This window comes from Paraliobacillus zengyii (assembly GCF_003268595.1).
Taxonomy (GTDB): domain Bacteria; phylum Bacillota; class Bacilli; order Bacillales; family Amphibacillaceae; genus Paraliobacillus_A; species Paraliobacillus_A zengyii.
Window position 1 is genome coordinate 380515 of record NZ_CP029797.1, and the last position, 57352, is coordinate 437866.

Annotated in this window: 65 protein-coding genes and 2 riboswitches (2 of these 67 running past the window's edge); of the genes, 52 read left to right on the forward strand and 13 right to left on the reverse strand. The window is 35.3% G+C overall.

Features of this window, described 5'->3' with window-relative positions:
* The 3 genes in view from DM447_RS01980 to DM447_RS01990 are tightly spaced (at most 29 nt apart) and all read left to right on the forward strand, a layout consistent with a single transcriptional unit that may run on beyond the window.
* On the forward strand, positions 1 to 646 hold the 3' portion of the coding sequence (locus DM447_RS01980) for an ABC transporter ATP-binding protein (RefSeq protein ID WP_112179627.1). The gene continues 275 nt to the left of window position 1, outside the view; only the last 646 of its 921 coding nucleotides appear in the window; its start codon lies beyond the left edge, outside the window; its stop codon occupies positions 644 to 646.
* Positions 639 to 1580, forward strand: a complete 942-nt coding sequence (locus tag DM447_RS01985; protein WP_112179628.1) for an ABC transporter permease — start codon at positions 639 to 641, stop codon at positions 1578 to 1580. Before DM447_RS01980 ends, DM447_RS01985 begins: the two co-directional genes overlap by 8 nt.
* A 29-nt stretch (positions 1581 to 1609) precedes the next feature.
* Positions 1610 to 2032, forward strand: a complete 423-nt coding sequence (locus DM447_RS01990; RefSeq protein WP_112179630.1) for a DUF4064 domain-containing protein — start codon at positions 1610 to 1612, stop codon at positions 2030 to 2032.
* Between the two features lie 64 nt (positions 2033 to 2096).
* Here DM447_RS01990 and DM447_RS01995 read toward each other — a convergent pair whose 3' ends face one another.
* Positions 2097 to 2885, reverse strand: a complete 789-nt coding sequence (locus tag DM447_RS01995; RefSeq protein WP_112179632.1) for a carbon-nitrogen family hydrolase — start codon at positions 2883 to 2885, stop codon at positions 2097 to 2099.
* 167 nt (positions 2886 to 3052) lie between these two features.
* On the opposite strand from DM447_RS01995, the gene DM447_RS02000 reads away from it, so the two are divergent.
* From DM447_RS02000 to DM447_RS02050, 11 genes are all read left to right on the forward strand, one after another.
* On the forward strand, positions 3053 to 4240 hold the full coding sequence (locus DM447_RS02000; RefSeq protein WP_112179633.1) for a pyridoxal phosphate-dependent aminotransferase: 1188 nt from the start codon (positions 3053 to 3055) through the stop codon (positions 4238 to 4240).
* A 75-nt stretch (positions 4241 to 4315) separates the two neighbouring features.
* Positions 4316 to 4422, forward strand: a riboswitch (SAM riboswitch).
* A gap of 107 nt (positions 4423 to 4529) precedes the next feature.
* A complete protein-coding gene (locus DM447_RS02005; RefSeq protein WP_112179635.1) occupies positions 4530 to 5543 on the forward strand; it encodes a methionine ABC transporter ATP-binding protein in 1014 nt (337 codons plus the stop codon).
* Entirely contained in the window at positions 5533 to 6195 is a 663-nt protein-coding gene (locus tag DM447_RS02010) for a methionine ABC transporter permease (RefSeq protein WP_112179637.1), read from the forward strand. The genes DM447_RS02005 and DM447_RS02010 overlap by 11 nt, the downstream gene beginning before the upstream one ends.
* 37 nt (positions 6196 to 6232) lie before the next feature.
* The gene (locus tag DM447_RS02015; RefSeq protein ID WP_112179639.1) at positions 6233 to 7060 is read left to right on the forward strand and encodes a MetQ/NlpA family ABC transporter substrate-binding protein; all 828 of its coding nucleotides are present in this window, start codon (positions 6233 to 6235) and stop codon (positions 7058 to 7060) included.
* Between the two features lie 123 nt (positions 7061 to 7183).
* Positions 7184 to 7552 (forward strand): GntR family transcriptional regulator, encoded by a 369-nt coding sequence (locus DM447_RS02020; RefSeq protein WP_112179641.1) that lies wholly within the window; start codon positions 7184 to 7186, stop codon positions 7550 to 7552.
* A 27-nt stretch (positions 7553 to 7579) separates the two neighbouring features.
* Entirely contained in the window at positions 7580 to 8425 is an 846-nt protein-coding gene (locus DM447_RS02025; RefSeq protein WP_112179643.1) for an ABC transporter ATP-binding protein, read from the forward strand.
* Positions 8426 to 8445: 20 nt separating this feature from the next.
* The gene (locus tag DM447_RS02030) at positions 8446 to 9093 is read left to right on the forward strand and encodes an ABC-2 transporter permease (RefSeq protein ID WP_112179645.1); all 648 of its coding nucleotides are present in this window, start codon (positions 8446 to 8448) and stop codon (positions 9091 to 9093) included.
* A 1-nt stretch (position 9094) separates the two neighbouring features.
* A complete protein-coding gene (locus DM447_RS02035; protein ID WP_112179647.1) occupies positions 9095 to 9760 on the forward strand; it encodes an ABC-2 transporter permease in 666 nt (221 codons plus the stop codon).
* Positions 9761 to 9787: 27 nt separating this feature from the next.
* On the forward strand, positions 9788 to 10420 hold the full coding sequence (locus DM447_RS02040; protein ID WP_112179650.1) for an ABC-2 transporter permease: 633 nt from the start codon (positions 9788 to 9790) through the stop codon (positions 10418 to 10420).
* A gap of 92 nt (positions 10421 to 10512) precedes the next feature.
* Positions 10513 to 11613: a D-alanine--D-alanine ligase gene (gene ddlA / locus DM447_RS02045; RefSeq protein ID WP_112179652.1), complete on the forward strand. Its 1101-nt coding sequence runs from the start codon at positions 10513 to 10515 to the stop codon at positions 11611 to 11613.
* Between the two features lie 108 nt (positions 11614 to 11721).
* The gene (locus tag DM447_RS02050; protein WP_112179654.1) at positions 11722 to 12285 is read left to right on the forward strand and encodes a phosphoglycerate mutase family protein; all 564 of its coding nucleotides are present in this window, start codon (positions 11722 to 11724) and stop codon (positions 12283 to 12285) included.
* Between the two features lie 12 nt (positions 12286 to 12297).
* Here the strand turns inward: DM447_RS02050 and DM447_RS02055 are convergent, their stop codons facing one another.
* The 4 genes from DM447_RS02055 to DM447_RS02070 all read right to left on the reverse strand — a co-directional run bounded on the left by DM447_RS02055 (position 12298) and on the right by DM447_RS02070 (position 14591).
* Positions 12298 to 12567 (reverse strand): hypothetical protein, encoded by a 270-nt coding sequence (locus tag DM447_RS02055; protein ID WP_112179656.1) that lies wholly within the window; start codon positions 12565 to 12567, stop codon positions 12298 to 12300.
* Positions 12568 to 12659: 92 nt separating this feature from the next.
* On the reverse strand, positions 12660 to 12926 hold the full coding sequence (locus DM447_RS02060; RefSeq protein ID WP_112179657.1) for a hypothetical protein: 267 nt from the start codon (positions 12924 to 12926) through the stop codon (positions 12660 to 12662).
* Positions 12927 to 12928: 2 nt separating this feature from the next.
* Complete coding sequence (locus DM447_RS02065; protein ID WP_112179660.1) at positions 12929 to 13174, reverse strand: hypothetical protein; 246 nt, start codon at positions 13172 to 13174, stop codon at positions 12929 to 12931.
* Positions 13175 to 13667: 493 nt separating this feature from the next.
* Positions 13668 to 14591, reverse strand: coding sequence for a DUF4349 domain-containing protein (locus tag DM447_RS02070; RefSeq protein ID WP_232824231.1), 924 nt, complete (start codon positions 14589 to 14591; stop codon positions 13668 to 13670).
* Between the two features lie 290 nt (positions 14592 to 14881).
* Between DM447_RS02070 and DM447_RS02075 the strand changes: the two genes are divergently transcribed.
* From DM447_RS02075 to ribH, 15 genes are all read left to right on the forward strand, one after another.
* Positions 14882 to 16141 (forward strand): argininosuccinate synthase, encoded by a 1260-nt coding sequence (locus tag DM447_RS02075; protein ID WP_112179662.1) that lies wholly within the window; start codon positions 14882 to 14884, stop codon positions 16139 to 16141.
* Positions 16138 to 17568 carry an argininosuccinate lyase gene (gene argH / locus DM447_RS02080; protein ID WP_112179664.1) on the forward strand — a complete coding sequence of 477 codons (1431 nt, stop codon included), beginning with the start codon at positions 16138 to 16140 and terminating at the stop codon, positions 17566 to 17568. The genes DM447_RS02075 and argH overlap by 4 nt, the downstream gene beginning before the upstream one ends.
* Before the next feature lie 112 nt (positions 17569 to 17680).
* The gene (locus tag DM447_RS02085; protein WP_112179665.1) at positions 17681 to 18778 is read left to right on the forward strand and encodes a carbamoyl phosphate synthase small subunit; all 1098 of its coding nucleotides are present in this window, start codon (positions 17681 to 17683) and stop codon (positions 18776 to 18778) included.
* Positions 18771 to 21998, forward strand: a complete 3228-nt coding sequence (gene carB / locus DM447_RS02090; protein ID WP_112179667.1) for a carbamoyl-phosphate synthase (glutamine-hydrolyzing) large subunit — start codon at positions 18771 to 18773, stop codon at positions 21996 to 21998. The genes DM447_RS02085 and carB overlap by 8 nt, the downstream gene beginning before the upstream one ends.
* Positions 21995 to 22945 carry an ornithine carbamoyltransferase gene (argF, locus tag DM447_RS02095; protein ID WP_112179669.1) on the forward strand — a complete coding sequence of 317 codons (951 nt, stop codon included), beginning with the start codon at positions 21995 to 21997 and terminating at the stop codon, positions 22943 to 22945. The genes carB and argF overlap by 4 nt, the downstream gene beginning before the upstream one ends.
* 168 nt (positions 22946 to 23113) lie before the next feature.
* The gene (locus tag DM447_RS02100; RefSeq protein ID WP_112179671.1) at positions 23114 to 24541 is read left to right on the forward strand and encodes an aldehyde dehydrogenase family protein; all 1428 of its coding nucleotides are present in this window, start codon (positions 23114 to 23116) and stop codon (positions 24539 to 24541) included.
* A gap of 148 nt (positions 24542 to 24689) precedes the next feature.
* Positions 24690 to 25244, forward strand: a complete 555-nt coding sequence (locus tag DM447_RS02105; RefSeq protein WP_112182622.1) for a cysteine hydrolase family protein — start codon at positions 24690 to 24692, stop codon at positions 25242 to 25244.
* 99 nt (positions 25245 to 25343) lie between these two features.
* Positions 25344 to 26267, forward strand: coding sequence for a UDP-N-acetylmuramate dehydrogenase (gene murB / locus DM447_RS02110; protein ID WP_112182623.1), 924 nt, complete (start codon positions 25344 to 25346; stop codon positions 26265 to 26267).
* Positions 26268 to 26392: 125 nt separating this feature from the next.
* Entirely contained in the window at positions 26393 to 26896 is a 504-nt protein-coding gene (locus tag DM447_RS02115; RefSeq protein ID WP_112179673.1) for a GNAT family N-acetyltransferase, read from the forward strand.
* Between the two features lie 34 nt (positions 26897 to 26930).
* A complete protein-coding gene (locus DM447_RS02120; RefSeq protein ID WP_112179674.1) occupies positions 26931 to 27500 on the forward strand; it encodes a VanZ family protein in 570 nt (189 codons plus the stop codon).
* Positions 27501 to 27515: 15 nt separating this feature from the next.
* Positions 27516 to 28016 (forward strand): GNAT family N-acetyltransferase, encoded by a 501-nt coding sequence (locus DM447_RS02125; protein ID WP_112179676.1) that lies wholly within the window; start codon positions 27516 to 27518, stop codon positions 28014 to 28016.
* An 88-nt stretch (positions 28017 to 28104) separates the two neighbouring features.
* Positions 28105 to 28254: riboswitch (FMN riboswitch) on the forward strand.
* Positions 28255 to 28406: 152 nt separating this feature from the next.
* Positions 28407 to 29495, forward strand: a complete 1089-nt coding sequence (gene ribD, locus DM447_RS02130; protein ID WP_232824229.1) for a bifunctional diaminohydroxyphosphoribosylaminopyrimidine deaminase/5-amino-6-(5-phosphoribosylamino)uracil reductase RibD — start codon at positions 28407 to 28409, stop codon at positions 29493 to 29495.
* Positions 29496 to 30161: a riboflavin synthase gene (gene ribE, locus DM447_RS02135; RefSeq protein ID WP_112179678.1), complete on the forward strand. Its 666-nt coding sequence runs from the start codon at positions 29496 to 29498 to the stop codon at positions 30159 to 30161.
* 12 nt (positions 30162 to 30173) lie between these two features.
* Complete coding sequence (locus DM447_RS02140) at positions 30174 to 31367, forward strand: bifunctional 3,4-dihydroxy-2-butanone-4-phosphate synthase/GTP cyclohydrolase II (protein WP_112179680.1); 1194 nt, start codon at positions 30174 to 30176, stop codon at positions 31365 to 31367.
* Between the two features lie 12 nt (positions 31368 to 31379).
* Positions 31380 to 31847, forward strand: coding sequence for a 6,7-dimethyl-8-ribityllumazine synthase (gene ribH, locus DM447_RS02145; protein ID WP_112179681.1), 468 nt, complete (start codon positions 31380 to 31382; stop codon positions 31845 to 31847).
* 129 nt (positions 31848 to 31976) lie between these two features.
* On the opposite strand, the gene DM447_RS02150 is transcribed toward ribH, so the two are convergent.
* Both DM447_RS02150 and trhO read right to left on the reverse strand, forming a co-directional pair.
* A complete protein-coding gene (locus tag DM447_RS02150; protein ID WP_112179682.1) occupies positions 31977 to 32450 on the reverse strand; it encodes a glutathione peroxidase in 474 nt (157 codons plus the stop codon).
* A 179-nt stretch (positions 32451 to 32629) separates the two neighbouring features.
* The gene (gene trhO / locus DM447_RS02155) at positions 32630 to 33607 is read right to left on the reverse strand and encodes an oxygen-dependent tRNA uridine(34) hydroxylase TrhO (RefSeq protein WP_112179684.1); all 978 of its coding nucleotides are present in this window, start codon (positions 33605 to 33607) and stop codon (positions 32630 to 32632) included.
* Between the two features lie 301 nt (positions 33608 to 33908).
* Between trhO and DM447_RS02160 the strand changes: the two genes are divergently transcribed.
* Both DM447_RS02160 and DM447_RS02165 read left to right on the forward strand, forming a co-directional pair.
* A complete protein-coding gene (locus DM447_RS02160; RefSeq protein WP_112179686.1) occupies positions 33909 to 34106 on the forward strand; it encodes a cold shock domain-containing protein in 198 nt (65 codons plus the stop codon).
* An 83-nt stretch (positions 34107 to 34189) separates the two neighbouring features.
* Positions 34190 to 34489, forward strand: coding sequence for a hypothetical protein (locus DM447_RS02165; RefSeq protein WP_112179688.1), 300 nt, complete (start codon positions 34190 to 34192; stop codon positions 34487 to 34489).
* A 49-nt stretch (positions 34490 to 34538) separates the two neighbouring features.
* Here DM447_RS02165 and DM447_RS02170 read toward each other — a convergent pair whose 3' ends face one another.
* The gene (locus DM447_RS02170) at positions 34539 to 35399 is read right to left on the reverse strand and encodes an NAD(P)-dependent oxidoreductase (RefSeq protein ID WP_112179690.1); all 861 of its coding nucleotides are present in this window, start codon (positions 35397 to 35399) and stop codon (positions 34539 to 34541) included.
* 81 nt (positions 35400 to 35480) lie between these two features.
* Here DM447_RS02170 and DM447_RS02175 point away from each other — a divergent pair, with 81 nt between their 5' ends.
* The 3 genes from DM447_RS02175 to DM447_RS02185 all read left to right on the forward strand — a co-directional run bounded on the left by DM447_RS02175 (position 35481) and on the right by DM447_RS02185 (position 37038).
* On the forward strand, positions 35481 to 35927 hold the full coding sequence (locus DM447_RS02175) for a GNAT family N-acetyltransferase (RefSeq protein WP_112179692.1): 447 nt from the start codon (positions 35481 to 35483) through the stop codon (positions 35925 to 35927).
* 92 nt (positions 35928 to 36019) lie between these two features.
* The gene (locus DM447_RS02180; RefSeq protein WP_112179694.1) at positions 36020 to 36709 is read left to right on the forward strand and encodes a TraR/DksA C4-type zinc finger protein; all 690 of its coding nucleotides are present in this window, start codon (positions 36020 to 36022) and stop codon (positions 36707 to 36709) included.
* Positions 36710 to 36831: 122 nt separating this feature from the next.
* Positions 36832 to 37038 carry a zinc ribbon domain-containing protein gene (locus tag DM447_RS02185; protein ID WP_112179695.1) on the forward strand — a complete coding sequence of 69 codons (207 nt, stop codon included), beginning with the start codon at positions 36832 to 36834 and terminating at the stop codon, positions 37036 to 37038.
* A gap of 115 nt (positions 37039 to 37153) precedes the next feature.
* Here DM447_RS02185 and DM447_RS02190 read toward each other — a convergent pair whose 3' ends face one another.
* Positions 37154 to 38515, reverse strand: a complete 1362-nt coding sequence (locus tag DM447_RS02190) for a S1C family serine protease (RefSeq protein WP_241964546.1) — start codon at positions 38513 to 38515, stop codon at positions 37154 to 37156.
* Between the two features lie 174 nt (positions 38516 to 38689).
* On the opposite strand from DM447_RS02190, the gene DM447_RS02195 reads away from it, so the two are divergent.
* From DM447_RS02195 to DM447_RS02215, 5 genes are all read left to right on the forward strand, one after another.
* Positions 38690 to 39388 (forward strand): response regulator transcription factor, encoded by a 699-nt coding sequence (locus DM447_RS02195; RefSeq protein WP_112179697.1) that lies wholly within the window; start codon positions 38690 to 38692, stop codon positions 39386 to 39388.
* On the forward strand, positions 39385 to 40704 hold the full coding sequence (locus DM447_RS02200; RefSeq protein WP_112179699.1) for a sensor histidine kinase: 1320 nt from the start codon (positions 39385 to 39387) through the stop codon (positions 40702 to 40704). The genes DM447_RS02195 and DM447_RS02200 overlap by 4 nt, the downstream gene beginning before the upstream one ends.
* Before the next feature lie 86 nt (positions 40705 to 40790).
* The gene (typA, locus tag DM447_RS02205) at positions 40791 to 42617 is read left to right on the forward strand and encodes a translational GTPase TypA (protein WP_112179700.1); all 1827 of its coding nucleotides are present in this window, start codon (positions 40791 to 40793) and stop codon (positions 42615 to 42617) included.
* 117 nt (positions 42618 to 42734) lie between these two features.
* Positions 42735 to 43007 carry a YkvA family protein gene (locus DM447_RS02210; protein ID WP_112179702.1) on the forward strand — a complete coding sequence of 91 codons (273 nt, stop codon included), beginning with the start codon at positions 42735 to 42737 and terminating at the stop codon, positions 43005 to 43007.
* Between the two features lie 138 nt (positions 43008 to 43145).
* The gene (locus tag DM447_RS02215; RefSeq protein WP_112179704.1) at positions 43146 to 43961 is read left to right on the forward strand and encodes a ZIP family metal transporter; all 816 of its coding nucleotides are present in this window, start codon (positions 43146 to 43148) and stop codon (positions 43959 to 43961) included.
* 139 nt (positions 43962 to 44100) lie between these two features.
* On the opposite strand, the gene DM447_RS02220 is transcribed toward DM447_RS02215, so the two are convergent.
* The 3 genes from DM447_RS02220 to DM447_RS02230 form a co-directional block, all read right to left on the reverse strand.
* Positions 44101 to 44253, reverse strand: a complete 153-nt coding sequence (locus tag DM447_RS02220; protein ID WP_112179706.1) for a YfhE family protein — start codon at positions 44251 to 44253, stop codon at positions 44101 to 44103.
* A gap of 93 nt (positions 44254 to 44346) precedes the next feature.
* Entirely contained in the window at positions 44347 to 45126 is a 780-nt protein-coding gene (locus tag DM447_RS02225) for an enoyl-ACP reductase FabI (RefSeq protein WP_112179708.1), read from the reverse strand.
* A gap of 19 nt (positions 45127 to 45145) precedes the next feature.
* Positions 45146 to 45694 carry an HD domain-containing protein gene (locus DM447_RS02230; protein WP_112179709.1) on the reverse strand — a complete coding sequence of 183 codons (549 nt, stop codon included), beginning with the start codon at positions 45692 to 45694 and terminating at the stop codon, positions 45146 to 45148.
* Between the two features lie 162 nt (positions 45695 to 45856).
* Between DM447_RS02230 and DM447_RS02235 the strand changes: the two genes are divergently transcribed.
* The 12 genes from DM447_RS02235 (at position 45857) to cshA (ending at position 56165) form a co-directional block, all read left to right on the forward strand.
* Entirely contained in the window at positions 45857 to 47014 is a 1158-nt protein-coding gene (locus DM447_RS02235; protein ID WP_112182626.1) for a CapA family protein, read from the forward strand.
* Between the two features lie 120 nt (positions 47015 to 47134).
* Positions 47135 to 47959 (forward strand): DUF368 domain-containing protein, encoded by an 825-nt coding sequence (locus DM447_RS02240; protein WP_112179710.1) that lies wholly within the window; start codon positions 47135 to 47137, stop codon positions 47957 to 47959.
* Positions 47960 to 48019: 60 nt separating this feature from the next.
* Positions 48020 to 48340, forward strand: coding sequence for a thioredoxin family protein (locus tag DM447_RS02245; protein WP_112179711.1), 321 nt, complete (start codon positions 48020 to 48022; stop codon positions 48338 to 48340).
* 145 nt (positions 48341 to 48485) lie between these two features.
* Positions 48486 to 48983, forward strand: coding sequence for a GNAT family N-acetyltransferase (locus DM447_RS02250; RefSeq protein ID WP_112179712.1), 498 nt, complete (start codon positions 48486 to 48488; stop codon positions 48981 to 48983).
* Positions 48984 to 49037: 54 nt separating this feature from the next.
* A complete protein-coding gene (locus tag DM447_RS02255) occupies positions 49038 to 49727 on the forward strand; it encodes an ABC transporter ATP-binding protein (protein WP_112179713.1) in 690 nt (229 codons plus the stop codon).
* Entirely contained in the window at positions 49727 to 51160 is a 1434-nt protein-coding gene (locus DM447_RS02260; RefSeq protein ID WP_112179714.1) for a hypothetical protein, read from the forward strand. Before DM447_RS02255 ends, DM447_RS02260 begins: the two co-directional genes overlap by 1 nt.
* A gap of 45 nt (positions 51161 to 51205) precedes the next feature.
* On the forward strand, positions 51206 to 51670 hold the full coding sequence (locus DM447_RS02265) for a MarR family winged helix-turn-helix transcriptional regulator (RefSeq protein WP_112179715.1): 465 nt from the start codon (positions 51206 to 51208) through the stop codon (positions 51668 to 51670).
* 225 nt (positions 51671 to 51895) lie between these two features.
* The gene (locus DM447_RS02270) at positions 51896 to 52393 is read left to right on the forward strand and encodes a GNAT family N-acetyltransferase (RefSeq protein WP_112179716.1); all 498 of its coding nucleotides are present in this window, start codon (positions 51896 to 51898) and stop codon (positions 52391 to 52393) included.
* A gap of 202 nt (positions 52394 to 52595) precedes the next feature.
* Positions 52596 to 52838 carry a glutaredoxin domain-containing protein gene (locus tag DM447_RS02275; protein ID WP_112179717.1) on the forward strand — a complete coding sequence of 81 codons (243 nt, stop codon included), beginning with the start codon at positions 52596 to 52598 and terminating at the stop codon, positions 52836 to 52838.
* A gap of 66 nt (positions 52839 to 52904) precedes the next feature.
* The gene (locus tag DM447_RS02280; protein ID WP_157967362.1) at positions 52905 to 53294 is read left to right on the forward strand and encodes a YppG family protein; all 390 of its coding nucleotides are present in this window, start codon (positions 52905 to 52907) and stop codon (positions 53292 to 53294) included.
* Positions 53295 to 53396: 102 nt separating this feature from the next.
* The gene (locus tag DM447_RS02285) at positions 53397 to 54107 is read left to right on the forward strand and encodes an alpha/beta hydrolase (protein ID WP_112179719.1); all 711 of its coding nucleotides are present in this window, start codon (positions 53397 to 53399) and stop codon (positions 54105 to 54107) included.
* Between the two features lie 594 nt (positions 54108 to 54701).
* Positions 54702 to 56165 carry a degradosome RNA helicase CshA gene (cshA, locus tag DM447_RS02290; RefSeq protein WP_112179720.1) on the forward strand — a complete coding sequence of 488 codons (1464 nt, stop codon included), beginning with the start codon at positions 54702 to 54704 and terminating at the stop codon, positions 56163 to 56165.
* Positions 56166 to 56225: 60 nt separating this feature from the next.
* Here the strand turns inward: cshA and DM447_RS02295 are convergent, their stop codons facing one another.
* On the reverse strand, positions 56226 to 56993 hold the full coding sequence (locus tag DM447_RS02295; protein WP_112179721.1) for a rhomboid family intramembrane serine protease: 768 nt from the start codon (positions 56991 to 56993) through the stop codon (positions 56226 to 56228).
* Positions 56994 to 57128: 135 nt separating this feature from the next.
* Here DM447_RS02295 and acpS point away from each other — a divergent pair, with 135 nt between their 5' ends.
* Positions 57129 to 57352, forward strand: the 5' portion of a protein-coding gene (acpS, locus tag DM447_RS02300; RefSeq protein ID WP_112179722.1) for a holo-ACP synthase. The gene runs 145 nt beyond the window's last position; only the first 224 of its 369 coding nucleotides appear in the window; the start codon lies at positions 57129 to 57131; its stop codon lies off the right edge, out of view.

A 57352-nucleotide genomic window follows, 5' to 3' on the forward strand; every position in this document is an offset into this window, starting at 1 on the left:
TATGAGTGGATGGAAGAATCTAGTGCATTATGCACGAATGGTACCTGGTGTGACAGAAGATAGAATAATGGAAGTTATCCAACTTGTCGGTTTAGAACATGCAATTAAAGAGAAGGTTGGTCGCTATTCTCTAGGAATGCGACAACGCTTAGGAATTGCGCAAGCTCTATTGCATCGACCATCTATTTTAATATTAGATGAGCCAACTAACGGATTGGATCCGTCAGGTATTAAAGAAATTAGACATTATATTCGCAAATTAGCAGCCGAAGAAAACGTAGCTGTAATCGTGTCAAGCCACATGTTAGCTGAGATGGAAATGATGTGTGATCGGATTGGCATTATAAAAAATGGCGAGTTAATTGCAATAAATAACGTTAATGAAGAAGGTAATCATGAAGATGTTCAAGTAGTTCATATTGTGGCTGAACCTTTAATAGAAGCTAAAGAACTTATAGAACGTAGATTTGAAATAGAAGTGAATAGAGATAAGGAGACATTGATTTTATCTATTGATAGGAAATCTATACCTGATATTGTTAAAGAGTTAGCGACAGAAGGAATTAATATTTATTACGTTCAAGCGCATAAAACAAATCTAGAGGATAAATTTATGGCTTTGATAGGAGAGAATACAATTGGTTAATTTTATACAACTAATAAGAAATGAAAATATGAAACTATATGCAAAAAAGGCAACATGGATTATGATTGGTTTATTGGCTATCATTGTTTTGGCAGGAGGACTTCTTACCCGTTTCATGGATGATAATGTAACGAGAGAATATAGTGATGATTGGCGTGCGGAAATGCAAGAAGAAATTGCTACAACAGAGACTGAAGAGTATGCTGAATCAGCGGTCTACATAGATGTTGATAAAAATATGTATCATTTAGAGAATGATATTGCACCTGTTGAGTATAGTGCGATGCAATTTGTTTATGAAAACATTGAGTTATCGATGTTGCTTAGTTTGTTTACTATTATCGTTGCTGCAGGTATATTAGCAAATGAATTTCAATGGGGTACGATTAAGTTACTGTTAATAAGGCCTGTTACACGTTTGAAAATACTGGCTGCTAAATATGTTACTGTGTTATTCTATGCTTTAACACTACTTGTTTTTTTAGTTGTCTTTTCGTGGATAGTGGGCGCAATTTTGTTCGGTATGAATGGTGTTAATCCTTCAACGGTCGTTTATGAGTATGGTGGCTATAATGAAGTGAATTTAATGTCTGGAGTTGTGCAAGGTTTTGGTTATAAAATGGTTAATTTAGTAATGATGACGACATTTGCTCTCATGGTCTCAACAATCTTTCGCAATGCTAGTATGGCAATTGGATTTGCGATATTTCTAATGTTATCAGGTAATTTGATTGTTGCTTTTGCGTCGGACTATGGCTTTGCAAAATATATATTATTTGCAAATACAGACTTAAGTCAATATCGTGAGGGTGCTACTCAAATGCTAGAAGGAATGAGTCTATCATTTTCTATTACTATTTTATTAGTTTATTATGTTATTTTTTTAGTTGCATCTTGGTTTTCTTTTACAAAACGGGATGTTGCAGGGCATTAAAATAAAGAAAAAAGAGGGGAATGTTTTAGATGAAGCGTACAGCAGAAGTAGTAATAGGAATTATTGGAGCGTTAGCATATGGTTTTCTTGCTGTAATTGGTGGGATTATTGTTTGGTTACAAAGTAATGAGGATGTAGCAAGGGGATTTTACGACGATATGATGGCACAAAGTCCTGAATTAGAATTGCCTGATTATCAAGTCTTTCTTGATTCATTTGGTACAACGGGTATCATACTATTGATCGGTTCAATTCTAGCGATAGCAGTTGGTGTCGTTGCAATGGTTTTATTAAGAGGGAATAAAAAACCTAAAGTAGCTGGGATTATGTTTATTGTAACAGCAGTTCTTGTAGCGGTTATTTCGTTAGGTACAGGTGTTATTGCGGGAGCTTTCTATCTGATTGCAGGAATTATGTGTCTAGTTCGTAAACCAAAACAACTGATTGTCTAGTATAGTAATAAATGAGAGGGAAGAATGCAACTACATTCTTCCCTCTCATTTTTCTGTTATATAGTTATAATCGATACATATCTGGTCTGCGATCAGAAAAAACAGGAATCGTATCACGAACTTTATCTACATCTTTTAAATTAATTTCTCCATAATAGATACCTTCAACTTCTCCTGCGTCCATAATCATTTCTCCCCACGGTCCGATAATCATCGAATGCCCTCCGAATTGATTATTAGGATCTAAACCAACACGATTACAAGCTATTACAAAGCATTGATTTTCAATTGCGCGACTCATCAATAATGCCTTCCAGTGATCGATCCGTGCTAAAGGCCATTCTGCTACAACAAAAAGCATTTTAGCACCATTAAGCATATGTGTGCGAATCCATTCAGGGAAACGAATATCATAGCAAATAACGCCAGCACTTGATTCGTTCTCCAGCTCGAATGAACCGTTTGTTTTTCCTTCAATTAGATGCTTTTCTTCATTCATTAAACGAAAAAGGTGTGCCTTTTCATACTCCTTTAATAATTTACCATCTCTATTGATAATAAGCATATTGTTTGTCACGCCTTTGTCGGTCTGTTTTGCAACCGATCCTCCAACTATATTCACCTGGTATTTTTGAGCTAATTCAGATAAAAATGCGATCGACCCCTCTGCGTTAGGATCAGCAATTTCATCCAATCTTGTAAGATCGTAACCAGTGGTCCATAGTTCTGGAAGCACAATAACGTCAACTTTTTTTTCGTCTATTTCCTTGAAAAAGTTTCTAACATTTTTTTGATTTGCTTCTGGATCACCAAAAATTATATCTATTTGAAATAAAGCAATTGATAATGTCATTTGAATTATTCACTCCTAGTTATGAGTAGGGATTTTAACAGCTGTATTATCCCACCGAGCAATTATGCTGTCAATTCAATTATAAGTTAGTGCTTTACAAAAAGACAAATAATAGCTAAGATTAGAAATTAATATTTGATGGTTTAATTATGGGAGAGTGAATTTGTATGCAACACTTCGAACAATCGGAAACGCTGAAACGATTACCAAAACAATTTTTTGCAGGTTTAGTGCAAAAAGTGCAACATATGGTGAATCAAGGTTATGATGTGATAAATTTGGGACAGGGTAATCCAGATCTACCTACCCCTCAACATATAGTAGAAGAATTAAAAGTCGCAGTAGATAATTCGCAGTATCATAAATATTCGCCATTTCGAGGGCAAGAATTTTTTAAAGAGGCTATCGCAAGCTTTTATAAAAGAGAGTTTGATGTTGATATTGATCCATCAACAGAAGTTGCGATTCTCTTTGGAACAAAAGCAGGTTTAGTAGAAATAAGTCAATGCCTATTAAATCCAGGAGATATTGCTTTAATGCCCGATCCTGGTTATCCAGACTACATGTCCGGCATAGCTTTGGCCAATGCCAAGCCTGTATTTATGCCATTGCAAGAAGAAAATAACTTTCTGCCTGATTATGAAGCATTAAATCAAGATCAATTAGATCAAGCTAAATTAATGTTCTTGAACTATCCAAATAATCCTACGGCAGCAACAGCATCAGAAGAATTTTTTGATGAAACAATTGCGGTTGCCAAGAAACATGACATTTGTGTCTTGCACGACTTTGCTTATGGTGCAATAGGCTTTGATGGGGAAAAATCGCAAAGTTTCCTGCAGTCAGAAGGCGCGAAGGATGTTGGGATAGAAATGTATACACTTTCTAAAACATATAATATGGCTGGTTGGCGTGCTGGATTTGCAGTTGGCAACCCTTCTGTTATCGAAAGTTTAAATTTGATTCAAGACCACATGTTTATGAGTTTGTTTGGGGCTGTGCAACAAGCAGCAACAAAGGCATTGTTGGCTGATCAATCAGAAGTAGAAAAATTAGTCAGTATATATGAAGAACGTCGGAATGTAATAATTGAAAAATTAAATGAAATAGGCTGGCATGTAAAGGCGCCAAAAGGATCTTTTTTTGTTTGGTTAGCTGTACCAAGAGGTTTTACATCTGAGGAATTTGCTGATCTTTTATTAGAAAAAGCGCATGTAGCAGTTGCCCCAGGTAACGGTTTTGGTGAAATGGGTGAAGGCTACGTTAGAATTGGTTTGTTAGCGGAACCTGATCGTTTAAAAGAAGCCGCGGAAAGAATTGGTAAGTTAGAAGTGTTTCAAAATCACGATATATAACCCAGGTAATTACCGGTTGACAAATCATCAATCGACTATTAATATATAAGCTAACTTAATAATAATATGCATTATATCTTATCCAGAGTGACAGAGGGATCAGGCCCGTTGATGTCACAGCAACCTTCCAATAGGAGTGGTGCTACTTCCTGCAGAATGTTTTTCGTTCTGAAAGATAAGGGTTGACGTTTACACAATCAATTCAACTCTCTTTCGCGAAAACGAAAGGGAGTTTTTTTAGATCCTGGTAAGAAGCTGCATAAACGTTAGATAAAGAGAGGTGAGAAAGATGATTACGATAGAGCATGTTAGTAAAGTATTTAAGTCGAAAAAGAATAGTGTTATTGGTGTAGACGATGTTTCGATGCACGTTGAAAAAGGCGAAATATACGGCATTGTTGGGTATAGTGGTGCTGGAAAAAGTACCTTGTTGCGTTGTATTAATATTTTGGAACGTCCTTCCGCAGGAAAAATAATTATTGATGATGTTGATTTATTGCAATTATCGTCTTATGAATTACGGCGAGCTAGGCAATCGATTGGTATGATTTTTCAAGGTTTTTATCTCGCTTCAGCAAAGACAGTTTTTGAAAATGTTGCGTTTGCTTTAAAAGCAGCTGGAATACAAAAAGCGAAACGTAAAACAAGAGTATTAGAATTATTGGATCTTGTTGGTTTAGCGGATAAAGCAAATCAATATCCTGCACAATTAAGTGGTGGTCAAAAACAACGTGTAAGTATTGCGAGAGCTTTAGCGAATAATCCAAAGGTATTGCTATGTGACGAGGCAACTTCTGCTTTAGACCCTAGTACCACGAAATCGATTCTTGCATTGTTGAAGAAGATTAATAAAGAATTTGGTATTACAATTGTGTTGATCACACATGAGATGGAGGTTGTCAAGGAGATATGTCATAAATGTGCGGTTATGCAAGATGGTAGAATGATAGAACGCGGCTCCTCATATGAAATTTTCTCTAATCCTAAGGAAGCATTAACAAAACAATTTATTGATACCGTATTAAATTTTGAGTTGCCTCAAAAGCTCCTTGCAACGTGTCAAGGTACAATATTACAGCTTCAATTTAGGGGAGACTTAGCTAGCGATCCCGTTGTTTCCGATATGTTACAACGCTTTAAAGTTAGTGGTAATATTCTTCATGGAAAGGTCGAATATATTAATGAAACACCTTTAGGAATATTCATTATGGAACTGCTTGGGGATGCTGCAGAGGTTAAAGAAGCAATTACTTATTTGGAACAACGCTTAAAACAGGTGGAGGTGATCCAACATGCTCGATAGGATTATTGAAATATTACCTGAATTAAATGTAGCTTTTCTTGAAACACTAACAATGGTTGGTATAGGATTGTTAGTCGCTATCATATTAGGATTACCTATTGGTATTTTATTATTTGTAACAGATCAAGGGCTCTTTTTAGAAAACCGCGTTATTAAAATAGTTTTAGGTATTGTCATTAACTTAATTCGATCAATACCGTTTATTATTTTACTCGTATTTCTATTTCCGTTTACCGATTGGTTACTTGGAAAAACAACAGGTCCATTTGCAGCTTCTGTCGCGTTATCCGTGGCCGCCATTCCGTTTTATGCGAGAATTGTCGAATCTGCAGCACGTGATATTGATAAAGGGGTGATCGAAGCTGCTATTGCAGTAGGTGCTTCACCTTGGTTAATTATTAAAGATATTATATTACCAGAAGTTAAATCGGGTTTAGTTAGTGGTTTAACGATTACGGCTATTAGTCTGGTTGGTTATTCCGCAATGGCAGGTACGATCGGTGGCGGTGGTATCGGTGATTTAGCTATTCGTTACGGTTATTATCGTTATGATAATACGGTAATGTTCACGACAGTTGTTGTCTTAATCGTTTTAGTACAAGTTATGCAGTACCTTGGCGACTTTATTGCAAAAGCAGTAAATAAACGCTGAGAAAAAATATAAACTAATTTTACAGGGGGAGAAAACAATGAAAAAGATAGTAGCGCTTATATCAGTATTGTTTATTTTAATTTTAGCAGCATGTGGTTCAGAAGAGGAGTCAAATAGTGCGGATGGAGAAAAGAAAACAATTGATTTTGGTGCAACAGTAGGGCCATATAGTGATATGGTGACAACAGCAATTGCTCCACTTTTAGAAGAAAAGGGCTACGAAGTAACAAACCAAGAATTTACGGATTATGTTCAACCAAACAAAGTATTAGCTAATGGCGAGTTAGATGCAAACTTGTTCCAACATAAGATTTATATGGAAGCTTTTGCTGAAGAAAATGATTTAGACTTATCTGAGGTTATTATTGTTCCAACAGCACCAATGGGGTTATATTCAGAAACATTTGATAGTATTGATGCAATTGAAGATGGCAGTTCGATTGCTATTGCTAATGATCCCACAAACTTGGCAAGAACGTTAGTAATGCTACAAGATGAAGGTGTCATTACAATCAGTGAGGAAGTTGATCCATTAAGTGCTTCTGTAAATGATATTATTGAAAATCCAAAGAATTTAGATTTTGTTGAAGTAGAGGCAGCTCAATTACCACGTCTAGTAGAAAGTGAAGATTTGTCAGCTGTTCCTGGTAACTATGCATTAGCTGCTGATATGGATTTATTAGACGCTTTAGCGTTAGAGGATATGCCTGATGATTACCGAAATCGTGTTGTTGTAAATACAGAAGATTTAGATGCGCAATATGTTCAAGATATTAAAGAAGTAATTGAATCCGATGAATTTGAAGCTATTATCGACGAAGAGTTTCAAGGATTTGGGAAACCTGAATGGATGACAGCCGAATAATAACAAGAAGGACACCTTTAATTAGGTGTTCTTTTTTTGTGGAAATAAGTTGACACTTCTTTGCTTAGTGTATATATTGTATCTATAGTATATACACAATAATGATAATTTGAGGCGATACAGATGAATGTTGTTCTTTCTAATACAAGTAAGGAACCTTTATTTCAACAAATAAAGGAACAGATAAGAAATCAAATCTATCAGGAAGTACTTAAAGAGGGTGATGCATTGCCGTCTATGCGTATTTTGGCAAAGCAGTTACAGGTTAGTGTTATTACAACTAAGCGTGCTTATGAAGATTTAGAAAAAGAAGGATTTCTTATCTCGTCAGTTGGGAAAGGAACGTTTGTATCTGGTCAACAGTCACACGTATTAAAGGAATGGAAGATTAGAGAAATAGAAAATGATTTAGAAAAAGTGATAGAAGATGCAAAACAATTAGGTTTAACAAAAGAAGCGATTATCGAACGGGTTACGTTATTCTTTGAATGATTTTGTTGAAAAGGGAGTGGAAGCCATATGGAGCCATTTGAATTAAAAGGTGTAACAAAAAGAATGGGCGATTTTTCAATTAGAGACCTTAACTTTAAAATACCAAACGGTTATGTAACTGGATTTATTGGTCGTAACGGAAGTGGGAAAACAACGACGATTCAACTTATTGTGGACATTATCAAACCTAACCAAGGAGAAATTAGTTTATTTGGGGCCCCTAATACTGATCCAAAAACAAAGCAAAGAATAGGGTTTGTATATGATGAATTGTATATGTATGAAAACTTTACGATTAATCACATGCGCTCTTTTATTGCACCGTTATATGATACATGGAGCGATCGTTTATTCTCGGAATATCTTTCGGAATTCGATTTACCATTGAAAAAAAAGCTGAAGCATTTTTCAAAAGGAATGAAAATGAAAACATCACTATTATTTGCTTTAGCACATGATCCTGATTTATTAATCATGGATGAACCAACCGCAGGACTAGACCCCATTTTTCGGAGAGAATTGATGGATATCTTACAAGAATTAATGACTGATGAAAAAAGAACTATTTTTTTCTCAACCCATATTACAACTGATTTAGATCGTATTGCTGATCATATTATTTTTATTGATGATGGTGTAATCAAATTAGAAAAAAGCATGATAGAAATTGAAGAGGAATTTCATCTTATTAAAGGTGAAATTAAAATGCTAGATGCTGATATTCGTAAAGAATTTTTGGGACTAGAAGAAACCCCACAAGGTTTTATCGGTCTATTACAAGGTGATCCTAGAGAGTTTGAAACAAGTGAGATGATAATCGAAAAAGCCTCCTTAGAAGATATTATGTATCTGATGACGAGAGAGAAAAGGTAATAATTTGGAGAGGTGAGATTATGTTTTCTTTAGTAATGAAAGATTATTATATTGATAGATCAGTTTTAGTTGGAATGTTAGTTTTACCGATATTAGGTATGGGTTTCATATTGGAATTCACTTATTTTCTTTTAATCGGTTCGATAATAATTAGTTTATTTTATTCCGATAGTAAAACGAAGATAGAGGTTTTTAACACAAGTTTACCAATTACATCGCTAGCTATTGTTAAAGGACGTTACCTGTTCATATTATTGTTAGCAATTTTTTTATTGGTCTTTCAATGGGGGATAGCACTTATATTTGATTTCACTCTGAATATTAGTAGTCCTTATCATTATCAATGGGAAGATCTCATTATTATACTATCTGTTGTCTTAGGAATGACTGCAGTACTCGTACCGTTATTTTATTTGTTTAAGTCGCTTTATCTAGCTTTAACGATTCAATTCTTGTTGTTATTGACTTTCTCTATAACAGTATTTGAAGTGGTTTTTCAGGTGCAAGATGGTTGGATTTACTTCGATAATCAAACCATTTTGTTACCTCCCTTTATTAGAGAAATAATGCCATTTCAAGGTCTTCCAGTCATAGCGGTGATTGCTGCCAGTAGCTATTATTTATCGATCCACTTATCCAGTCGATTATTACAAAAAAGGTTGCGTTAACATGTTATTTTTGAGAAGACTCGTGTCATTGTGGAAGAAAGATTTTTGGCTTAGTATGAAATTATTCCTTTTGTCTGCTTTTTTAATAATTCTAGTACCATCGACATTATTTCTCTGTTTTGCGATTGTGTTTTTAGTAATCCAATTATTCATTGATGAAAATCATAATAAAGTTAATGTTTTCATGAAGAGTTTACCGATAGGTCATTCATTGTTAGTAAGAAGTCGCTATATTTACGTATTTATAGAAGTAGTGATTTTTTTGTCACTATATTTTCTTATTAATGGTGGACAATATAAATCTTCACAGACAAATATAGTTCTTTCTGTTTATGATTATAAGTGGGTAGATATCTATACAATCTTTAGTCTAGTTTTACTGATATTTGTAATTATTATACCAGTCTTATATCTGTTTTCATCAAAGGTTATGTCGAACGCAATACTGGCTATCTTTGGAATTTGTTTTGTGTTTGGTATGTATAAAATGGATCAACTTGCAAATCAACAGTTTGAATTTGTCCGCAAAGAACAAATAGAACAAGTGACAATGAAGTATTTTTATGACACCATACCTCTTTCACCATTCGTGTTTTTTATAGTTGTGGTCTTATTATATCTAGGTTCCATGTTTTGGTCTGAACAGATTCTGAAGCGTAAGATTTAGGGAATGTCAGTTAGTAGGGGGGATTAGATGCTTTTTTTTCGATCTTATATCAAAATGCATTGGAAAGAGTATCGCGACATGGTGCTTTTAAGTACGCTTTTTTTCATCGGTACGCTTTACTTTTCAAATCAGCCATATTTTATTGTTAGTTTATTGAACATTTTTTTTGTAAGTTCTTTATTTGAGCGACAAGAAAAAGTAAAACTTAATCGGTTTATCATAAGTATGCCAGCAAACAGGAATATGCTTATTGTAAGCCAGTTTTATGGTTTTTTGTCATATGTTTGCTTGCTAGCGCTAATACAGTTCTTTTTGTATTATCTAATTTCTAATAGTTTTCCTGGATTAGTGTTGGAAATCGATAGTTTAAAAGTTGTTAGTATAATAAGTTGCTTTATAATAGGCATTATTAGTATCTTAATGCTCGTTAGTTACAAAATGGATACAGACTCACTTAAGTATCGAGCCATCTGGTCATTTGGTTTGATATCACCAACCTATCTATTTTTTTTAGTAACAAATGATAATGGACAATCAGCAATTGAAAGTATAATAAATACGAAATTAGATATATTTATTATGATACTTATAATGTTAGTTGTCTTCCTAATATCATTGCGTTATACGATTAGCCTTTTTAATAAAAAAGAGCGTATTTAAGAAAAGATTTTTTCTCAAAACAAGCTTCAATATGGTATCTTAGGTATATGGTTTATTAAGAAGTTAGTTTTCGATAATGAAGGAGCATGGTTATGGCAAAAGTAAAGGTTGGAATAGTATTTGGTGGGAAGTCAGCTGAACACGAGGTGTCACTACAATCAGCGAAAAACATTGTAGATGCAATTGATAAAACGAAGTATGATATCGTATTACTTGGTATAGATAAGCAAGGGAAATGGCATATAAACAACCCATCTTCTTATTTAATTAATGAAGAGAATCCAAAATTAATTCAATTAAATAAAAGTAATCAACAAGTAGCAGTTATTCCAGGAGAAGCGCAGAACCAGCTTGTTAACGTATCAAATTCAAGTGGTTTAGACCAGGTTGATGTCGTTTTCCCTATCGTACATGGAACACTTGGTGAAGACGGAAGTTTGCAGGGGATGCTTCGGATAGCAAATCTTCCGTTTGTAGGAACAGACTTGTTAGGTTCAGCTGTTAGCATGGATAAGGATATTGCTAAACGCTTACTAAAAGGTTCAGGAATTTCCGTTGCGAAAGGCTTAACTTTCAGAAGTCATCAACAACAAGACATTAATTTCGGAAAAGTACAGGCGGAATTAGGATTGCCCCTATTTATAAAACCTGCAAATCAAGGTTCTTCTGTTGGTGTTAGTAAAGTGCGTAATGAAGAAGAGTTTTATAATGGAATGAAAGAAGCCTTTTTATATGACAATAAAGTTTTGGTTGAAGAAGCAATTATTGGTCGTGAAATTGAATGTGCTGTACTTGGAAATGAAGAGCCAATCGCATCTTTCCCTGGTGAAATCTTACCGAATACTGATTTTTACTCTTATGAGTCAAAATATATTGATGAAACAGGAGCAGAATTAGCAGCACCAGCTGATTTGACTGCAGTACAAACGAAGCGCGTGCAAGAAGCGGCTATTGAAGTTTTTAAAACGCTTGAGTGTGAAGGGATGGCGCGTGTTGATTTCTTTATGCAAGAAGACGGTAATTTAGTTGTTAATGAAGTAAACACATTACCGGGTTTTACAAAAATAAGTATGTATCCAAGATTATGGGATATTAGTGGTATTACGTATCCGGATTTAATAGACAGACTAATTACCCTTGGGATACAAAGACACGAGCGAAATAACAAATTAAGAAATGCTGTTTGGGAATAATTTAAATAAAGAAGTAGATCAAATCACGTGTTGATTTGATCTTTTTTAAAAGATTAATGTAGTGATACCTAAAAAGACAAAGCGTATCGGTTATGGAAGGAGGCTGGCATGGAAATCTCAATAATTAGACATGGTAAATCACAACATACCGAGAGACATAAATTAACGTGTTTTGAATTTAAGGACTGGATGAGGAAATATGATTCTAATGGCGTTTTTGAAAAAGAATCTTATCCCTCAATCACGTTGGAAAAAGTGAATATGGCCAATATAGTGATAACTAGTGATTTAAAGAGATCAATAGATTCAGCTGCATTGTTAACCAAAACAAACGAGAATATCTCTTATTCCTTATTTCGGGAAACCGAATTACCAGCCTGTCCACCTCTATTATCAAAAATTAAATTAAATCCCACAATATGGGCTATTCTTTTAAGAGTGCTCTGGTTTAGTGGATATTCAAAAGAATGCGAATCATTAAAGGATGCTAATGTGCGAGCGGAAAAGGCAACACAGAAGTTAATCGAATATGCTACAAAACATGATTCTGTTGTGTTGATAGGTCATGGTTTTTTTAATAGATTGATAGCCAAAGAATTGAAGGATCAAGGCTGGGAGGGGAAAAGAAGAACGGGTTTAACACACTGGAATTGTACAACATACTCCATGTGAGAATGGTGAATGCTATTTGCCATCTTGTTCAAACCAATACTCTGGCTGGTAGCGATTAATTCTCTTCCAAACAATTATTGAGAAAGTAAGAAGTAAGCCGATAATAAACGCTACTATTTTTACTTGGATGAAGATAACAGTCGTTACATAATTAATAAATAATAGAATCCCAATATGCCACCAAGAAAACTGTTTAAATTGCTTTTTCATGAAGATTAAAAGAAGCCAAGATGTTACTAAAACAATACCGATACCTATAAATATATTTTGTGTTAACTCCATTGGATTATCCTCGCTTATAATTAGTTAGTATGATTTTTTTTATGTTACCATGTTTGGTTTGAATGTTGCAATATGTGAACGCTTTGAAGCATTTAAGCTACAAAAATAATGACAGATAAAGTTAAAATATAAATGCCGTTTTGTAATTCTGAATAATGGTCTTCCAGCTGAATATTTCTTTTTAAGCTAAATAAATTTTGTTTCATATGTGTTGCAACAATGTTTTCTTTGCTATCTTTAATCTCACAGTAATTTCCTTTATGCATATATGGTTTCTTTATGTAAAATACTTCTTCTTCATATCTGAGTTTGAACGCTGTATAACCTTTAGAGAAAGTTTCTTTTATACCGGATAGCATTGTTAAATCGCCTTTTCACATTCTCTACCTTTAATACATAGTAATAGACGCCAGTTTCTTGCGCCGTTCTTTTTTTTGTTTTCAATAACCTTTATTATATGTCCTTTATAATTTATCTGATAAGATTGATGACTTTTAAATTGATGAACTAATTTAGTAGCTTTCAAGAAACCGACTTCTTTATCATCTTCCATAATTTTTTGTTTTAGTAATAGTGGAATAAACGGTGATTTTATAGTAGTAATCATTTTAATTCACTCCTTTTACCTGAATTAGTTTTCAAATAAATAATATAACTTTCTCACCAAAAAAATAAGTACTAATCGTTGACTGTGCTAAGTTTGGAATATAACTGTTATGTTGCTTTACGGTCTTTAAAAAAGCTTGCTCTCTAAAAAATTGATGTTTAATACTAACACTGCAATATAAGAAGAGTGTAAGATGCTTTAATGATTGTAATTAAAATTCGAGTTAGAAACAGTAAAATTATTACCTGCATAAAAAAAGATGCGCTAACCAGCGGAGGAAGCAAATGGGTGACACTCCTGTGGGAACAGCACAAGTTGAAGATCCACTCGGAAAGCGAATTTTGCTTATCCGAGTTAGCTGAGACTGTGCCCACGGAAAGGGAGCCCATTTGCTGACCTAGCGGGTAAGAAAGTTTTACTCTGCGAAAGTTGACCGAAAAAAACGTCCCACTCATTAGTAGTTTATCAGAGTGGGACAATTATGTTAACTTGCTTATTCCTTTTTGTTTCGCTTCTGACGCTTCCAAAGATAATACCCAACCCCACCAATAATCGTAATAAGAAGAAGGATAGGTAAATTACCTATTAAAAATACAACCAAACCTGAGCCAGCAGATAATAAAAAATTAATACTTTTCATAAGTTGTTCTTTCGTTCTCTCCCATGTGTTCAGATCTTCATCGCGAACTAGGTCTAAACGATTTTCACGTATAAAAAGAGTGACCGTAGCTAAATCGGATTTGTTTTCAAGGTAATTTAATTGTCCTGTGATTTGCTCTATTTCTTCTTGTACACTTGCAAGATCATTTGAAATATTAAGTAAATCCTCTGTTTTTTCAGCTTGCTCCATAAATTCTAATAATCTTTCTTCGACAACTTCTTTCGATTTTAATCGAGATTCAAGGTCTACATATTGCTCGGTTACGTCTTCACCAGAAATACTCTTTTGTGTTACCTTCATATCTCCTTGTTCCACGACAGCTATGAAGGACTCGAATTGTTCTTGCGGAATGCGAGCGGTAATAGTTCCTTCTTGTAAATCATCTTCGACTTGATAGGAATCAGAGCTGACGATATAACCATTCTTAGCAGTGATTTCTTGTTCAATTTGATTAACGGCGTTCTGGTAATTATTTACTTCTATATCCAAGTTCGCGTTATAAATAATTTTCCTGTTAGATCCTGTTTCTTCTGGAATATCTTCATTAACTTGAGCTTCTTCTTGAACCTCAGATTCGATATCCTCTACATTACTACTATCTTCTGTAGTCAATTCTTGCCTCTCGATACTAGATTCAGCAGTATCTGTATCGCCACTTTCACTAACTAATTCATTACTTTCTTGACTACTACATGCAAAAAGTAAAGTAGATAATAAGGTAAGACTCATGATTATAAATAATTTATTGAACTGCATACAAAACCTCCTCGATTTGAACTTCTTACTGAATTAGTCGCATGCTTTCTTAAAAAGGTTACATATATGTATAATTATAATGATAAACTGTATATTCTCTAATTCTAATCTAATTAATGGAATGTATGCACATTTAGCCTAATTTAATTATAGTATAGGTTTATCTCGTCTAAAAAAAATAAAAAAATCTTTGTATAACACTTGAATTATTATACTTAATAGTGCATAATAATTCATACCAAATACATTTTGAACGAATTGATTTAAATAAGGGATTGGAGAGGTTATAAATGGCAAAAGAAAAAATTGTTTTAGCATATTCTGGTGGATTAGATACATCTGTGGCAATTAAATGGTTACAGGATCAATATAAATATGATGTTATTGCAGTAGGTTTGGATGTAGGAGAAGGTAAAGATCTTGAATTTGTTAAAAAGAAAGCATTAGATGTAGGTGCAATAAAGTCGTATTCAGTCGATGCAAAAGCGTTATTTGCAGAGGAATACGTTTTACCTGCTTTACAAGCAAACTTATTATATGAAGATAAATATCCACTTATTTCTGCATTATCACGTCCGTTAATTGCAAAAGTACTGGTTGATATTGCAGAACAAGAAGGTGCGGTTGCAGTAGCACATGGTTGTACGGGTAAAGGGAATGACCAAGTTCGATTTGACGTAGCATTTACTGCATTAAATCCTAAATTGAAGATTGTTGCACCTGTACGTGAATGGAAGATGACAAGAGATGAAGAAATCGCGTATGCAGCGGAAAATAATATTCCAGTACCTGTTGGCCTACAAAGTCCATATAGTGTAGATCAAAACTTATGGGGACGTAGTAATGAATGTGGAATTTTAGAAGACCCTTGGGCAGAGGCGCCAAAGGATGCATTTGATTTAACAGTTGATCCTATTGATGCACCTAACACACCTGAGACTATTCAAATTTCATTTAAAGCTGGAAAACCAGTTGCAATTGATGGAAAAGAATTTCCTTTAGATGAATTAATATTAGAATTAAATAAAATTGCTGGTAAACATGGCGTTGGACGTATCGACCATGTGGAAAACAGGTTAGTAGGAATTAAATCACGTGAAATTTATGAGGCACCAGCTGCTTTAACTTTAATTGCAGCACACCAAGAGCTTGAAGCTTTGACATTACCAAGAGAAGTAGCGCAGTTCAAACCAACAATCGAACAAAAATTAGCACAAACAATATATGATGGCTTATGGTATTCGCCATTGACAGAAGCATTACAAGCATTTATTAAAGAAACACAAACATATGTGTCTGGTACAGTGAAAGTGAAATTATACAAAGGGCAAGCACAGGTTGTTGGACGTAAATCTGAACATTCTTTATATGATATGGACCTTGCAACATATTCTAAAGGCGATGCATTTGATCATGATGCAGCACTTGGGTTTATCAAACTATGGGGTCTACCTACGCAGGTTCACGAGACTGTAACGAAGGCACAACAAAATAAGAAAGCATCCATTACGAAAACAACGATTGACGTAAAGGAAGCGGTAAAGCAATGAAACTATGGGGGGGACGATTCACAAAACCAACGAATCAATTAGTAGATGAATATACAGCATCGATTCGTTACGATCAAAAACTAGCAACTTTCGATATTCAAGGAAGTCTCGCCCATGTTGAAATGTTAGGGAAATGCGATATTATATCGTTAAAAGACGCTGAAACTATTGCCAAAGGACTAAAGGTCGTGGCTACTAAAATAGCTAATGGTGAAGCTGAACTAACTGAAGAAAATGAAGATATTCATATGAACGTGGAAAAACTATTGATTGATGAGGTAGGTGCGGTTGGTGGTAAACTCCATACCGGTCGAAGTAGAAATGATCAAGTTGCATTGGATATGCGTTTATATTTACGAGATGCAATAGTAACAGTTAGCCAGTTGTTGGTTGACTTACAACAAGCGCTATATCAACAAGCTACAAATAATTTAGACACCATATTACCTGGTTATACGCATCTGCAAAGAGCACAACCTGTTTTATTTGCTCACCACATGATGGCTTATGTCTTTATGTTGCAGCGTGATGTAGAAAGATTAGCAGATAGTTGGAAACGAGTGAACCGTTCACCGCTAGGAGCAGGTGCTTTAGCAGGAACATCATTTGCGATTGATCGTGCCTATGTGGCAGAGAAGTTACATTTTGACGGCATTACAGAAAATAGTTTGGATTCGGTAAGTGATCGTGATTTTGTTGTTGAGTTTTTAGCGGATGCATCACTGGTTTCGATTCATTTATCACGCTTATCAGAAGAACTTGTCCAATGGTCAAGTGCTGAGTTTAATTTTATTGAACTGGATGACGCATTTTGTACGGGTAGCAGTATGATGCCGCAAAAGAAAAACCCGGATGTACCTGAATTGGTTCGTGGGAAATCGGGTCGAGTTATTGGTCATTTAATGGGTATGTTAACAACCTTAAAAGGTTTGCCACTTGCATACAATAAAGATATGCAAGAGGATAAAGAAGGTATGTTTGATACAGTAGAAACGCTCAAAGGTGCTTTAGCGCTTTTTGCACCAATGATTGAAACAATGGATGTAAAAAAAGAAAATATGTATCAAGCTGTTGCCAAGGATTATTCCAACGCAACTGACTTAGCTGATTATCTAGTTGGAAAAGATCTTCCTTTTCGTGAGGCACATGCAGTGGTTGGTCAAACAGTACTATATAGTATAGAAAAACAAAAATATTTACTAGATTTATCAATAGAAGAGTTTAAGCAATTTTCAGATGTAATCGAACATGATATTTATGATGTATTAGAACCAAAAGCGGTTGTTAATGCACGAAATGTGGCTGGTGGTACAGCTCGTAATCGCGTCGAAGATCAATTGAAACAAGCTAATGCACTCTTTGACCAAAATATAGAATGGATTAATACAAAAGCACAGTTAATTGATTCATTAGCTGTCACAGATTAATAGACGAATACAATAGAAAACTAGCTGCGGCTAGTTTTTCCTTAAAAATAAAATGTATATTTATAAGTTATTCAGTATATTTATTACTTGTACGGATCTGGAGGGAGAAATCATGACAGAAGAAATAGGTTATCTTGTTTTAAATACAGGGGATGTATTGGAAGGAAAATGGCTTGGAAAACCTATTTCAAAAGAAGGTGAAATGGTTTTTAATACCGCAATGACAGGTTATCAGGAAGTAATGACTGATCCTTCTTATGCTGGACAGATTGTTACGTTAACATATCCGTTGATCGGTAATTATGGTTGTAACGATATAAGTAAAGAAAGTATCCACCCAGCATTAGCGGGGTTAATTATTTCAAATGCCTGTGATACACCAGAGCATTATCAGTCTAGCTATTCAATTGTGGAGATGATTAACACGTATGAAATTCCAGCCTTATATGGAATTGATACACGTGCATTAACGCGTATTATTCGTGAACATGGAGAAGTGTACGGTAAAATCACATCAGATATTAAAGATGTCCCGACATATTGTCAAGTTGACCCAACTATCGTTCAAAAAGTATCCGTTGATAAAATCCAACAATTGACCGCGTTACATGTACCTTCCTCCTTTTTAAGACAACATATGGTAGTAATGGATTTTGGTTATAAACACTCGATCACACAATCATTATTAGAGTTGGGTTGCGATGTAACAGTCGTTCCTTATAATACAACGCTCGAAACGATTATCTCTCTAAAACCTGATGGTATTATTTTAACAAATGGTCCAGGGGATCCTAAAAGTCTGACACCACAATTATCGACAATTAAGCAGGTTGCAGAAATGTATCCTACATTAGGGATTTGTTTAGGACATCAGTTAATTGCATTGGCATTTGGTGGCTCAACAAAACGTTTACCTTATGGTCATCGTGGTAGTAACCATCCAGTCAAAAACTTGTTAACTGGAAAAGTAGTAATAACGTCACAAAATCATGGTTACGTTGTGGACGAAGCTTCTATAAATCAGAATGAATGGAACGTTTCTTATATAAATGTAAATGATAAATCAGTCGAAGGATTAAAGCATAAGACAAAAGATGTAATGACAGTTCAATTTCATCCAGAAGCACATCCTGGGCCAATTGATACACATCATATTTTTGTTAACTTTATTGAACAGTTAAGCGTAAAAGGGGAGAAACAGCATGCCTAAGTTAGATTCTATAAAAAAAGTAATCGTGATTGGCTCTGGTCCAATCGTGATCGGGCAAGCTGCTGAGTTTGATTATGCCGGTACACAAGCATGCTTAGCATTAAAAGAAGAAGGTATTGAAGTGATACTGGTCAACAATAATCCAGCTACGATAATGACCGATGAAAATATTGCAGATAAGGTTTATTTAGAGCCACTGACACTTCTTTCTTTAACGAAGATTATTGAAAAAGAAAAACCAGATGGTCTGTTGCCTACGTTGGGTGGGCAAACAGGCTTAAATCTAGCGATGGAATTGACAGAAGCAAATGTTCTAGCAGTAAATAATGTCGAATTATTAGGTACCCCATTAGAAACAATAAAAAAAGGGGAAGACCGAGAAATTTTTAAAGCAATGATGAAAGAGATTGGTGAACCTACTGCAGAAAGTGTCTCCACTACATCTGTGGATGAAGCCATTCGTTTTGCTATGTCTGTAGGTTATCCATTGATTGTTCGCCCAGCATATACACTAGGTGGAGCTGGTGGTGGAATTGTTAAAGATGAAACAGAGCTTAGAAAAATAGTGAAAAGTGGTATGCATGCTAGTCCAATCGGCCAAGTGTTAATAGAACAAAGTGTTAAAGGTTGGAAAGAGATTGAGTACGAAGTGATGCGTGACGATAACGATACGTGTATTATCGTTTGTAACATGGAGAATCTTGATCCAGTTGGTGTGCATACGGGAGACAGTATTGTTGTAGCACCGTCCCAGACATTAAATGATTATCAATATCAAATGTTGCGTACTTCTTCGGTTAAAGTAATTCGCGAGCTCGGGGTTATTGGAGGTTGTAATATTCAGTTTGCACTTAATCCCAACAGTAATGAACACATTATTATTGAGGTAAATCCACGTGTAAGCCGTTCTAGTGCCTTGGCATCGAAAGCTACAGGTTACCCGATTGCACGTATTGCAGCAAAGTTAGCACTTGGTTATCACTTAGATGAAGTGCTAAACCCAATTACGGGAGATACGTATGCAAGTTTTGAACCGGCAATTGATTATATCGCTGTCAAAATACCACGCTGGCCATTTGATAAATTTCATCAAGCAAATCGCTTGTTAGGAACACAAATGAAAGCAACAGGTGAGGTAATGGCATTAGCTCGTAACTTCCCGACAGCAATGAACAAGGCGATACGGTCATTAGAAATTGGTTTGGATTCCCTGTACTTACCTGGGGTAGAAAAATTAACGGATCAAGAGTTGAAGCAGGCTTTAGATCTTGCAACAGATGAACGATTATTTGTAATTGCAGAAGCTTATCGTCGAGGCTATACGATTCAACAAATACATGAGATTACAGAAATTACAAAGTATTTTTTACATGAGATTGCATTAATGATCGAAATAGAAAAAGCACTTGAACAAAAAGCATGGGATAAAGTGTCTGTGCAAGACTTGAAGAAAGCGAAACAATTCGGTATATCGAATAAGCGGTTAGCTAGCTTATGGCATGTAGATACGACTGTTATCCAACAGAAATTAGAAGAAAGTAAGATATTTCCTTCTTATAAAATGGTAGATACATGTGCTGCAGAATTTTCAGCTGACACCCCTTACTTTTATAGTTCATGGAATGAAATAGATGAAGTAGAAGCGTTAACAGGGAAAAGAAGAATGGTCGTATTGGGTTCAGGACCTATTAGAATTGGTCAGGGAGTTGAATTTGATTATTGTTCGGTTCATGCGGCGATGTCGTTAAAAGACCAAAATATTGATGCTGTTGTAGTTAATAATAATCCAGAAACAGTTAGTACCGATTTTAATACGGCTGATCATTTATACTTTGAACCGTTGACAGAGGAAGATGTCCTACAAGTTGTAAAAAAAGAAAAGGCAGAAGGTGTGCTCATTCAGTTTGGCGGACAGACAGCTATTAATCTAGCAGATGGATTAGCTAAACAAGGTGTTAAGATTATCGGTACCGAATTGAGTGTAATAGAAGCAACAGAAGATCGCGATCAATTTTATCAACTATTGAAGAAATTAGATATACCCCATATACCAGGTGATACGGTAATGAGTAAAGGTGATGCGAAAGCAATGGCAGCAAAAATAGGTTATCCTATCTTAATTCGTCCGTCGTATGTTATTGGCGGGCAGGGTATGGTTATTATCGAGGATGAAGCGGCTTTAGTTGCCCATATTGATCAAATAAAAGAAAGCACAAGCCATAATCGCATTTTTCCATTATTAATAGATCGTTTTATTACTGGTAGTGAAGTAGAAGTAGATGCAATATGTGATGGAGAAGATATTTTGATTCCTGGTATTTTTGAGCACGTAGAACGAGCAGGTGTGCATTCAGGAGATAGTGTCGCAATATTTCCGGCACCAAGCTTATCGAAAACAGAGAAAGAAACGATTGAAACATATACACAGAAAATATCAGCAGCATTAAATGTAAAAGGGATTATGAATATTCAATTCGTTATTAGTGCAGATCGAAAGACCATTTATGTTTTAGAAGTAAATCCGCGTGCATCAAGAACCGTTCCTATTGCTAGTAAGGTAACCGGTGTGCCAATGATAGATTTAGCCACACGTGTGCAAATGGGAGAAAAGTTAGATGAGCAAGAATGGAAACTTGGTTTACATGAAGATGTTCCATTCTATGCAGTGAAAATGCCAGTTTTCTCAACAAATAAATTACCTGGTCTTGATCCAATAGTAGGGCCAGAAATGAAGTCTACAGGAGAAGCAATTGGTATTGGTTCAACCGTTGAGGCTGCAATGGCTAAAGCGTTTGGTTGGAAAAATGAATTTTTTCAACCAATTACGAGTGAAAAAAGCATTTATCTCTCATTAGATGAGATTAGTAATAGCCTTATTGAAGCGCTCAACGATATAGAAGGAAAGATTGTTGCTGATCAAAAAACAGCAGATCTTTTAAAAGCAAATAATATAAATGTGGAACAAGTTTTATCTGTAGAGGTAGCTACTGAAGCAAATGATGCGGAAACATTTGTTTTAGTGTGTAGCACGAAATTGGGTGAAGCACATAAACAATTACGTGAAAGCACACTACAGGCAGGTGTGATATGTCTGACAGCCTCTGAAACTTTTGTTGCATACTTAAAGGCAACCACAGGTGAGCAAGAGGCACCTTTTGCCATTAATCATTATCAATTGGATGGTAATAAACTTAATAAAAAGGAGCGTGTGTTACGATGACCGTAGCTGTAAAAGACTTACAAACACAACTGGCTGGAAGAGATTTTCTAACGCTAGCTGATTATAGTAAAGAAGAAATTACGTATTTACTTCAACTAGCCAAAGAAATCAAACAGAAGAAAAAGCAGGGTGAAGTATATCAGCCTTTACAGGGTAAAGTACTCGGCTTAATCTTTGAAAAATCTTCGACTCGTACACGCGTATCCTTTGAAGCAGGAATTTATCAACTTGGTGGAACGGGATTATTCTTAAGCTCTAAGGATATCCAGATTGGTAGAGGTGAACCAATTTCTGACACAGCAAAAGTTTTATCAGGTTATTTAGACGGTATTATGATTCGGACTTTTGCACAATCTGATGTAGAAGAATTGGCTGCTAATGCGAGTATTCCAGTTATTAATGGATTAACAGACCTCTATCATCCTTGCCAAGTGTTGGCCGATTTACAAACAATTGAAGAGGTTAAAGGTCAATTGGCTGGTTTAAAAATAGCTTATATTGGTGATGGGAATAACATGGCACATTCATTAATTTTGGGTGCCGCAACAATGGGTATGCACTTTAGCACAGCTGCTCCAGTTGGATACTTACCCGATCAATCAGTTGTTGATAAAGCAAAAGCGATTGCGAATGGAACTGACATTACCATTACATCTGATCCAATTGAAGCAATTAAAGGTGCTGATATTATTTATACAGATGTATGGGCAAGTATGGGACAGGAAAGTGAACAAAAAGCCCGTGAAAAACTGTTTGCTTCCTATCAAGTGAATACCGAATTATTACAACATGCAAAAGCTGATTATACTTTTATGCATTGTTTACCCGCCCATCGTGGTGAAGAAGTAACTGCTGAGATTATTGATGGGGATCATTCAGTAGTTTTCCAAGAAGCGGAAAATCGTTTACATGCGCAAAAAGCATTGATGGTTGCATTAATGGGATAACGATAATAGAAGTCCTGAATCACTAGATTACTAGTGATTCAGGACTTTTTTTGTATGTTTTTTAGTATTTGAATAATGTTTCAATTGTTTTATTTTGTAAACAACGGGTATAAAAGTAGTGTGAGCAATTTCAAATAAACAAGCTAAATAATATAGAGGAGAGATATCATGAAGAATCAAACACAACATTTTATTAATGGAAAATGGATTGAATCGAGCGGTTCTGAAACGATTGATGTCATAAATCCAGCTACAGAAGAAACAATCGGAACTATTAGTTCAGGAACAACGGAAGATTTAGATAAAGCTGTCAATGCAGCAAAAACGGTATTACCATCTTACTCTAAATCAACGAGAGAAGAGCGTATACAGTGGTTAGAGAATATTGTCGAAGGCTATAAAAAGCGAAAAAATGAATTAATTGAAGTCATGACAGATGAATTAGGGTCACCACTAACTGTTTCTGAAGAGGTTCACTATACCATGGGACTTAATCACTTTAGTAACGCAATTAAAGCATTGAAATCCTTTGAATTTACGGAGGACCGAGGGGGTCATACCGTTCTAAAAGAAACAATTGGTGTGAGTGGTTTAATAACACCTTGGAACTTTCCGACCAATCAGACATCAACTAAAATCGCTAGTGCAATCGCAGCCGGAAGCCCAGTCGTTTTAAAGCCGGCATCAAAAACACCATTTGCTGCAATGATTCTTGCGGATATAATTGATGAGGCTGGTCTACCTAAAGGAGCATTTAACCTTGTTAATGGTTCCGGTTCGGTTATTGGTGATGGAATCAGTACGCATCCGGATATTTCTTTTGTATCCTTTACGGGTTCTGGTGCGGTAGGTGAAAAAATAATGAAAAATGCTGCTGAATCAATCAAGAAAGTAGCACTTGAATTGGGTGGTAAATCACCGCTTATCGTATTAGAAGATGCAGATGTGGATGAAGCTGCTAAATCTGCAATCTCACATATTATGACGAATTCAGGTCAGGTTTGTTCAGCAGCAACAAGAATAATTGTCTCAAAGTCTATGAAGGATGAATTTGAAAAAAGTGTTCAAAAAATTCTACCGACGTTTCCAGTTGGTGATCCTAGAAAAGATGGTATTGCAACAGGACCATTAGTTTCTAAAGATCAATGGGATACGGTACAATCTTACATTGAAAAAGGAATGAAAGAAGCAACGCTACTTGTCGGTGGAACTGGAAAACCAGATGGACTTGAGAAAGGCTATTATGCAAAACCAACTGTATTTACAGACGTATCAAATGATTCTGTTATTGCTCAAGAAGAAATATTTGGGCCGGTAATGAGTATTATTACGTATGATGACCTCGACCATGCAATACAAATTGCCAATGACACGATCTATGGTCTAGCCGGTTATGTAGTAGGTAAAGCTCCAGAAACATTGCGCGATGTTGCTTCAAATATTAAGGCTGGTCGCATTACAGTAAATGATGCAGACACTGACTTTTTAGCACCATTTGGTGGCTATAAGCAATCTGGTATAGGCCGTGAGTGGGGTGACTTTGGAATTGAGGAATATTTAGAAGTTAAATCTGTACATGGCATGCCCTCTTTATAAAAAAGACAGTAGACAAAACCTTTAAGATAACAGGCTGTTATCTTAAAGGTTTTTTTGTATAGTGTGTTCAATATTACTTATATTTACGCTATAATTAGCTTACTGAATTTTCTAAATACCGATTTATTAAAAATATAGGAGTGTGAACATATTGACTAAACGAGCATTAATTAATGTTGATTATACAAATGATTTTGTGGCAGATGAGGGTAACTTAACTTGCGGTGAGCCAGGACAATTAATAGAAAATAAAATTGTAGGATTGACCGAACAGTTTATTGGTGCTGGTGAATATGTGGTCTTTGCTATTGATGGCCATGACGAAGAGGATACCTTTCACCCTGAAACTGAATTGTTTCCACCGCATAATATAAAAGGAAGTTCAGGTCGTGAGCTTTATGGTGAACTACAGTCTTTATATAATCAAATGAAAGATCAATCAAATGTATATTATATGGATAAAACACGTTACAGTGCCTTTGTTGGGACAGACTTAGAGATTAAATTACGGGAACGTCAAATTGAGGAATTGCATATAGTGGGCGTATGTACGGATATTTGTGTGTTGCATACGGCAATAGATGCTTATAACAAAGGTTTTGAACTTGTGATTTATCAAGAAGCGGTAGCGAGTTTTAATAAAGCAGGACATGATTGGGCACTTGAACATTTTATTAATACGCTAGGAGCAACGGTTATTTAACAGTTCCAATGAAATCCTGTTGGCTTATCATCCAAACTCCTGCTATAATTTAATGTGCAGTTTTACTATGTCATATAGACAAATTAAAGGATGATTAAAATCGTGGAAAACCATTCGATTTATCAAGATTTACTTCAACTAACAGCAGAAACTAATATTTTAATAGATGAACTTATAAAAAATCATACGTATACTAAACTAGGCGGAAAAGCAGACTTCTTTGTAACACCAGCTAGTGTAGCTGAAGTACAAGAAATTGTCAGATTCGCTAACCGCGAAAAAATCCCGTTTACCCTATTAGGGAATGGTTCTAATTTAATTGTAAGAGACGGTGGGATTCGTGGTATTGTCATGAGTCCGAAGCGTTTCACTGCTGTGAGACGAGAAGAAAACACGTTGATTGCAGAGAGTGGTGCACGCATTATAGATGTATCGAAGAAAGCATTACAAGAAAAACTTTCGGGTCTAGAATTTGCGTGTGGTATTCCTGGAACAGTTGGTGGAGCGTTATATATGAATGCTGGAGCATATGGTGGCGAAGTGAAAGATTGCCTGAAAAGGGCAGTCGTTGTTAATAAGTACGGTGAAGTAAATACACTTCAGGCTTCTGAATTAGATTTAGGCTACCGTACAAGTAACATTCCAGATAAAGAATATATCGTTTTAGAGGCGCATTTCGCTTTACAACCTGCCTCAGAAAAAGAAATTAAAGAAGTGATGGATGACTTAACTTTTAAACGAGAGTCGAAGCAGCCACTTGAATACCCTTCATGCGGTAGTGTGTTTAAAAGACCACCGGGATATTTTGCTGGTCAGCTGATTCAAGACAGTGATTTGCAAGGAAAAGGTATTGGTGGTGCGGAAGTATCGACTAAACATGCTGGTTTCATTGTTAATAAAGATAATGCGACAGCCTCAGAATACATTGCGGTAATTAAAATGGTCCAACAAACAGTAAAAAATAACTTTAATGTGGAATTAGAACGTGAAGTCCGGATTATTGGAGAAGAGCTTGGTAGGTAGAGAGTGTGTAGCCGGTGAGGTAGGAAATAAGCATAGCCATTTTAATGATGTGGGCTATGCTTATTTTTTCATAAGGGCATTTTTCATTTCCTATATTGCATAAAATATAAAAAGGATGTTTATATATGAGAATTGAATCAGAGAGGTTACGTTTTCGTTTTTATAATAAAGGTGATCTTCCATTTTTATATGCATTAGTTTCTGATCCTAAGATAGTTAGGTATATCGGGAATGGCAAACCGAAAGATAATAGTGGCGCGGAGACATTCTTAAATTGGATTCTTGATACATATGAGCGTAATCCTAATTTAGGCCTACATCTTTTAATTGATAAAAAAAGTAACAAACCGATTGGACATGCAGGTATTGTTCCGCAAACAATTAATGGAGTAAATGAGCTTGAAATAGGTTATTGGATTGCTCGGGATTACTGGCAAAAAGGGTATGGAACAGAAGCGGCATTAGCGTTAAAAGACTATGGAAAGCGGAAGTTAAAAATAGAACGATTTATTGCGCTTATTCAGCCAGGAAACATTGCTTCTCAAAAGGTAGCGAGTAAATTAAACATGGTATTAGAGAAGAGTATTATATTAGGTGGACAAGACGTCCAACTATATGTTACAACGTAAAAATGATTACTGGCTATAGGAAGGATACTTAAGAATGATCATATTAGATCCTCTAATAATATATGTATTTACTATTTTATTTTGGATATGGTTTAGAGGTAACCATTACATAAAAAACAAAAGACATTTTAACTTAATCAAAGAAATAATTATACATCTATTTTTTGTCTATTTATTAGCGGTATCTTATCTAACCATGCGACCATTTTATTTTATAAATGTACTAGCAGAAGAACGGTCTATTAGCTTTGATCTAAACCTCTTTTATAACCTATTAAATATGGCAGATGGCTATCTAATGTTCCAATTGCTTTACTCAGTAGGTAATATCATGCTATTTGTTCCATTTGGTCTTCTCACACCTATCTTATTTAGGCATACCCGGAATTTTTTTATAATACTAATTTTAGGATTCATCTTTTCATTAACAATTGAATTAACACAAGCAACTTTTACACCTACAAGGTATGGAACAGTTGATGATCTATTATTTAATTCTTCTGGAACTATTATTGGTTACATCTTATTTCTGATTATCAGGGCTACTAGTAAGAAAATAACATTACTCCGATTAAACATGAGTGTCGATAAAGGTAAAGGATGAAAAGAGGGAAATCAAATGGAAATAAGACAATTAGTAGCAGATGATGCCTCTGAATACCTTACGAACAGGCTGATTGCACTACAAGAAAATCCGGAAGCATTTGGTTCAAGTTATGAAGAGGAAAAAAACGATTCCATAGAAAAGTATATAAATAGGTTTAAATTATCGTTAGACTCCTTTACTTTTGGAGCTTTTGAACAGTCTGAGCTTATTGGTACTATTTCTTTAGTTAAGGAAACTAAATTAAAGTTAAAGCACAGAGCAAATATTGTTGCTGTTTACGTTAAACCAGAAAACAGAGGTAAGGGATTAGGTAATGCGTTACTACTAAAGGCAATTGAAAAGGCGAAAACTATAAACGAAATAGAACAACTTTATTTAACTGTTTCTACAAAGAATAGTGCAGCCAAAAAGGTATATAAATCAATGGGGTTTGAAATATGTGGTACAGAAGAAAGATCATTAAAGTATAAGGATACCTATTATGATGCCGATCACATGGTTTTGTTCTTGTAGCAGATCGGAATAGGATCAATTGACTCTTCTTGAATTTTTTTACGTGCAATTTACATAATATCATGTTAAAATATGAACAATTGAATAGGTTTTTCTTTGGGGCAGGGTGTAAATCCCGACCGACGGTGATAGGTATGCGTAATACCTTTAGTCCGTGACCCGGAGCACATTTTGTGCGAAGGTGGATTTGGTGTGATTCCAAAGCCGACAGTGAAAGTCTGGATGGGAAAAGAAAAACAACAATAAACGTATGGAACAGGCATGCGTTTGTTTGCTAACGCTTATCAGAGCTAATCACTCTATTTAGGAGTATTAGTCTATCAAAAAAAGCCCCGGATCATCTTAAATGATCTGGGGCTTTTGTATTTCCGCTATAAGGAGTGGATACTTGTGACAAAAGAGACATACATGGATTTAGCATTATCACTTGCTACGAGCACAATAGGACAAACAAGCCCAAATCCATCTGTTGGTTCAGTCGTTGTTAAAGATGGCAGAATTATTGGAATGGGAAGTCATCTCAAAGCTGGCGAAGGACATGCAGAAGTTCTTGCCATGCAACAGGCAGGAGAAGAGGCAGAAGGTTCGGATGTCTATGTTACCTTAGAGCCTTGTGCTCACTATGGTAAGACACCCCCATGTGCAGAACTACTTGTGCAACGAAAAGTGAAAAAAGTTTATATTGCTTGTGTTGATCCTAATCCAGAAGTTGCAGGAAAGGGAATTGAAATTTTAAAAAAGGCTGGAATAGAAGTAGAAGTTGGTTTGAAGGAAGAAAGAGCGTTAAAGATAAACCAATATTTCTTTTATTATATGAAAAATAAACGACCATTTGTCACGTTAAAAGCCGCGATGACGTTAGACGGCAAAACTGCGACAGCAACTGGCGATAGCAAATGGATTACATCTGAAGAAGCGAGAGAAGATGTCCATAAGCAACGTGCAATACATGACGCGATTATGGTTGGGAGTAATACGATTAAGCAAGATGATCCACGATTAACCACTAGATTGCCCCAAGGTGGTAAAAATCCTATTCGTATTATTTTAGACACAAATTTAATGATTAATCCAGATGCTAAAATTTTAGACAATGAAGCTACCACTTGGATTATTTGTGGTAAAAACGCTGATACAAATGACTTTCAACGTAAACATGCACATGTTAAGTTAATACAATTACAAACTGAAAAACTAGAAATAACTGCTGTACTTGATATCTTAGGAGAACATGGTATTCAATCGTTATATGTTGAAGGTGGCAGTACGTTACATGGTTCTTTTGTTAGAGAAGGTTTATTTCAAGAATGCCATTGGTACATTGCGCCAAAACTATTAGCAGGAAGTGATGCAATTTCTGTTGTCGGCGGTATTTCTCCAAATAATATGAAGGAAGCAATTGATCTAGATATTAACTCGATAGAACAAGTAGGTCCTGATATTAAAATAATTGCACGACCTTTACAGGAGGGAGACTAAATGTTTACTGGGATTATTGAAGAAAAAGGTAGAATGAAGGCGGTAAAGCAACAAGCAAATAGTTTAAAACTTACGATTAATGCAGAGACTGTTTTGGCTGATGTCAAAATCGGTGATAGTATCTCAGTTAACGGTGTATGTTTAACTGTTACTAGTTTTGATACAAAAGGCTTTTCGGTTGATGTAATGCCAGAAACATATCGTTATTCTTCCTTATCAAAATCGGAAATTGGTATGCAAGTTAATTTAGAAAGAGCAATGCATGCAAATGGAAGATTTGGCGGCCATTTTGTTTCAGGTCATGTTGATACGGTTGGAGAAATTGATCGAATCTGGACAGAGGCTAATGCGCGCTATATGGCAATTTCAGTTGATAGTAAGAGTTTACCCTACTTGATGCCAAAAGGATCGGTTACAGTAGATGGAACATCACTTACTGTTTTTGATGTAACAGACGATAGTTTTGTTATTTCTTTAATTCCTGAAACGCAGAAGGCTACTATTTTAGGAGAGAAGACACTGGGAGACCGTGTCAATTTAGAGTATGACATGTTGGCAAAATATATGGAGCGACTATTAAGTACGCGTTTTGCCGAAAATAAATCTGAATCAACAAAAGAAGCATTAACAAAAGAAAAATTACAAAACTATGGTTTTATTGGATAGGAGTGAAAGATAATGCTTAATACGATACCAGAAGCACTAGAAGCATTGAAAATGGGTAAAATTATCATTGTTGTAGATGATGAAGATCGTGAAAATGAGGGTGACTTTGTTTCACTTGCTGAACATGCGACACCAGAAGTAATTAACTATATGGCAAAAGAGGGACGAGGGTTAATTTGTACACCGCTCGCGTCTTCTATTACAACAAAATTAGGTTTGGATGATATGGTATTACGCAATACAGATGCACATGGCACGGCTTTTACGATTAGTGTCGATCATGCCGATACAAAAACAGGAATTAGTGCTTATGAACGTTCACTGACTATCCAGAAATTAATTGATGAGCGATCAGTTGCGCTAGACTTTAAACGACCGGGACATGTTTTCCCTTTATTAGCTAAGGATGCGGGAGTTTTGGAACGACCTGGACACACGGAAGCTGCTGTTGATTTAGCGAGGTTGGCTGGTTCAGCACCAGCGGGTGTTATTTGTGAAATTATGCAAGAAGACGGCACAATGGCACGGTTACCAGAATTGAAAGCTATTGCCGAAAAGGAAAACATGGCGATTATATCGATTCAAGATTTAATTGCCTACCGTAAAAGATATGATAAATTAGTGGAAAAAGAAGTGGAAATTGACCTTCCAACAAGTTATGGTGATTTTAAATTAATCGCCTATACAGAAAAATGGACTGGGAAAGAACACTTAGCACTATTGAAAGGTGAAATTGGGACAGAAGACATCCCGCTTGTCAGGGTTCACTCCGAATGTTTAACAGGTGATGTATTTGGTTCTAAGCGTTGTGATTGTGGACCACAACTGGAACAAGCATTAGAAGAAATTGAAGCGGCTGGTAAAGGTATACTTATTTATATGAGACAAGAAGGTAGAGGTATTGGTCTATTAAACAAACTAAAAGCCTATAAATTGCAAGAAGAGGGCTACGATACAGTTGAGGCAAATCATCAACTTGGTTTTCCAGATGATCTTCGTGATTATGCTGTTAGCGCTCAAATGTTAAAAGATCTTGGTGTAGGTAAATTGGCGATCTTAACGAATAACCCACGTAAAATATCAAGTATGACTGAATACGGGTTAGAAGTGGTGGAGCGTAGATCTATTCAAATAGAAGCTAATAAAGATAATGAGAAATATTTAGAAACAAAAAAATCAAAATTAGGCCACCTTTTAAAGGGCTAGGAGGTAATTAGTATGGGTAAAACATTTGAAGGAAATTTAGTAGGTACGGATTTAAAGATTGGAATTGTAGTAGCGAGATTTAATGAATTTATTACGAGCAAATTATTAGGTGGAGCAGAGGATACATTAAGACGTCACGGCGTATCTGAAGATAATGTAACAATCGCTTGGGTACCAGGTGCTTTCGAAATTCCATTAGTCACAAAACAAATGGCTGCTTCAGGTAAGTATGATGCAGTAATTGCACTAGGAACTGTCATTCGTGGATCAACACCACATTTTGACTATGTATGTTCTGAAGTTACTAAAGGCGTAGCAAGTGTATCAATGGAATCGAACTTACCTGTCATCTTTGGCGTGTTAACAACAGAGACAATTGAACAAGCAATTGAACGTGCAGGTACAAAAGCAGGAAATAAAGGTGCAGACGCAGCAGTATCAGCAATTGAAATGGCTAATTTAATGCAAGTGTTAAGATAATCTAGAAAATAAGAAGAAGTGATCTGTTGATAACGATGCAGGTTGCTTCTTTTATTTTTATTATTTGTGCAATCTTTTAATGCAAAAAAGCATTGCTTTAACTTTAAAGCAACACTTTTAACATATGGACTATAATAATTCTTTAATAGCTTCTTCTATGTCTTCTGGTTCTGTCTTTGGTGCAAAGCGCTTAATAACTTTTCCTTCTTTATTAACAAGGAATTTCGTGAAGTTCCATTTTACTTGATCCGTCACCATACCTGGTGCTTCTTTTGTTAAATATCGAAATAGGGGATGGGCTGATTTACCGTTCACATCGATCTTGCTAAACATAGGAAAATTAACACCATAATTCATTTCGCAAAATTCCTGAATGTCGTCGTCTGATCCTGGTTCCTGATTCATAAATTGATTGCTTGGGAAGCCTAATATTTCTAGACCAGCTTTATTGTACTTATCATAAAGCTTTTGTAATCCTTCATACTGGGGTGTAAACCCACATTTACTTGCTGTGTTTACAATAAGTAAGACTTTCCCTTGAAAATCAGCCATGGATTTGTCTTTTCCTGTAATTGTCTGTACTTTGTAACTGTATACCGTCATCAATCTTCCTCGCCTCCCTTTACTTATCAATTACTTTAAAAGATAGCAATCGTTCCAGTTAAAGTCAAAATAAACGTCTTACAGTTTATGAATAAGAAAGAATTAATATGAGATAGTAAATTTGATCTAAAAAAACCGATTCAACAATAAAATAAATTGTTGAATCGGTTCTAATGAAGTTAAATTGTTTGTGTCACGCCATTTTCTTCTTCAATTCGTTGTAGTCTTGCTTCAATTTCTTCTTGTGTTAAATCATGTTCTGCTACGTACATGTTTCGTGGAGAGACACGGCACTCGTGTGTACAGCCACGCATATATTTATGCTCATTATCTTCCGAGCAAAGAATTTGTTTATTACAGACAGGATTGGCGCAATTCACATAACGCTCGCAAGGTTGTTCATCAAAATAATCTTTCCCTACGATGACATGTTCTTTGCGATTTATTGGTACACTGATGCGCTCATCAAATACATACATTTGGCCATCCCATAGTTCGCCTTGAACCTCAGGGTCTTTTCCATAAGTGGCAATTCCACCATGGAGTTGATTAACATCCTCAAAACCTTGTTCAACTAACCAACCTGAGAACTTCTCACAACGAATACCACCAGTACAATAAGTTAGTACTCGTTTGCCTTCAAGTTGTTCTTTGTTTTCCTCCACCCAATTAGGTAGTTCACGGAAATTGTGAATATCGGGACGAATCGCACCTCGGAAATGCCCAAGATCATATTCATAATCATTGCGCGCGTCAATAACTACAGTGTTCTCATCGCGCATCGCCTCATAAAATTCCTTTGGTGATAAATAATTTCCAGTGATTTTCCGGGGATTAATATCATCTTCCAAACGAAGTGTTACTAGTTCTGGCCGTGCACGTACATGCATTTTCTTAAACGCATGACCTTCAGCTTTATCAATTTTAAATTTCATATCAGCGAAACGAGGATCCTTATGCATTTCTTCGATATATTGATTTGTTGCATCAATTGGTCCAGAAACGGTACCATTCATGCCTTCTTCGGCTACTAAAATACGGCCTTTTAGTCCGAGTGAATTACAGAAATCTAAATGCTCTTTTGCATATGTTTCAGGGTCTTCAATGTGTACATAATTATAGTACAGTAATACATGATACTGTTCCTTTTTTTCCATTGTGTTTACCACCTATTCATTCGTATTTGCAAGATACGTGTGTAGAGGTGAATATTATATATTGTCTCTTGCAAGCACATATTATACAAAAAAAAGATATTTTTTTCAACTTTTTCGTTAGGTAAGTTGAAATTAAAATCCAATTCAATTAGTTGATTTTTTTATGTAACCGTAGTACATTTGTATTGTAAGAGCAATTGGGAATGGTATATTTCTTTGCGATATTGATACAATAAGTATTGTAAGGTAAATGTACTATATGCAATTACTTTTTACTTTTATTGTAAGGAGGTAGATTTATATGACAGGAACAGTTAAATGGTTCAATGCAGATAAAGGTTTCGGGTTCATCGAACAGGAAGACGGCGACGATGTATTTGTACATTTCTCAGCAATTGAAAGCGAAGGATTCAAAACACTTGAAGAAGGTCAATCTGTTGAATTTGAAGTTGTTGAAGGTAACCGTGGACCACAAGCGGCAAACGTTGTAGGTCTGTAATAGGACTAAGTTTTTGCAAGGATTAGGAAAGGGTGTATCTCGTGTTGGAGATGCACCCTTTTTCTTTAAAGGGGGCTTATTTAATGGATGCAAAAGATTATGAACAATTTATTATTGAGAACTACCAAGCACAAGAAAAAGGAATGATTCTATTGTTTGCCCAGTGGTGCATAAATCATGATTTAGTGCCAAGCATACTATACAAAGAAGCTTATCCAAATCAAATTGAAAATCAAGTGTTAGGAGAAGTAATGGAATCAACTGTTTCAAAAGAAGAGGCTGACGAAATAGACCATGGACTATTACTTGAAGTCATGCAATCATTCGGAAATGATGATCTCGCTATTGTTGTAGCGGCATATTGTGAGAAATTGAAGTTGTAGCATTGTGAATAGAAAAAACGGCTCCAAAAGGAACCGTTTCATTCATTATTTATTGAAATAATTTAATTAATGCTTGTGTACCACTATCTTCCTCGCCTTCTTCAGCAAGTTGTTCATATAAAGAAAGTGATAATTCTAATCCCGGTGTTATCATTTCCATGTCTTTAGCTGTTTCTAAGCAAATTTTCATATCTTTAATAAAATGTTTTACATAAAAACCAGGCGCATAATCACCCTCAATTATTCGCGGTGCCAGGTTTGATAATGTCCAGCTTCCTGCAGCGCCAGTTGTTATGCTTTTTAAAACACGGCTAGGATCTAATCCAGCTTTTTTTGCATAGGTAATTGCTTCGCATACACCGACCATGTTGGACGCAATTGTAATCTGATTGCACATTTTTGTATGCTGTCCAGCACCTGCTGGGCCTTGATGAATAATGTTTTCTCCCATCACTTCTAAAATAGGTAGAACAGTATTGAATCCGTTACTATCGCCACCAACCATAATTGCTAGCGAACCATTTTTTGCACCAATATCGCCTCCAGAAACAGGAGCATCTAAGGCGGTAATACCACGTTGAGAAGCTAGAACAGCAATCTTTTCGGCAAGTTTGGGACTAGAGGTGGTCATGTCAATTAAGTAACTTCCAGTCTTTGCATTTTTAATGATTCCATTCTCACCGAAATATATCTCTTCCACATCACTTGGATACCCAACGATGGTGATTATAACATCAACTTCAGTAGCTAATGTAGCAACACTTTCTTTCCAAATAGCGCCTCGTTTAAGTAAGGAGGAAGCTTTATCTTTCGTCCGTGTATAAATATAGACGTCATACCCAGCCTCAATCAAATTAATAGCCATACTTTTCCCCATCACACCAGTACCAACAAAGCCGATTTTTCTCATAGCTATTACGCATCCCCTTTTAATTTGTTATGATTATTTTATCATAATAAATTAAAATCGTTTATTGAAAGGAAAATTTAAATGGAATGGAATTTAAAAACGTTTGAAAACTTAAGTGCCACAGAGGTGTATAAAATTTTGCAAGCAAGAGTTGATGTTTTTGTTGTTGAACAAAACTGTCCTTATCGAGAAATAGATGGAATTGATCAGAGTTCAATGCACTTATTCTTGAAAAATGATGGTGAGGTTATTGCTTATGCAAGATTAATTCCTAAAGATACATTATATAAGGAACCATCAATTGGACGTGTTCTTGTAAAGAAAGACTTTCGAGGGAAAGGCTATGCAAATGAAGTTCTTAAGCAAGCAATAGCATTTATCACTGATGAATGGAAGGATACAAAAATTAAATTACATGGTCAAGTGTATTTACGTGAGTTTTATCGATCATTTGGTTTCCGAGAAGTTACGGAAGAATACTTAGAAGACGGTATTCCGCACGTTGATATGGTATTAGCTATTAACTAGCGATAACATTTCCATAAATTAATCCGGTACAGGTTTTGAGTTACGGTTATACTAAGTTTGCCTCAAAAAAATCTTTTATAGGAGGCGTTATAATGGTAACAGATAAACAAGTCGTGGCATGTAAAGAGCAGTTGTTAACGCAAAAAAAAGAAATTCTCGAACATTTGGAAGACCATTTTGGTCTTGATTTAGCACAGGTTCATGAATCTGTGGGAGAATTATCGAATTATGATAACCATCCAGGAGATACTGCAACCGAACTATTTGAACGGGAAAAGGATATTGCGCTAAATGAGCATATTGAACGTGGATTAAAGGATATTGAAAAAGCATTGAGTGCAATAGATCAAGGTACGTACGGTATATGTGAGGTATGTCAAAAAGATATCAGTTTCGATAGACTTGAAGCAATACCCACAACCTTACGCTGTCTTGATCATGCAGAACATTTTGTAGCGTCTAATCGTCCTGTTGAGGAAGAAGTCTTAGATCCGGATTTAACACGAACGGGTGAAGATGAGTCAACCATATTTGATGCCGAAGATTCATGGCAACAGGTAAGTAAGTATGGTTCATCCGAAACACCTTCTGATTTTTATAATACAGATAAAACATATCAAGATATGTTTTTTGACTCTGATGAATTAGTCAGTAGTGTGGAGGAAATAGAAGGTTTTTTATTAAGTGATATCAATGGTAACTATATCGGGGTTAATGAAAAGCATGAGGCATATGAAGACTATTTAGAAGAAAATGATGTAGACTCAATCATGTATGATTAAATGAAATCGTAAAAGCCGTAAGCTGCGAGAGATGCACTTGCGGTTTTTACGATTACCTGAAACCTCATCCTCTTATTATTCGTATACATATTTAAGTAAAGAGAACAAGAGGAGGTATAGGAATGAGCGATCATAAAGGTTGTATAAAATGTGGCAGTACAGATGCGGATAAAAAGGAAGTTGCGATGACAGGAACAGGTCTTTCTAAAATGTTTGATGTACAAAGTAATCAATTTATCGTTGTTTATTGCAAAAACTGTGGTTATTCAGAGTTTTATAATAAGCAAAGCTCGACTGGTAGTAATATATTTGATTTCTTTTTTGGATAAATAAAAAGGCAGTACCAATTGGTACTGCCTTTTTCAAAACATGTATTCATCTATTTGAAATTCTAAAGGAAAGGGGGAGGTCCTTTTAGAATGTGTTCATTCAGTTTCTTTCAAATTACTCTGTAAGATTTTCTTGTTGCTCAGTTAAAGTAAGGTTTGTTTCTTGTTTTTCTCCATTTCGGTAAAACGTAATTGGAATTTCGTCACCAATAGCTGTTTCGGAATAAAGATACTCTTTTAAATCCATCATTGATGTGATCGCTGTGCCATTAATCTCGGTAATGACATCGTAACGTTCAAGGCCTGCTATATCTGCAGCTGAATCAGTTTGCACTTCTGCTATTACGACACCTTCTGTAACGTCAGTTCCAAGTTGTAGAGTTTGTTGTATTTGTCTTTCTGGAACAGTTGATAACGCAATGGCATTAATACCAATAAACGGACGAGAAACGCTACCTTCTGTTTCTAATTGTTCGATAACTGGTTTTGCATCATCAATTGGAATCGCAAATCCAATACCTTCTACTTCTTCCAATGCAATTTTCATGGAATTAATTCCAACAACTTCTCCTGCACTATTTACTAGAGCGCCACCACTGTTACCAGGGTTAATAGCGGCATCCGTTTGAATTACTTCGGTGGTCCAGTCTGCGACACCATCTGAGTTAAGATCCACCTCTACGGATCTTTCTAAACCACTAATAATACCTTTTGTGACGGATCCAGCAAAGTCTGTTCCTAGAGGATTACCAATTGCAATTGCAGTTTCTCCTACAATTAGATCTGAAGAAGAACCCAATGTTGCAACTGTATCTATTTCGCTACCATCTATCGTTAAAACAGCTAAGTCTGTTAATTCATCAGAACCTAATAATGTTGCTGTTAATACGTCACCATTTGCTAATGTTACTTCTAATTCTGTAGCGCCATCTACGACATGATGATTTGTAACAATATATGCTAATCCATCTTCGTTCTTATAAATAACACCTGAACCAGTTCCAGTTGTATCTGATTCTGATGACTCTGCCCACAGTTCAGCTTCAGTTGTTTGAATATTCGATACGCCAACAACTGCTTCTGATACGTTACTTAAACCGTCTGCGGATACAGTGTCACCATCAGTTGAAGTTTGAATTACTGTAGTCGTTTCAACTGAATCCGTTGTTGATGCGGTATCCATTGTTTGATCGGAGTCGATTGGAATAATGCCAGTAAACAATAGGATAAATCCGAGTATTGCTACTGTAACACCACCAGCTAAGCTACTTAAAAACATTGCGAATCTATTTTGTTTTGTTGGTTCAGGATTAGGGTTGCTCGTAGAACTAACTAGCAAATCATTCTCATTTTCTTCGCTTGTTGCTGCTTGTTCTTCCTCTGCACTATTTTCAATTGGTTCTACATAGTATTTATCAGTATCTGTTTCGTGCATATAATCTGTATCATTAGTATTGCGATCATCTTGGTTTGTCATTACTATCACGCCTTCCGTTTATTTTTTTATGTGTTGTTGATTACATTTTTAATTCTACCGAGCAGGTTTGGCAAGTTTTCGGTATAATTGTAGAAAAAGTGTGTAATTAAAAGTACTATGCATGTTGATAAAGATTGTGCGAAAATAATAGAAAGCAAAAGGAGGCATAAGAATATGAAGCACCATATTTTTATTGTAGAAGATGATCCAAACATCCGTGATATTGTGTCTGCTTATTTAAAGAAGGATGGTTATGAAATATCTATGGTTGATAATGCAGAACAAGCGTGGGAGCTCACGAGAGGTAATGAGCCTGATATGTGGATATTAGATATTATGTTACCGGGAATGGATGGCTATGAGCTATGTAAAAAAATAAGACAGGAAAGTGAAGTACCTATCATTATTATCTCTGCCAAGGATGAGGAAGTAGATAAAATACTTGGATTGGAATTAGGAAGTGATGACTATCTCACAAAGCCATTTAGTCCAAGAGAACTAGTCGCTCGAGTAAAAAGGCTATTTAAACGTGTTGATTTTGCGTATGTTGAAAATGAGACGCTATCAAGTGACGTCTACGAAGTAGGAAGTTTAAGATTAAATGTTGAAGATCGTCGCGTGTATTGGAAAGGGAAAGAAGCAGATGTTACGGCTAAAGAATTTGATATGTTACATATTCTAATTCGAAATAAAAATCGTGCGTTTGCAAGAGAAGAGTTGTTATCACTTATCTGGGGTGAAGATTACTTTGGTAGCGATCGTGCTGTAGATGATCTAATTAAGAGGTTACGAAAAAAGATAGATGGATTACCAGTGGAAACGGTTTGGGGATTTGGTTATCGATTCAGTCATGAACATGAGGAATTAGAATGAGGTTACAAACACAAATAACTATTGCTTTTACAACATTATTAGTCATTATTATGTCTGTCGTGGCAATTATGATCTATTCCCTTATATTAGATGTGTTAATTCAAAATGAACAAGACCAACTAGAAGAAAAGGGAGAAATCCTCATTGAATTTTTATTGACTGATGCTAATCCGGAAAGTCTATCACAGTGGCTTGGGGAAGAAAAATTGCAATTATTTATCTATGATCGTGATCAAGAACAGACGTTACTCCGAACATTACCACAAGATTTGATTGATGATTGGCTTGAGACATATGACCTGAATGATAAAGAACAATCATTATGGATAGACGGAGATGACCGCTATGTTGTTTCTGTTTTGCCTATTTTTCCTGATTTACTAGATAGAAAGCTTGTATTAATTACACCGTTAAATGATTTACAAGAAGTACAAAATAACTTCTTTAGCCGTCTGATTATTGTATTTTTAATTGGAATTATGATAATTGTATTATTTAGTCACTTTTTAACAAAGCGCTTAGTTACACCTTTAACGAAATTAAAACACCAATTGAAAAAAATTGAGAACAGACAATTTGATGATGTAGAACGAGTAATAGCAACAGGTGAAATAAAGGAAGTAGAACAAAGTGTCAATGATATGGCAGTTGAACTTCAACGTTATATTAATTCTCAACGACAGTTCTTTCAAAACGCTAGTCATGAATTAAAAACACCATTAATGACAATTCAGGGGTATGCAGAAGGAATTAGAGATGGTATCTTCGTAGGTGAGGAATCAGATAGAGGTTTAGGTGTAATGGTGGATGAGGTAGCTCGATTGAAAAAAATTATTAATGAGATGATTCTATTAGCTAAATTAGATAGTGAAGAAAATATATACAAAGATGAATTCATAAAAATTGATGAATTGATTACATTAACAGTAGAGCGTGCTCTGCCAATGGCAAGCGAAAAGAATGTGAAGTTAAAACATGAAGTGGATGCAAATGTTACTCTTTATGCTGATCATGAGAAGTTACTGCGTGCAATGATGAATATAGTGACTAATGGTATTAGGCATGCAAACAAACAAGTAGTCATTAATGTGAACAAGACAGCTGAACATGTGGAGCTTACAGTAGAAGATGATGGAGAAGGTATCTCAGAGGATTTAATGCCTAAATTATTTCAACGGTTTATTAAAGGAGAAGGCGGTGAAACTGGCCTAGGTCTAGCTATTTCTCGCGCAATCGTTGAACGATCTAATGGAACAATAGCTGTCTCTAAATCAAGTTTAGGTGGCGCACTTTTCACAATTAGGTTCAAATTATAAAAAAATTGTACTTTTGTAGAGGTTTTATGCTACAATTAATTGGTTGTAGTCGAAAATGAACGTTTTTTAAAGAGGAGATGTAAGGGATGCAATTAAGAGAAGATATTCGGAACATTGCAATTATTGCCCATGTTGACCATGGTAAAACAACATTAGTTGACCAGTTGTTGCGTTACTCAGGCACATTCCGTGCAAATGAGCACGTTGATGAGCGTGCAATGGATTCAAATGATATAGAAAAAGAACGTGGTATAACAATCTTGGCAAAAAATACTGCGATTAACTACAAAGATACACACATAAATATCCTTGATACACCTGGACACGCCGATTTCGGTGGAGAAGTAGAGCGTATTATGCGTATGGTAGATGGTGTATTACTTGTAGTTGATGCGTATGAAGGCTGTATGCCACAAACACGTTTTGTGTTGAAAAAGGCTTTAGAACAAAAACTAACACCAGTTGTTGTATTGAATAAAATAGACCGTCCTAGTGCAAGACCAACTGAAGTAATTGATGAAGTATTAGATCTATTTATTGAATTAGGTGCTGATGATGAGCAATTAGATTTCCCAGTTGTTTATGCTTCTGCATTAAATGGTACTTCTGGTAATGAACCAGAAGAACAGGAAGAATCGATGGAAGCTGTATTTACTACTATTCTTGAAAACATTCCTGCACCGCCTGATAACTCAGAAGAGCCATTACAATTCCAAATAACATTACTTGATTATAATGATTATTTGGGTCGTGTTGGAATTGGACGTATTTTCCGAGGTTCAATCAAAGTAGGCCAACAAGTTTCCTTGATGAAAAAAGATGGTACAGTCAAAAACTTCCGTATCAGCAAACTATTTGGCTTTATCGGGCTGAAGAGAATTGAGATTGAAGAAGCTAAAGCTGGCGATATCATTGCACTATCCGGTTTGGAAGACATTAACGTAGGTGAAACAGTTTGTCCAACCGATCATCAAGAGGCATTACCAATATTGCGTATTGATGAGCCAACTTTACAGATGACGTTTGTTGTAAACAACAGTCCGTTTGCTGGTAAAGAAGGAAAGTATATTACGTCTAGAAGAATTGAAGAACGATTGATGAAGCAATTAGAAACAGATGTAAGTTTACGTGTTGATCCAACAAACTCACCGGATGCTTGGATTGTTTCTGGTCGTGGAGAACTTCACTTGTCTATTCTAATTGAGAATATGCGTCGTGAAGGTTTTGAACTTCAGTTATCAAAACCACAAGTTATCATTAAAGAAATTGATGGCGTACGTTGTGAACCAGTAGAGCGTGTACAAGTTGATGTACCAGAAGATCATACAGGAGCAATTATGGAATCTTTAGGTTCTCGTAAAGGTGAAATGATCGACATGGTTAACCATGGTAACGGACAAGTTAGAATGGAATTCAAAGTTCCTTCTCGCGGTCTAATTGGTTATTCTACTGAATTTATGACGCAAACTAGAGGGTTTGGTATTATTAATCACACGTTTGATACGTATGAGCCAGTTGTTCCAGGCCAAGTTGGTGGACGAACACGTGGTGTTCTAGTTTCATTAGAAAACGGAAAATCTTCCACATATGGTATTATGGGTCTTGAGGATCGTGGTACGATATTTGTAGAACCGGGTACTGAAGTATACGGTGGTATGATTGTTGGAGAACACAACCGTGAAAATGACTTAACAGTTAACATTACTAAAGAAAAACATCTTACTAACGTTCGTTCCGCTAATAAAGACCAAACGTCTACTATTAGAAAAACAAGAACATTAACGTTGGAAGAAGCGATAGAATATTTAAATGATGATGAGTATTGCGAAGTTACACCAGAATCGATTCGTTTACGTAAGAAGATTCTAAATAAAAACGAACGTGAAAAATCATCAAAACGAAAAAGTGAATAGTATCAATTAATTGTACCGATGAAGATTTATTCTTCATCGGTATTTTTTGTTTTACGCACTGTGTTTTTTGGAACGACTATTAGGGAATAAATAATAGAGTAAAGGAGATGTGAACCTATGCGTTTCTGGAGACGATTTAAATTTATATTTCAATTTCGACAATCGATTCCGTTTTTAAAGGAATATTTCTTATCAAGACAAGTAAAGCTAAGATCAAAAATGATAGCGATAGGACTTATCTTAGTGTATGTTGTTTTTCCTTTTGATCTATTACCTGATTTTTTTCTTATAATTGGTTTGTTTGATGATATTATGATTGCAAGTCTGATACTACAGCAAATTGTTAAAAGGGCTCCGACAAGTATAAAGGAAGAATATCATTTATTGTGATGGTAATGTGATAAGATTAGCGCCAATCTGGATAAAAACATTGACAGGTAATGCACTTAGCGCATAGACTATTGGCGTAGGGATATTTTTTTGCCCTAGCGCAAGATTAGAAAATATTACAACATAAAAAAGGAGAGAATGAGTGTGACAGCATGGTTATTAGAACTGAATCCCATTGTATTAGCACTGCTTGCTACGCTTTTCACGTGGGGATGTACAGCATTTGGCGCAGCTTTTGTATTCTCAACAAAGAAAGCAAATCCAAAAGTATTTGATAGTATGTTGGCATTTGCGGGCGGCGTAATGATTGCAGCTAGTTTTTGGTCACTTTTAGCACCAGCAATTGAAATGGCTGAAGAACAAGGAGTACCACCATATATTCCAGCTGTTATTGGCTTCTTATTAGGCGGTATTTTCTTAATGATGGTTGATAAAGTTTTACCAATGATAAATGAGGATTTATACTTTAAAGAAATAAAAGATAGAAAGGCAAAACACAGAACTGCAATGTTAGTTTTTTCAATAACATTGCATAATATTCCGGAAGGTTTAGCGGTAGGTGTAGCATTTGGTGCACTTGCATCAAATTTTTCAACTACTTCATTATCAGGTGCAATAGCGCTTGCGATAGGGATAGGTATTCAAAATATCCCAGAAGGAACAGCGGTTTCGATTCCATTACGTCGAGAAGGTATGTCAGCAAGAAAAAGTTTTTTCTATGGTCAATTTTCAGGGATGGTTGAACCGATTGCAGCTGTAATTGGTGCTGTCGCAGTTATTTTTATACAACCACTACTACCTTATGCGCTTAGTTTTGCTGCTGGTGCAATGATTTTTGTAGTTGCGAAGGAAGTAATCCCAGGTTCGCAGGAAAGAGGTCATATTCAGCTTGCGACGATGAGTTTGATGATCGGATTTGCAGTGATGATGATTTTAGATGTCGCGCTCGGATAGGGGAATGTATAAGGTGAACGTTGATACTTGAACAAATATAAGTAGCTGTCTTCACACTTAGATCGCTTTATTCCTTATAAATAGATAAAAAAAGGCTAGGTAGAGGGGGATTTCTACCTAGCCTTTGACTTACTTTCTTTTAAGTATTACTGTGAATCTGATTTAATTTTTCTTTGCGGAATCCGCCAGCAATATCAGCTTGCTTAAAGTCACTATTGTAATGAACCTCTTGTGCTGAAGATAATTCTACTCCGACCTTTTTAGTCGGTTGATATTGTTGCTTACGTGCCATATTGTATACATCCTTTCAAAATAGATTGGTTGTTTGATGTCTACAATTATATTTTACCCGGTTAATAACATGATTAAACATAGAAAATATATTTTATCCAATAATATTATAACCTGCATCGACATGAAGCACTTCCCCGGTTACACCACTAGAAATAGGGCTTAGTAACATCATTGTCATATTTCCAACCTCTTCTTGCGTAACGTTGCGCTTAAGTGGTGCCTTCTCTTTAGAATCCCTAAGCATCTTTTGAAATGTAGGTATTCCTTTCGCGGCAAGCGTACGAATTGGACCAGCTGAAACTGTATTAATTCGGATATTAGACTCACCTAAATCTAAAGCAAGGTGTTTACAGGTAGACTCTAAAGCAGCTTTAGCAACGCCCATAACCTTATAACCATCAAGTACTCTTTCTGCTCCTAAAGCACTCATTGTAACAATTGAGGAACCATCAGTTAGGAAGCGTCTTGCTTCTCTTGCAACTGCGATGAGGGAGTAGGCGCTTGTGTCTTGCGCAAAGGCATATCCACTTCTAGAAGTATTGATAAAGTCCCCGTGCAAGTCCTCGCCGTGAGCGAAGGCAATAGCGTGAACAATTCCGTCAATCTGTCCAGCTTTCTCGCCAATCTGGTTAAAGGCTTCTTCAATACTGTCATCATTGCTCACATCACATGCCACAACTAATTCTGCATCCATATTATACTTTTCTAATAGACTCGTTAATTTTTTAAGAGAACGTTCTTTTCGATACGTATAAATTAATTTAGCGCCTGCATGATGTAGCGTTTTTGCTACCCCCCATGCCAAGCTCCGTTCATTTGCAACGCCCATAATTACAATGTTTTTTCCTTTAAGTTGTAAGATGTCTTCCATAATGTCCTCCAATATGTTTTTAAAATTGATCTAGTAGCCGCTTAAATTGTTTGAATAATGTTGGTGTATCTTTCTCAACTATGCCATTAATAAGACTTTCATACACGGCCTGATAATACCACTTTTGGTCTTCTCTTCCTCGTTGAAATGAATCCCACATCACAGTTCCTAACAAACGCTCACTTTCTAGAATGGAATGTAAGTTATCAATCTTGTCAGCACATACAACTAACTTGGCAGCTAATGGTGCATGTTTAATCCCATCTATAGTATGTTGCTTGCGTTGTTCCCAAGGGATTGTTTTTTCAGGCTCTGTAGCATATGCAACCAGCTTTTCTATCTGTTCGCCAAAAAGATCCTTGATCTCAATTAAAGTGCTATCTGTGTCCTCAACAACGTCATGTAATAGACCAGCAATTACTACATCATTTTCATACCCAGCTGCTTTTAATGACATCGCAACACGATATGGATGTGCAATATATGGTGTTCGGTCAACTTTTCTTTTTTGTCCATCATGCTTTACTGTTGCGTATGTAATTGCCTGCATTAATCTATCGTTTAACATACGATCACCTCATGATTTCATTATACTTGTAATTTCCTTAGAAAACAAAACGAGTAAAAAGATAAAAAACAGGGAAGTAGTAGAGTAAAGAAACGAAGAATTATGTCGATAAAGTATAAGTTAGTATTGAAAAAGGGATGAGATGTTGTGAAATTAAATAAAATGTTAATTATGTTATTCGCTATACTATTATTATTACTTGTAGGTTGTTTGAATAATGAAGATGAATTTTCTGTAAAGAATCATAATAAGCATCAACTCGAAACAAGTACTGAGAAAGAACAACTAAATTTAGTGCCAAAAACAACATCGATTCAGTTGGCTGCGATTGGTGATATGTTGATCCATGAGCGAGTTTATAACGATGCCCAAACAGAATCGGGTTATAATTTTATGCCAATGCTTCAAAAAGTAGTTCCATATCTATCTGAGCCAACCATTACAATGGCAAATCAAGAAACGATGATTGGTGGAGAAGGTATTGGTTTATCTACTTATCCTCAATTTAATAGTCCATATCAGGTAGGAGATGGTTTAAAAGAAGCTGGAGTTGATATAGTTTCTTTAGCCAACAATCATACACTTGATCGTGGAGAAGAAGCAATTCAAAATGCTTTAAATTATTGGGATGAAATTGATATGAATTATACGGGTGCTTATAAAAACGAAGCAGATAGCCAAGAGATTCGAATTTTGGAAGAAGAGGATATAGCTATTTCCTTTTTAAGTTATACATATGGTACAAATGGCTTGCCAGTACCTGAAGGGAAAGATTATCTAGTTAATTTAATTGATCAAGAAGCGATGTCTTCTGATGTGAAAGATGCGGAAGAAGTATCAGATGTCATTGTTATGAATTTACATTTTGGTACAGAGTACGAGCGAATGCCAAATGATGAACAAAAAGAATTAGTGCAATATGTTGCTGATTTAGGGGTCGATATCATTATTGGTCACCATCCCCATGTTTTACAACCAATGGAGTGGGTTGAAGGAAAGAGTGGAAACAAAACATTCGTCGCATATTCCCTGGGAAATTTTTTGTCAGGTCAAGATGAATTTTACCGAAGAATAGGCGGTATGGTAGAACTTACAGTTGAAAAAACTGTAGAAAAAGGGGAAGAAAAGATAGAAATAAGTGCGCCAAAATTCTTGCCAACGTTAGTTGATTATAATGACCATGGTCCGAAAAATTATCAAGTCTTGCCAATGTATAAAGTAACAAATTCACAATTAGTAGATGTTGCTACACAGTATCAAGAAATTAAAGCGCATATGTCACAATGGATGCCAGAACTTGAGTTTATTGAATCCAATTAACTCCTTCTAATAGAAAAGGGGTTCTATTTTTATTAATAAAAGATATATATCCATCCTCCCCATCTTTTGCTATAATACAAAAAGTATCATGATCTTTTTTAAAAAAAGGAGAAACTAAACATGGAGTGGAGAAATATTTATCGTGGTATGTTGATGGGCGCAAGTGATGTCGTTCCTGGTGTTAGTGGCGGGACCATTGCAGTCGTGCTTGGTATATACGATCAATTAATTGAAGCAATAAACGGTTTTTTTAGCAAGGACTGGAGAAAACATCTTGGTTTTTTGATTCCACTTGGGATAGGAATAGTAACAGCTATATTTTTATTGGCAGGTACGATAGAATTTTTATTTGAACACCATTCAGGTCCAACCCAATTTGCATTTTTAGGGCTTATAATTGGTGTTATTCCCTATCTATTACGTAAATCAGAAGCAAGATATACATTTAAAGCACATCATTTTTTCTTATTGATAATCGGTGTAGGGGTTGTTGCATCTATGTTGTTCTTTCGTTCAGATGAAGTAGCACCAATAACAGATATTACCTTGTCAACATATGTTTTTTTATTTATGGCAGGTTTTATTGCAAGTGCAGCCATGATCTTGCCTGGTATTAGTGGTTCTTTTTTATTACTAGTTATTGGCGCATATAGTACGATAATTAACGCAGTAAGCGAGATTAAACTGGATATCGTAGCAGTTGTTGGATTAGGTATTATCATGGGTATTCTTGTGATGAGTAAAGTGATTCATTACTTTTTGGAAAATTATACAACAGCTACCTTTGCTGTCATTATTGGTCTGGTGATTGGTTCAATATTTGTCATTTTTCCAGGATGGCCAACAACTTTCCAGGGAACAATTATAAGTATTATGACTTTTGCATTAGGATTGTTTGTTGCATTTTTATTAGGTCGAGTCGAATATAATGATGTCCAAGCCTAATTCGTTGTGATTACCATCTTATACATGATAAATTAATGAGATAAGAAGGGGGCTAATAACATGAAAGCTATAGAAACAAAAGAAGAATTTTATCAAGTAATTCAATCAGATAAACCTGTTATTATTAAATTCTTTGCAGATTGGTGTCCAGACTGTAAACGAATGAACATGTTTATTGGAGATATCCTGGAAGAGTACAAGCAATATGACTGGTATGAAGTGAATAGTGATGAAATTGCAGGACTTGCAGAAGAGTATGAAGTAATGGGAATTCCAAGCTTACTAATTTTCCAAAATGGCAAAAAACTTGCACATCAACATAGTGCTCATACGAAGTCGCCTGAACAGGTAACAGACTTTCTAGAAAAAGAATTAGCTTAATTAAGAAGAACGAACCTAATAAATTGGTTCGTTCTTTTTTTTGTGCCTTCTAAAAGAATGAAAATAACATAGATAAAGATTAAATATAAAAAACAAACAAAAATATAGTACAATATTTGAATAGATAAAAAATGGGGGGATATAGATGATTCAACTGGCTACAGAAAAGGATCTGGAGGGAATTATGCTAGTAGTGAAAAGTGTTGTTAAAATGATGAATGAACAAGGAAGCTTTCAATGGAACGACACCTATCCACTTGTTACAGATTATCAAAAAGATTTAAGACGAGAAGAGTTATACATCTACAAGGAATCTGAGTTAATTTTAGGTGTTTGCACAATAAGTAAAAGAGGGCATGAGGAATATGATGAAATTGCTTGGAGTCAACATGATCATGCATTAACAGTAAAGCGATTAGCTGTTGATCCGAATGCAAGAGGGAAAGGCTTAGCGGATAATTTTTTTCAATTTGCTGAGAAAGTAGCAAAGAAGCATAATGCAAACCATTTAACAACCGATACTTATGCGGAAAATCAATACGCACAAAAACTTTTTAAACGAAATGGTTTCCGTTTTGTACAAGCAAGAAGAGAAGAAAAGGAAGCAGCTGAACTCTATTATTTTGAAAAAGCGTTAAAGTAGTTGGGAACGTTTTTACAACATAAAACGTTAAGAATAGAGAAGGAGGCGCTGATATTGTCGACATTAACAGTTCAAGGTGTTTCTGTGTCTATTCAACAACAAAAAATTCTTGAAAGTATTTCATTTCAATTAGAACCAGGATCGATTACGGCATTAGTAGGTCATAATGGCGCTGGTAAATCAACAATAATGAAAACAATTTTAGGTTTACAAGAGAAAAAAGAAGGCGTTATTAAATTAAAAGATACGTTTCAAAAAGAGGACTTTGTTCGGTTTAAACAGCAATTAGCTTACATACCGGAAGAACCTTTCTTGTTATCTGAGCTAACCGTGATGCAGCATTTTCAATTGTATGGTGAAAGTTATCAAATGGATAAAGGTAAGCTTTATCAAAAAATAGCGCATTATCTAAATGAGTTGGAAATTGCTGATAAACAAAATGAATACCCAGAGTCGTTGTCAAAAGGGATGCGACAGAAAGTTCAAACAATATGTGCTATGTTACCGGATGTCCCCCTTCTGTTGATTGATGAACCATTTATGGGATTGGATATATATGCTTCAGACTTTTTGCAACAGGTCATGAAAGAGAAAGTTCAAAATGGGACTGCAATTTTGTTGACGTCACATCAACTAGAGCGAATGAAGGATCTAGCTGATCAGTATATTATGCTACAACAAGGTAAGGTAGTTGGCAGTGGTTATATGCAGGATTTCGAAATTCTAAAGAGGAGATTTGAATAATGATAATACCTCCATCTGCTTATCAGGCCTATCGACATGTTCAAAAAAACCGTTCGAATAAAAAGAGAAAGCTATATAAGTTGGCTTTTGGAGTTGCTTTTGACAAAACAATATTAGTTTACGGAATCATTTTTGCATTGTTTGTGGTAATGATTATTTATGACACACTTCAGCAATTTGAAAGCTATTTTATTACCATAGAAGAAGTTGTTTCATCTAACTATACAATGGTTGTTATTCTTTCTATATTAAGGCCAATTTCTATGAGTTCTACTAGATCTGGTATCTTGTTTTCTAGTTCCGAATTCATGTTAAGTATGCTACCTTATCGTAAAGAACGACTCTGGTTATTCTGTGCTCTTAATAAAAATATTAATTTTAGTTTGGCAATGATAGGAACTGGTGGATTGTTAGCATTTCTAACTCCCTTTTCAGTGCAGTTTTTGTCTGTTATGGTGGGTATCATTATAATTATCCAATGGTTGATGACCATACCGCAATGGGTTGTATATCAATTACCTTGGTATATAAAATGGTTGGCTATTCCGGTAAGTGGATTCATTGGAAGTACGGTAGTTTTACTAGCATTTTTCATTTCTACACAAATCTATATAATCAGTTGTATAGGTCTAATACTTGTGCTTGTTAATCGTTTGTTATGGAAGCGAGCTTTTAAACATGTTAATTGGCAAGATATTATTCAAACAAATGATTTGATTATATGGAATATGTTTTTTATTTCGAAAATGTCAATGATTAAGATAGAGCCACCTAAACGCCGTGGTATGTTTCATCATTTAGTTCGAAATAAACGTTTAAAAGACCCATTTCCAATTTATAATTCAAATAAGGTGTATCATCGCATATGCTTTTTGTATTTCACAGAGCACAAGGAACAAGTAATAAAAGGATTAGGATCAACGTTGATTACGCTTATTGCGTTAAGCTTTCATAATGATTGGGTATTTGGGGTTGGAATAGCAGTTAGTAGCTTTTTATATGCTCAAGTAGCGGTTAATTTCTTTACATCCATTTTTCAAGATAAGTTGTTGTATAGTTTACCTTGGCAAATGGATAAATGGGAAAGTGTGTTTTTAAAATGGGTCTACTGTCCAGGTTTATTGTTACTAATAGTTGCAGGAACCTTATTGGTTTTGTTTGCGGACACAGGCTTTTGGATACCAATTCAGTTAGGATTTTACGCGCTGGCAGCTCGTGAATTGATTTATTTTTTGTTACAAGAGAAAATTAATCAAGTTTCTAAAGGCTTTGATCGAATATCTATTACTATTTTACTTTGGATTGTGCTATTATTTTTCTGTACAGTACAAAGCGTTTCAAATCCTACAATTAGTTTAATGGTAATGGTATTAATTATTTTAAGGTCGAAAACTCTTTTCAAGTTCAGAATGAAGAAAGAATTAAGTTCATAAGTAAAAAGTTTAATTAATGTAATTATGAAAGAGGGGGACCCACAGATGGATGAAAAGAAAGAATTATATAACAAGAAAAAAGAAGATCCCTCCTTAAAGTTATTTGTTGTATTATCAAAGGCTTATCGTTCGGTTTCAGATCAAGTAGCAAATGATATAAGAAAAAATGGTTTGAACACAACGGATTTTGGTGTACTAGAACTTTTATATCATCAAGGAGAGCAACCTCTACAAAAAATAGGTGATAAAATTTTACTTGCAAGTGGAAGCATCACTTATGTAGTAGATAAATTAGAGAAAAAAGAATTCATTCAACGCGTCCCATCAGCAAGTGATCGCCGAATTACGTATGCGGCAATTACTAAGAAAGGGGAAGACTTATTAAATGAAATTTTTCCTGCTCATTGGAAACAAATTGAATCGATCACAAGTGGATTAACAGAGGAAGAAAAGGCTCAAGCAATTCAATTGCTAAAAAAACTAGGAATGTATGCAGATCAAATCAAATAATCTAATACGTACTTTGAATTACATGGGCGTGAATAATTAAATGTTAGACGAAAAGCACTTATCTACTAAGATAGTGCTTTTTATTTAGATTGTTTTAAAAAGGGAATAATGAAATCGATAAGTAAGCAACAAAATTAACAAGAAAATCAAGGGAACTTTTTGTTAAATAATTCTCTATATAATATAATTAGAAGAGAGTTTATTAGAGTTTAGGGGGAACTTATCATGCCACATATTGAAACGAAGAGATTACTGATTATTACATTAACACCGGAGATTATGGAAGCGGCATTATTAGGTAGGGACAAATTAGAAAAAGCAATTTCATATGATGTATCTTCTGAGTGGCCAATGGATGTTTACAAACAGTTTTTTCCTTATAAAATACAACAATTCAAAGAATCACCTGCTGTGAATGATTGGGAAGGTATGGTGATCCTTAAAGATAAACAACTTATAATTGGTGACATCGGCTTTAAAGGTGGTCCAAATGAAAAGGGTATTATCGACTTGGGTTACAGTGTAATTCCTAGTCAACGAAGAAAAGGATATGCAACCGAGATGGCTAATGCAATGGTCAATTGGGGAGTTGTACAATCAGGAGTAGAGCAAGTAGTAGCAACATCAGATCCAGATAATATTGCCTCTAAAAGAGTTCTTGAAAAATCAGGTTTTCATAAAGTGAAACAAACAAATGATACAATCTATTGGTTATATTCATAAAGACTTAACTAATTATTATAGAAAAAATATTAAAATAAAGTTTAATCATCAGATTAAAGGGTAACTATTACAGTAACCTTAAAAAAGTAGTAAAAAAGTCCCTTTATCATATTACAGAGAAGTTTCAATTCTTAGGTATCTGGAATCATATATTGTCATAGAAGTTAACATCATGAATTGCACAAAATAAGGAGGAGCAAAAATGGGTGAGAAAAATATTCGGGTATATGTAAGTAATGATTGTAAAGAATCTAATGAAATGATTCATTTATTAGAAGAACTAGATGTGCCTTTTGAGCAAAAGAATGTTACAGAGAACAAGTCTTACATGAAAGAGTTGCAAGAACAGAAAATATACGCTACACCAGTTGCAATTATTAATAACAATAAGATCTTAGGATTTCAGAAGAACAAATTAATGGATGTATTACGCCGTTATGCATAATAGAACGAATTAATGGTATGGGCATATGATAGTAATGAAATAACTTTTAAGAAAGGGTTTGTTCACATGCCTATAAGAAAACCATCTCCGTTTTTATATCGACAAAATGCTGGTAAGTATTATAATCAACCATTCCAATTCTATCAAACGATACAGCAGCAAGCAAACTATCCATCACCTACAACATACGTGCAAACACCTCAACAACCACAAAACATTTCACCTTATCAGTATTTTGCAAAGCCAGCCCAACCGATTGAATGGTATTCAGAATCAAACTCGTTTACTGATACAAATAGTCAACAAGCCAAGGGTTTTATGCATATGTTTCAAGATAAGGACGGGCAAATGGATCTTGATAAAATGTTAAATACTGTTGGTCAGATGGCTAATACGTATCAGCAGGTTTCACCGATAATAAAGGGGATAGGTTCCTTTATGAAAGGAATAAAGTAAGCTCCTACCCATTTTATATGGATTTCAACTTTTGAGGAATGATAACCTCTGACTCAGGGTAAAGTATAGCAATGGCAATTTTATAGAGAAGAGGGATAAGTAGTGATTGGTTGTTTATGTATTCATGGTTTCACCGGGGGAGCATATGAAATAGAACCATTAGCTGATCATTTACGAAGTCAAACGGATTGGTATATTGAAGTGCCAACGTTACCTGGTCATGGTAAGGAATTAGCTTTAGAAAAAGTAAGCTATCAAGATTGGATAGAAAAGGCTGAAGAAGCGCTTATTGAGTTGAGGCAAAAAGTAGATAGTGTATACTTGGTAGGCTTTTCAATGGGAGGTATGATTGCAGCATACCTTGCAGCCAAATATGATGTGACGAAATTAGTCTTGCTTTCACCATCACGTAAATACTTGAATATGAAGCAACTGACTATTGATATCAGTCAGTTTATTAGAGATAAACTGATTGGTGAATTAGAGAATAATTTTTTGTATCAACAGTATCACCATAAAAAGGGTGCCATACCATTTCGTGCTTATATTGAATTTGTAAAATGTATGAAGTTTACGAAGCCGTTTTTACAAAGCGTCACCTGTCCTGTTTTAGTAGCACAAGGCATTCAAGACGGAGTGGTACCATATACGACTACCCAATACCTAGATAAAGAAATTCCAAGTGAAATAGAAGTGATTTATTATTTTGATTCCAAGCACTTAATTTGCTTAGGTGAAGATAAAGATATCTTAAGTAAAGCTGTTTGTAAATTTTTTAGAAAAAAAGACAAAGTTGTCCCCCAACTTAACTGATTTGGGGGAATTTTTTTGTTTATATATAAACTTAGTAAAGATAATGTAGAATCACGTATAATTTGTCGGCTTCATTCAAAAAATAAAAAGAACTCTACGATAGCAATACATTTACAAAGGATAAGCCAAAATTTTCAAAGATGATTTAATCATTTTTTTTAGACGATTTTTTTATATATGGCGCAAATGATTGAAAATCCTCATGTTTATAGGTAGAATTAGTGGGAAGAGTATGGTAAGATGTAGTAATCCATTGAGTGCTCGCTAATAAGCCCATTCCCACGAGTGCGGAAGAAGGCTTTTTTCACGTTAATGATTCATTGATTGAAAGCACCCCTTTCAACTGTAACGTCTAATGAATTAAGATGCTTTAGACTTATATTTTTACTTTTGTTCATTATAAAAGCAAAGAATTCGGTTCTATATAAAAGGGTCTGTCTTTTAAAGTTGTTTTCAATAACCTGGTAAGCAGCCATTGTTACCATATTAAATTTAAAAATTACACATGATGAAACGTCTTAACATACGAAAAAACTTGTTAACGTGTATAACGTGCTAAATATGAGATCAAAAAAGAAGGAGTTTGAAAAGAAATTGACAACATTTGAATCACTAGGTATATCTCAACCAATTATGAAGTCCCTTAAACAAATGGGATTTGAAGAAGCAACACCAATTCAGGAACAAACTATTCCATTGGGTTTAGAAGGGAAAGACGTGATCGGACAAGCCCAAACTGGAACAGGTAAAACAGCTGCATTCGGTATTCCGATGATCGAGAAAATTTCTGTAGATGAAAGAAAGATTCAGGGATTAATCGTTGCACCTACAAGAGAATTAGCAATTCAAGTATCTGAAGAAATTCATCGTTTAGCCAAATTTAAAGGTGTACGCACACTTCCTATTTATGGTGGTCAACAGATGGATCGCCAAATCCGTGGATTAAAAGACGGCCCGCATATTGTTGTAGCAACACCTGGTCGTCTATTAGACCATATTCGACGTAAGACGATTAACATTAAAAATGTGCATACAGCTGTTTTAGATGAAGCTGATGAAATGCTTAACATGGGTTTCATTGAGGATATCCGTGATATTCTAAAAGCTATTCCAGAAGATCGTCAAACATTATTGTTCTCAGCAACAATGCCAAAAGAAATTAGAAATATTGCTTCTACATTGATGAAGAATCCTGAAGAAGTAAGAGTGAAAACAAAAGAAATGACTGTTTCAAATATTGATCAGTTTTTTGTTGAAGTAAATGAAAGACAAAAGTTCGATACGTTAACTAATCTTCTTGATATCCACGTACCAGAATTGGCAATTATTTTTGGTCGTACGAAAAAAAGAGTGGATGAGGTAACAGAAGGACTTCAAGCACGTGGTTTCAGTTCTGAGGGAATTCATGGTGATTTAACACAAGGAAAACGTATGTCAGTTTTAAATAAATTTAAGAGCGGACGTATTGAAATTCTAGTTGCAACTGATGTTGCTGCTCGTGGATTAGATATCTCTGGTGTTACACACGTATATAACTTTGACGTGCCACAAGATCCAGAAAGCTATGTACACCGTATTGGGCGTACTGGTAGAGCTGGTAAAGGTGGAGAAGCAATTTCATTTATTACGCCAAGAGAAGTGCCACACCTTCATTTAATTGAAAAGGTTACGAAGAGTAAGATGAAACGCATGCAAGTGCCATCTTCTGATGAAGCTCGTCGTGGTCAACAAGAATTAACAAAAGAAAAATTAGAAACAACGATTCAGAAAGAGAATATCCAAGATTATCGTGAAACTGCAGCAGCGTTATTAGAAGAAAATGATTCTGTTACAGTAATCGCAGCAGCGCTGAAATTGATGACGAAAGAGCGTCGTCAAGCACCTGTTACATTGACATCTGTTCAACCAGTAAGTGTCAAAGGAAAAGGTGGAAAAGGCGGTAATAGCTATCGTGGTGGAGATAAACGCAACTCATCTCGCAAAGGTAAACCAAGTGGCGCTAGTGCTGGTGGTAACCGTAAGTTCCAAAACAAACGCGGCTCAAATAAACGCGGATAATATAAAAGCCAACATGATGAATTTCATGTTGGCTTTTTGCTTATTTAATTATAGGTTTAATTAAAATAACCCACCTATAACTCCCAATACAATAAGTACAATAATGACTCCCCAAATGATCGCTCCTACGTTCTTATTCGGAGAAAAACGTTTCTTATTCCAACGATTAGGATCAAATGAAACAGAATCACCTTTTGGTTTTCGTCTACGTATTTGCTGATAGGTAAATGTTTTTGCTTTTGTTAATACAAGTGGTCCTAAAGCCAAACCACCAATGAAGCCAAATAGATGCGCATAAATATTAATGCCTGGTCGAAGAAATGTCATAATTAGACCAATCACACCAATGGTAATAACAATTTGTCTACTAGACGGATCGATTAAATCTTTACGCGAGAATGCCATGTAAATGTACAAACCAATTAACCCGTATACAGCACCAGATGCCCCATAATGCATATAGTTTAATCCAGGTTCAGCTAAATAGGTAAAAATATTACCAACAACTCCAGCAAATAAATAAACAAAAATAAATTTCGATTTACCTAACATTTGTTCTAGTGCTGGACCAAATAAAACAAGTGAGAAAGAGTTAAATAAAATATGCATGATACTGCTTGGGTCATGAATGAAAATAGGTGTAAGAAAACGCCAGTATTGTTCTGCTTCGATTGCTGCATTCCAACCAATTCCCCATGAAAAAATCCAATCTCCTAGTGGAGTGGAGAAGAAAGTATTGAGCCAAACGAATAGTTGGATGCCTATAATAATAGTTACAGTTGGATAAAATCTTATAAAGTCTTTAAATGTTTCGGAACGAAAAAACATAGTCATACTCCTTTATCATTTGTGCGTCATTTCTATCATATACCATCTAAAGAAGAATACACAATCAAAACCTCTAGTAAATATGTGATGAATTCCGTTATACTAACAATACAATATGCAAAGGAATGATAGAAGATGATTTTGGGTATAGGGGTCGATATAGTTGATTTAGAAAGAATAAAGGTAATGATGGAACGACAACCGCGTTTTATAGATAAATGTTTGACGCCAAATGAAAAAGGGCAATGGGAATTATGTCGTACTAAAAAAAGGAAAGTTGAATTTTTAGCTGGAAGGTTTGCTGCTAAAGAAGCATTCTCAAAAGCGCTAGGTATAGGAATCGGCCGTTTAGGTTTTCA

Bases quoted from the DNA above. Each gene is read 5' to 3' on its own strand.
- DM447_RS02240 (WP_112179710.1), top strand. From the start codon at position 47,135: ATGGAGTGGAGAAATATTTATCGTGGTATGTTGATGGGCGCAAGTGAT.
- argH (WP_112179664.1), top strand. From the start codon at position 16,138: ATGAAACTATGGGGGGGACGATTCACAAAACCAACGAATCAATTAGTA.
- DM447_RS02100 (WP_112179671.1), top strand. From the start codon at position 23,114: ATGAAGAATCAAACACAACATTTTATTAATGGAAAATGGATTGAATCG.
- DM447_RS02165 (WP_112179688.1), top strand. From the start codon at position 34,190: ATGGATGCAAAAGATTATGAACAATTTATTATTGAGAACTACCAAGCA.
- DM447_RS02010 (WP_112179637.1), top strand. From the start codon at position 5,533: ATGCTCGATAGGATTATTGAAATATTACCTGAATTAAATGTAGCTTTT.
- DM447_RS02245 (WP_112179711.1), top strand. From the start codon at position 48,020: ATGAAAGCTATAGAAACAAAAGAAGAATTTTATCAAGTAATTCAATCA.
- DM447_RS02075 (WP_112179662.1), top strand. From the start codon at position 14,882: ATGGCAAAAGAAAAAATTGTTTTAGCATATTCTGGTGGATTAGATACA.
- DM447_RS01990 (WP_112179630.1), top strand. From the start codon at position 1,610: ATGAAGCGTACAGCAGAAGTAGTAATAGGAATTATTGGAGCGTTAGCA.
- DM447_RS02065 (WP_112179660.1), bottom strand. From the start codon at position 13,174: ATGATTACTACTATAAAATCACCGTTTATTCCACTATTACTAAAACAA.
- DM447_RS02060 (WP_112179657.1), bottom strand. From the start codon at position 12,926: ATGCTATCCGGTATAAAAGAAACTTTCTCTAAAGGTTATACAGCGTTC.
- DM447_RS02140 (WP_112179680.1), top strand. From the start codon at position 30,174: ATGCTTAATACGATACCAGAAGCACTAGAAGCATTGAAAATGGGTAAA.
- DM447_RS02270 (WP_112179716.1), top strand. From the start codon at position 51,896: ATGCCACATATTGAAACGAAGAGATTACTGATTATTACATTAACACCG.
- DM447_RS02295 (WP_112179721.1), bottom strand. From the start codon at position 56,993: ATGTTTTTTCGTTCCGAAACATTTAAAGACTTTATAAGATTTTATCCA.
- DM447_RS02120 (WP_112179674.1), top strand. From the start codon at position 26,931: ATGATCATATTAGATCCTCTAATAATATATGTATTTACTATTTTATTT.
- DM447_RS02215 (WP_112179704.1), top strand. From the start codon at position 43,146: ATGAGTGTGACAGCATGGTTATTAGAACTGAATCCCATTGTATTAGCA.
- ddlA (WP_112179652.1), top strand. From the start codon at position 10,513: ATGGCAAAAGTAAAGGTTGGAATAGTATTTGGTGGGAAGTCAGCTGAA.
- DM447_RS02040 (WP_112179650.1), top strand. From the start codon at position 9,788: ATGCTTTTTTTTCGATCTTATATCAAAATGCATTGGAAAGAGTATCGC.
- DM447_RS02055 (WP_112179656.1), bottom strand. From the start codon at position 12,567: ATGGAGTTAACACAAAATATATTTATAGGTATCGGTATTGTTTTAGTA.
- DM447_RS02230 (WP_112179709.1), bottom strand. From the start codon at position 45,694: ATGTTAAACGATAGATTAATGCAGGCAATTACATACGCAACAGTAAAG.
- DM447_RS02070 (WP_232824231.1), bottom strand. From the start codon at position 14,591: ATGCAGTTCAATAAATTATTTATAATCATGAGTCTTACCTTATTATCT.
- DM447_RS02190 (WP_241964546.1), bottom strand. From the start codon at position 38,515: ATGACAAACCAAGATGATCGCAATACTAATGATACAGATTATATGCAC.
- DM447_RS02220 (WP_112179706.1), bottom strand. From the start codon at position 44,253: ATGGCACGTAAGCAACAATATCAACCGACTAAAAAGGTCGGAGTAGAA.
- ribH (WP_112179681.1), top strand. From the start codon at position 31,380: ATGGGTAAAACATTTGAAGGAAATTTAGTAGGTACGGATTTAAAGATT.
- argF (WP_112179669.1), top strand. From the start codon at position 21,995: ATGACCGTAGCTGTAAAAGACTTACAAACACAACTGGCTGGAAGAGAT.
- DM447_RS02170 (WP_112179690.1), bottom strand. From the start codon at position 35,399: ATGAGAAAAATCGGCTTTGTTGGTACTGGTGTGATGGGGAAAAGTATG.
- DM447_RS02195 (WP_112179697.1), top strand. From the start codon at position 38,690: ATGAAGCACCATATTTTTATTGTAGAAGATGATCCAAACATCCGTGAT.
- DM447_RS02265 (WP_112179715.1), top strand. From the start codon at position 51,206: ATGGATGAAAAGAAAGAATTATATAACAAGAAAAAAGAAGATCCCTCC.
- trhO (WP_112179684.1), bottom strand. From the start codon at position 33,607: ATGGAAAAAAAGGAACAGTATCATGTATTACTGTACTATAATTATGTA.
- DM447_RS02085 (WP_112179665.1), top strand. From the start codon at position 17,681: ATGACAGAAGAAATAGGTTATCTTGTTTTAAATACAGGGGATGTATTG.
- DM447_RS02150 (WP_112179682.1), bottom strand. From the start codon at position 32,450: ATGACGGTATACAGTTACAAAGTACAGACAATTACAGGAAAAGACAAA.
- DM447_RS02235 (WP_112182626.1), top strand. From the start codon at position 45,857: ATGTTAATTATGTTATTCGCTATACTATTATTATTACTTGTAGGTTGT.
- DM447_RS02225 (WP_112179708.1), bottom strand. From the start codon at position 45,126: ATGGAAGACATCTTACAACTTAAAGGAAAAAACATTGTAATTATGGGC.
- DM447_RS02275 (WP_112179717.1), top strand. From the start codon at position 52,596: ATGGGTGAGAAAAATATTCGGGTATATGTAAGTAATGATTGTAAAGAA.
- DM447_RS02050 (WP_112179654.1), top strand. From the start codon at position 11,722: ATGGAAATCTCAATAATTAGACATGGTAAATCACAACATACCGAGAGA.
- ribE (WP_112179678.1), top strand. From the start codon at position 29,496: ATGTTTACTGGGATTATTGAAGAAAAAGGTAGAATGAAGGCGGTAAAG.
- DM447_RS02200 (WP_112179699.1), top strand. From the start codon at position 39,385: ATGAGGTTACAAACACAAATAACTATTGCTTTTACAACATTATTAGTC.
- DM447_RS02025 (WP_112179643.1), top strand. From the start codon at position 7,580: ATGGAGCCATTTGAATTAAAAGGTGTAACAAAAAGAATGGGCGATTTT.
- DM447_RS02185 (WP_112179695.1), top strand. From the start codon at position 36,832: ATGAGCGATCATAAAGGTTGTATAAAATGTGGCAGTACAGATGCGGAT.
- DM447_RS02035 (WP_112179647.1), top strand. From the start codon at position 9,095: ATGTTATTTTTGAGAAGACTCGTGTCATTGTGGAAGAAAGATTTTTGG.
- DM447_RS02260 (WP_112179714.1), top strand. From the start codon at position 49,727: ATGATAATACCTCCATCTGCTTATCAGGCCTATCGACATGTTCAAAAA.
- DM447_RS02030 (WP_112179645.1), top strand. From the start codon at position 8,446: ATGTTTTCTTTAGTAATGAAAGATTATTATATTGATAGATCAGTTTTA.
- DM447_RS02180 (WP_112179694.1), top strand. From the start codon at position 36,020: ATGGTAACAGATAAACAAGTCGTGGCATGTAAAGAGCAGTTGTTAACG.
- DM447_RS02175 (WP_112179692.1), top strand. From the start codon at position 35,481: ATGGAATGGAATTTAAAAACGTTTGAAAACTTAAGTGCCACAGAGGTG.
- DM447_RS02015 (WP_112179639.1), top strand. From the start codon at position 6,233: ATGAAAAAGATAGTAGCGCTTATATCAGTATTGTTTATTTTAATTTTA.
- DM447_RS02115 (WP_112179673.1), top strand. From the start codon at position 26,393: ATGAGAATTGAATCAGAGAGGTTACGTTTTCGTTTTTATAATAAAGGT.
- carB (WP_112179667.1), top strand. From the start codon at position 18,771: ATGCCTAAGTTAGATTCTATAAAAAAAGTAATCGTGATTGGCTCTGGT.
- DM447_RS02020 (WP_112179641.1), top strand. From the start codon at position 7,184: ATGAATGTTGTTCTTTCTAATACAAGTAAGGAACCTTTATTTCAACAA.
- DM447_RS02000 (WP_112179633.1), top strand. From the start codon at position 3,053: ATGCAACACTTCGAACAATCGGAAACGCTGAAACGATTACCAAAACAA.
- DM447_RS02280 (WP_157967362.1), top strand. From the start codon at position 52,905: ATGCCTATAAGAAAACCATCTCCGTTTTTATATCGACAAAATGCTGGT.
- DM447_RS02210 (WP_112179702.1), top strand. From the start codon at position 42,735: ATGCGTTTCTGGAGACGATTTAAATTTATATTTCAATTTCGACAATCG.
- DM447_RS02125 (WP_112179676.1), top strand. From the start codon at position 27,516: ATGGAAATAAGACAATTAGTAGCAGATGATGCCTCTGAATACCTTACG.
- DM447_RS02005 (WP_112179635.1), top strand. From the start codon at position 4,530: ATGATTACGATAGAGCATGTTAGTAAAGTATTTAAGTCGAAAAAGAAT.
- typA (WP_112179700.1), top strand. From the start codon at position 40,791: ATGCAATTAAGAGAAGATATTCGGAACATTGCAATTATTGCCCATGTT.
- DM447_RS02160 (WP_112179686.1), top strand. From the start codon at position 33,909: ATGACAGGAACAGTTAAATGGTTCAATGCAGATAAAGGTTTCGGGTTC.
- DM447_RS02250 (WP_112179712.1), top strand. From the start codon at position 48,486: ATGATTCAACTGGCTACAGAAAAGGATCTGGAGGGAATTATGCTAGTA.
- DM447_RS01995 (WP_112179632.1), bottom strand. From the start codon at position 2,885: ATGACATTATCAATTGCTTTATTTCAAATAGATATAATTTTTGGTGAT.